The organism is Mesorhizobium sp. M6A.T.Ce.TU.016.01.1.1 (genome assembly GCF_003997065.1).
Classification (GTDB): Bacteria; Pseudomonadota; Alphaproteobacteria; order Rhizobiales; family Rhizobiaceae; genus Mesorhizobium; species Mesorhizobium mediterraneum.
Genome location: NZ_RZTJ01000004.1, coordinates 171,965 through 229,414, shown reverse-complemented (window position 1 = coordinate 229,414; position 57,450 = coordinate 171,965). Strand labels below are relative to the sequence as shown.

The 57,450-nt window shown below is 63.9% G+C and carries 50 protein-coding genes (2 of these 50 only partly in view); 30 read left to right on the top strand and 20 right to left on the bottom strand.

Going from position 1 to position 57,450, the window contains the following annotated elements; genetic code table 11:
• The 7 genes from fdhF to EOC94_RS09795 form a co-directional block, all read left to right on the top strand.
• A protein-coding gene (fdhF, locus tag EOC94_RS09825; RefSeq protein WP_127290108.1) for a formate dehydrogenase subunit alpha crosses the window boundary here: on the top strand, positions 1-1,480 show its 3' portion. 1,397 nt of this gene lie to the left of the window's left edge; only the last 1,480 of its 2,877 coding nucleotides appear in the window; its start codon lies beyond the left edge, outside the window; its stop codon occupies positions 1,478-1,480.
• 3 nt (positions 1,481-1,483) lie between these two features.
• A complete protein-coding gene (gene fdhD / locus EOC94_RS09820) occupies positions 1,484-2,314 on the top strand; it encodes a formate dehydrogenase accessory sulfurtransferase FdhD (protein ID WP_127290106.1) in 831 nt (276 codons plus the stop codon).
• A complete protein-coding gene (locus EOC94_RS09815) occupies positions 2,304-2,609 on the top strand; it encodes a formate dehydrogenase subunit delta (RefSeq protein ID WP_127205388.1) in 306 nt (101 codons plus the stop codon). Before fdhD ends, EOC94_RS09815 begins: the two co-directional genes overlap by 11 nt.
• A gap of 125 nt (positions 2,610-2,734) precedes the next feature.
• Positions 2,735-4,288, top strand: a complete 1,554-nt coding sequence (locus EOC94_RS09810; protein ID WP_127290104.1) for an alpha/beta fold hydrolase — start codon at positions 2,735-2,737, stop codon at positions 4,286-4,288.
• 108 nt (positions 4,289-4,396) lie between these two features.
• Entirely contained in the window at positions 4,397-4,870 is a 474-nt protein-coding gene (locus tag EOC94_RS09805; RefSeq protein ID WP_127290102.1) for a carboxymuconolactone decarboxylase family protein, read from the top strand.
• Positions 4,871-4,953: 83 nt separating this feature from the next.
• Complete coding sequence (locus EOC94_RS09800; protein ID WP_095483047.1) at positions 4,954-5,316, top strand: nuclear transport factor 2 family protein; 363 nt, start codon at positions 4,954-4,956, stop codon at positions 5,314-5,316.
• A gap of 10 nt (positions 5,317-5,326) precedes the next feature.
• Entirely contained in the window at positions 5,327-5,641 is a 315-nt protein-coding gene (locus tag EOC94_RS09795; RefSeq protein WP_127290100.1) for a hypothetical protein, read from the top strand.
• Between the two features lie 135 nt (positions 5,642-5,776).
• Here the strand turns inward: EOC94_RS09795 and EOC94_RS09790 are convergent, their stop codons facing one another.
• From EOC94_RS09790 to EOC94_RS09760, 6 genes are all read right to left on the bottom strand, one after another.
• Entirely contained in the window at positions 5,777-7,204 is a 1,428-nt protein-coding gene (locus EOC94_RS09790; RefSeq protein WP_127290098.1) for a gamma-aminobutyraldehyde dehydrogenase, read from the bottom strand.
• Positions 7,205-7,233: 29 nt separating this feature from the next.
• Complete coding sequence (locus tag EOC94_RS09785) at positions 7,234-8,046, bottom strand: ABC transporter permease (protein ID WP_127205392.1); 813 nt, start codon at positions 8,044-8,046, stop codon at positions 7,234-7,236.
• A complete protein-coding gene (locus EOC94_RS09780; protein WP_127290096.1) occupies positions 8,036-9,001 on the bottom strand; it encodes an ABC transporter permease in 966 nt (321 codons plus the stop codon). Before EOC94_RS09780 ends, EOC94_RS09785 begins: the two co-directional genes overlap by 11 nt.
• Before the next feature lie 250 nt (positions 9,002-9,251).
• A complete protein-coding gene (locus EOC94_RS09770) occupies positions 9,252-10,250 on the bottom strand; it encodes an ABC transporter ATP-binding protein (RefSeq protein WP_127290094.1) in 999 nt (332 codons plus the stop codon).
• Positions 10,251-10,431: 181 nt separating this feature from the next.
• Positions 10,432-11,586 (bottom strand): ABC transporter substrate-binding protein, encoded by a 1,155-nt coding sequence (locus EOC94_RS09765; RefSeq protein ID WP_095483005.1) that lies wholly within the window; start codon positions 11,584-11,586, stop codon positions 10,432-10,434.
• 124 nt (positions 11,587-11,710) lie between these two features.
• On the bottom strand, positions 11,711-12,637 hold the full coding sequence (locus EOC94_RS09760; RefSeq protein WP_095483006.1) for a LysR family transcriptional regulator: 927 nt from the start codon (positions 12,635-12,637) through the stop codon (positions 11,711-11,713).
• A gap of 85 nt (positions 12,638-12,722) precedes the next feature.
• On the opposite strand from EOC94_RS09760, the gene EOC94_RS09755 reads away from it, so the two are divergent.
• Both EOC94_RS09755 and EOC94_RS09750 read left to right on the top strand, forming a co-directional pair.
• Positions 12,723-13,172, top strand: a complete 450-nt coding sequence (locus EOC94_RS09755) for an Rrf2 family transcriptional regulator (RefSeq protein ID WP_127290092.1) — start codon at positions 12,723-12,725, stop codon at positions 13,170-13,172.
• Positions 13,162-14,079: an NAD(P)/FAD-dependent oxidoreductase gene (locus tag EOC94_RS09750; RefSeq protein WP_127205398.1), complete on the top strand. Its 918-nt coding sequence runs from the start codon at positions 13,162-13,164 to the stop codon at positions 14,077-14,079. The genes EOC94_RS09755 and EOC94_RS09750 overlap by 11 nt, the downstream gene beginning before the upstream one ends.
• On the opposite strand, the gene EOC94_RS09745 is transcribed toward EOC94_RS09750, so the two are convergent.
• A complete protein-coding gene (locus EOC94_RS09745; protein ID WP_127290090.1) occupies positions 14,076-14,852 on the bottom strand; it encodes a DeoR/GlpR family DNA-binding transcription regulator in 777 nt (258 codons plus the stop codon). The two genes, EOC94_RS09750 and EOC94_RS09745, sit on opposite strands and share 4 nt — an antisense overlap.
• Positions 14,853-15,287: 435 nt before the next feature.
• Here EOC94_RS09745 and EOC94_RS09740 point away from each other — a divergent pair, with 435 nt between their 5' ends.
• On the top strand, positions 15,288-16,172 hold the full coding sequence (locus EOC94_RS09740) for a phosphotransferase family protein (protein ID WP_095483010.1): 885 nt from the start codon (positions 15,288-15,290) through the stop codon (positions 16,170-16,172).
• Complete coding sequence (locus tag EOC94_RS09735; RefSeq protein WP_127290088.1) at positions 16,169-18,622, top strand: FAD-dependent oxidoreductase; 2,454 nt, start codon at positions 16,169-16,171, stop codon at positions 18,620-18,622. Before EOC94_RS09740 ends, EOC94_RS09735 begins: the two co-directional genes overlap by 4 nt.
• A gap of 1 nt (position 18,623) precedes the next feature.
• Here the strand turns inward: EOC94_RS09735 and EOC94_RS09730 are convergent, their stop codons facing one another.
• Positions 18,624-19,256 (bottom strand): class I SAM-dependent methyltransferase, encoded by a 633-nt coding sequence (locus EOC94_RS09730; RefSeq protein WP_127290086.1) that lies wholly within the window; start codon positions 19,254-19,256, stop codon positions 18,624-18,626.
• Between the two features lie 160 nt (positions 19,257-19,416).
• On the opposite strand from EOC94_RS09730, the gene EOC94_RS09725 reads away from it, so the two are divergent.
• The gene (locus tag EOC94_RS09725) at positions 19,417-20,319 is read left to right on the top strand and encodes a phosphotransferase family protein (protein ID WP_127290084.1); all 903 of its coding nucleotides are present in this window, start codon (positions 19,417-19,419) and stop codon (positions 20,317-20,319) included.
• Between the two features lie 11 nt (positions 20,320-20,330).
• Here EOC94_RS09725 and EOC94_RS09720 read toward each other — a convergent pair whose 3' ends face one another.
• From EOC94_RS09720 to EOC94_RS09710, 3 genes are all read right to left on the bottom strand, one after another.
• Positions 20,331-21,251 (bottom strand): DMT family transporter, encoded by a 921-nt coding sequence (locus EOC94_RS09720; RefSeq protein ID WP_127205403.1) that lies wholly within the window; start codon positions 21,249-21,251, stop codon positions 20,331-20,333.
• A 147-nt stretch (positions 21,252-21,398) separates the two neighbouring features.
• Positions 21,399-21,650: a hypothetical protein gene (locus tag EOC94_RS09715; protein WP_127205404.1), complete on the bottom strand. Its 252-nt coding sequence runs from the start codon at positions 21,648-21,650 to the stop codon at positions 21,399-21,401.
• A 120-nt stretch (positions 21,651-21,770) separates the two neighbouring features.
• Entirely contained in the window at positions 21,771-23,057 is a 1,287-nt protein-coding gene (locus EOC94_RS09710; RefSeq protein WP_127290082.1) for an amidohydrolase family protein, read from the bottom strand.
• 317 nt (positions 23,058-23,374) lie between these two features.
• Between EOC94_RS09710 and EOC94_RS09705 the strand changes: the two genes are divergently transcribed.
• Positions 23,375-25,138, top strand: coding sequence for an ABC transporter ATP-binding protein (locus tag EOC94_RS09705; protein ID WP_126107262.1), 1,764 nt, complete (start codon positions 23,375-23,377; stop codon positions 25,136-25,138).
• 167 nt (positions 25,139-25,305) lie between these two features.
• On the opposite strand, the gene ilvD is transcribed toward EOC94_RS09705, so the two are convergent.
• Positions 25,306-27,150 carry a dihydroxy-acid dehydratase gene (gene ilvD, locus EOC94_RS09700; RefSeq protein WP_095483018.1) on the bottom strand — a complete coding sequence of 615 codons (1,845 nt, stop codon included), beginning with the start codon at positions 27,148-27,150 and terminating at the stop codon, positions 25,306-25,308.
• Between the two features lie 254 nt (positions 27,151-27,404).
• Between ilvD and EOC94_RS09695 the strand changes: the two genes are divergently transcribed.
• A complete protein-coding gene (locus EOC94_RS09695; RefSeq protein ID WP_095483019.1) occupies positions 27,405-27,878 on the top strand; it encodes a VOC family protein in 474 nt (157 codons plus the stop codon).
• Between the two features lie 174 nt (positions 27,879-28,052).
• Here EOC94_RS09695 and EOC94_RS09690 read toward each other — a convergent pair whose 3' ends face one another.
• Positions 28,053-29,645, bottom strand: a complete 1,593-nt coding sequence (locus tag EOC94_RS09690) for a peptide chain release factor 3 (RefSeq protein ID WP_185928200.1) — start codon at positions 29,643-29,645, stop codon at positions 28,053-28,055.
• A 143-nt stretch (positions 29,646-29,788) separates the two neighbouring features.
• Here EOC94_RS09690 and EOC94_RS09685 point away from each other — a divergent pair, with 143 nt between their 5' ends.
• Positions 29,789-30,865, top strand: coding sequence for an FAD-binding oxidoreductase (locus EOC94_RS09685; protein WP_127290078.1), 1,077 nt, complete (start codon positions 29,789-29,791; stop codon positions 30,863-30,865).
• On the opposite strand, the gene EOC94_RS09680 is transcribed toward EOC94_RS09685, so the two are convergent.
• Complete coding sequence (locus EOC94_RS09680; RefSeq protein WP_127290076.1) at positions 30,859-32,232, bottom strand: amidase; 1,374 nt, start codon at positions 32,230-32,232, stop codon at positions 30,859-30,861. The genes EOC94_RS09685 and EOC94_RS09680 overlap by 7 nt on opposite strands.
• A gap of 221 nt (positions 32,233-32,453) precedes the next feature.
• A complete protein-coding gene (locus EOC94_RS09675; protein ID WP_095483023.1) occupies positions 32,454-32,669 on the bottom strand; it encodes a DUF6356 family protein in 216 nt (71 codons plus the stop codon).
• A 116-nt stretch (positions 32,670-32,785) separates the two neighbouring features.
• On the opposite strand from EOC94_RS09675, the gene EOC94_RS09670 reads away from it, so the two are divergent.
• The 6 genes from EOC94_RS09670 to EOC94_RS09645 all read left to right on the top strand — a co-directional run bounded on the left by EOC94_RS09670 (position 32,786) and on the right by EOC94_RS09645 (position 37,281).
• Positions 32,786-33,256, top strand: a complete 471-nt coding sequence (locus tag EOC94_RS09670) for an Lrp/AsnC family transcriptional regulator (RefSeq protein WP_127290074.1) — start codon at positions 32,786-32,788, stop codon at positions 33,254-33,256.
• An 85-nt stretch (positions 33,257-33,341) separates the two neighbouring features.
• Complete coding sequence (gene dut / locus EOC94_RS09665) at positions 33,342-33,827, top strand: dUTP diphosphatase (protein ID WP_127290072.1); 486 nt, start codon at positions 33,342-33,344, stop codon at positions 33,825-33,827.
• Complete coding sequence (locus EOC94_RS09660) at positions 33,827-34,483, top strand: HAD family phosphatase (RefSeq protein WP_164897949.1); 657 nt, start codon at positions 33,827-33,829, stop codon at positions 34,481-34,483. The genes dut and EOC94_RS09660 overlap by 1 nt, the downstream gene beginning before the upstream one ends.
• An 85-nt stretch (positions 34,484-34,568) precedes the next feature.
• The gene (locus EOC94_RS09655; RefSeq protein ID WP_095483026.1) at positions 34,569-35,417 is read left to right on the top strand and encodes a hypothetical protein; all 849 of its coding nucleotides are present in this window, start codon (positions 34,569-34,571) and stop codon (positions 35,415-35,417) included.
• Between the two features lie 68 nt (positions 35,418-35,485).
• Positions 35,486-36,289 (top strand): oxaloacetate decarboxylase, encoded by an 804-nt coding sequence (locus EOC94_RS09650; protein ID WP_127290070.1) that lies wholly within the window; start codon positions 35,486-35,488, stop codon positions 36,287-36,289.
• Positions 36,286-37,281: a proline racemase family protein gene (locus EOC94_RS09645; protein WP_095483028.1), complete on the top strand. Its 996-nt coding sequence runs from the start codon at positions 36,286-36,288 to the stop codon at positions 37,279-37,281. Before EOC94_RS09650 ends, EOC94_RS09645 begins: the two co-directional genes overlap by 4 nt.
• A gap of 146 nt (positions 37,282-37,427) precedes the next feature.
• On the opposite strand, the gene EOC94_RS09640 is transcribed toward EOC94_RS09645, so the two are convergent.
• Positions 37,428-38,123, bottom strand: coding sequence for a sulfate transporter family protein (locus EOC94_RS09640; protein ID WP_127290068.1), 696 nt, complete (start codon positions 38,121-38,123; stop codon positions 37,428-37,430).
• 223 nt (positions 38,124-38,346) lie between these two features.
• On the opposite strand from EOC94_RS09640, the gene EOC94_RS09635 reads away from it, so the two are divergent.
• Both EOC94_RS09635 and EOC94_RS09630 read left to right on the top strand, forming a co-directional pair.
• Positions 38,347-39,339 carry an adenosine kinase gene (locus EOC94_RS09635; protein ID WP_095483030.1) on the top strand — a complete coding sequence of 331 codons (993 nt, stop codon included), beginning with the start codon at positions 38,347-38,349 and terminating at the stop codon, positions 39,337-39,339.
• Between the two features lie 361 nt (positions 39,340-39,700).
• Positions 39,701-40,333 (top strand): hypothetical protein, encoded by a 633-nt coding sequence (locus EOC94_RS09630; protein ID WP_095483031.1) that lies wholly within the window; start codon positions 39,701-39,703, stop codon positions 40,331-40,333.
• Between the two features lie 89 nt (positions 40,334-40,422).
• Here the strand turns inward: EOC94_RS09630 and EOC94_RS09625 are convergent, their stop codons facing one another.
• A complete protein-coding gene (locus EOC94_RS09625; protein WP_126103860.1) occupies positions 40,423-42,702 on the bottom strand; it encodes an NADP-dependent malic enzyme in 2,280 nt (759 codons plus the stop codon).
• A 142-nt stretch (positions 42,703-42,844) separates the two neighbouring features.
• Between EOC94_RS09625 and mutS the strand changes: the two genes are divergently transcribed.
• Complete coding sequence (gene mutS, locus EOC94_RS09620; protein WP_127290066.1) at positions 42,845-45,595, top strand: DNA mismatch repair protein MutS; 2,751 nt, start codon at positions 42,845-42,847, stop codon at positions 45,593-45,595.
• Positions 45,596-45,822: 227 nt separating this feature from the next.
• Here the strand turns inward: mutS and EOC94_RS09610 are convergent, their stop codons facing one another.
• The 3 genes from EOC94_RS09610 to EOC94_RS09600 all read right to left on the bottom strand — a co-directional run bounded on the left by EOC94_RS09610 (position 45,823) and on the right by EOC94_RS09600 (position 49,691).
• Positions 45,823-46,668 carry an aldo/keto reductase gene (locus EOC94_RS09610; protein ID WP_127290064.1) on the bottom strand — a complete coding sequence of 282 codons (846 nt, stop codon included), beginning with the start codon at positions 46,666-46,668 and terminating at the stop codon, positions 45,823-45,825.
• A 91-nt stretch (positions 46,669-46,759) separates the two neighbouring features.
• Positions 46,760-47,146 carry a DUF305 domain-containing protein gene (locus EOC94_RS09605; protein WP_126103862.1) on the bottom strand — a complete coding sequence of 129 codons (387 nt, stop codon included), beginning with the start codon at positions 47,144-47,146 and terminating at the stop codon, positions 46,760-46,762.
• Positions 47,147-47,189: 43 nt separating this feature from the next.
• Positions 47,190-49,691: a heavy metal translocating P-type ATPase gene (locus tag EOC94_RS09600; protein ID WP_127290062.1), complete on the bottom strand. Its 2,502-nt coding sequence runs from the start codon at positions 49,689-49,691 to the stop codon at positions 47,190-47,192.
• A gap of 193 nt (positions 49,692-49,884) precedes the next feature.
• On the opposite strand from EOC94_RS09600, the gene EOC94_RS09595 reads away from it, so the two are divergent.
• The 6 genes from EOC94_RS09595 to EOC94_RS09570 form a co-directional block, all read left to right on the top strand.
• Positions 49,885-50,736, top strand: coding sequence for a glycosyltransferase family 25 protein (locus EOC94_RS09595; protein WP_127290429.1), 852 nt, complete (start codon positions 49,885-49,887; stop codon positions 50,734-50,736).
• A 33-nt stretch (positions 50,737-50,769) separates the two neighbouring features.
• Positions 50,770-53,571 (top strand): [protein-PII] uridylyltransferase, encoded by a 2,802-nt coding sequence (locus EOC94_RS09590; RefSeq protein ID WP_127290060.1) that lies wholly within the window; start codon positions 50,770-50,772, stop codon positions 53,569-53,571.
• A 46-nt stretch (positions 53,572-53,617) separates the two neighbouring features.
• Positions 53,618-55,222 (top strand): murein biosynthesis integral membrane protein MurJ, encoded by a 1,605-nt coding sequence (gene murJ / locus EOC94_RS09585; protein ID WP_127290058.1) that lies wholly within the window; start codon positions 53,618-53,620, stop codon positions 55,220-55,222.
• A 117-nt stretch (positions 55,223-55,339) separates the two neighbouring features.
• Positions 55,340-56,407, top strand: coding sequence for a tryptophan--tRNA ligase (trpS, locus tag EOC94_RS09580; protein WP_127290056.1), 1,068 nt, complete (start codon positions 55,340-55,342; stop codon positions 56,405-56,407).
• Positions 56,408-56,498: 91 nt separating this feature from the next.
• Positions 56,499-56,990, top strand: a complete 492-nt coding sequence (locus EOC94_RS09575; RefSeq protein WP_095483040.1) for a universal stress protein — start codon at positions 56,499-56,501, stop codon at positions 56,988-56,990.
• 271 nt (positions 56,991-57,261) lie between these two features.
• Positions 57,262-57,450, top strand: partial view of a NifU family protein gene (locus EOC94_RS09570; protein ID WP_095483050.1) — the beginning only. The gene runs 381 nt beyond the window's last position; the window shows 189 of its 570 coding nt (coding positions 1-189); its start codon is at positions 57,262-57,264; its stop codon lies beyond the right edge, outside the window.

Below are 57,450 nucleotides of genomic sequence, written 5' to 3'. Positions count from 1 at the left end.
GCCCGGCACCAATGTCGCCGTGGTCACCGCGCTTGCGCATGTCATCGTCACCGAAGGCCTGTTCGACGAAGCCTTCATCCGCGAGCGCTGCGATTGGGACGAGTTCCAGGACTGGGCGTCGTTCGCGGCGCTGCCAGAAAACAGCCCTGAGGTGGTCGGTCAGCTTGCCAGTGTCGATCCCGAAGAGATCCGCGGCGCCGCTCGGCTGTTTGCCACCGGCGGCAATGGCGCGATCTATTACGGCCTCGGCGTGACCGAGCACAGCCAGGGCTCGACAACGGTCATCGCCATTGCCAATCTTGCCATGGCGACCGGCAATATCGGCCGCCCGGGCGTCGGCGTGAACCCGCTGCGCGGCCAGAACAATGTCCAGGGCTCCTGCGACATGGGCTCGTTCCCGCATGAGCTGCCCGGCTATCGCCACGTCTCCGGCGATGCGGTCCGCGACATCTATGAGAGCCTGTGGGGCGTCAAGCTCGACGACGAGCCTGGCCTGCGCATCCCCAACATGCTGGACGCCGCCGTCGACGGCTCGTTCAAGGGCCTCTACGTGCAGGGCGAGGACATCCTGCAGTCCGATCCCGACACCAAGCATGTCGCCGCAGGGCTGGCGGCAATGGAATGCGTGGTCGTGCACGATCTTTTCCTCAACGAGACCGCCAACTACGCGCATGTCTTCCTGCCCGGCTCGACCTTCCTCGAGAAGGACGGCACCTTCACCAATGCCGAGCGTCGCATCAACCGCGTTCGCAAGGTGATGGCGCCGAAGAACGGGCTGGCCGACTGGGAAGTGACGCAGAAGCTCGCGCAGACGATGGGGCTTGCCTGGAATTACCAGCACCCGTCGGAAATCATGGACGAGATCGCCAAGACGACGCCGAGCTTCGCCAGCGTCTCCTACGATTATCTGGAAAAGATGGGCTCGGTGCAGTGGCCCTGCAACGAGAAGGCGCCGGACGGCACGCCGATCATGCATATCAGCGGCTTTGTGCGCGGCAAGGGCAAGTTCATCCGCACCGAATATGTGGCGACCGACGAGAGAACGGGACCACGCTTCCCGCTACTGCTGACCACCGGCCGCATCCTGTCGCAGTACAATGTCGGCGCGCAGACCAGACGTACCGACAATATCATGTGGCACAGCGAGGACCGGCTGGAGATCCACCCGCATGACGCCGAAAACCGCGGTCTGCGTGACGGCGACTGGGTCCGCCTGACCAGCCGCTCCGGCGAGACGACGCTGCGCGCGCTGATCACCGACAAGGTGTCGCCTGGCGTGGTCTATACGACGTTCCACCACCCCGACACGCAGGCCAACGTCATCACCACCGATTTCTCCGACTGGGCAACCAACTGTCCGGAATATAAGGTGACGGCGGTGCAGGTAGGCGCGTCCAACGGACCGTCGGAATGGCAGATCGACTATGACGAGCAGGCCCGCAACAGCCGTCGCATCGCGACGCTGGAAGCAGCGGAGTAATCTTTGAGCGCGCGCCGCAAAGCCACGACGCAGATCTCGCGGCTGGCGCACCGCGCCGGCGGCACTGCGGCCGCCAACCGCATGGTGCCGGAAGAGACGCCGGTGGCGTTCTCCTTTGCCGGCACCACTCATGCGGTGATGATGGCAAGTCCCGCCGATTTCGAGGATTTCGCGCTCGGCTTCTCACTGACCGAAGGCATCATCGCCGACCGCCAAGAAATCGAGGCGATCGAGATCGAAGATCACGGCGCCGGCATCGACATCCAGATCAGCTTGAAGGACCAGGCCAATACGCGCTTCGAAGCGCGGCGCAGACGGCTGGCCGGACCGGTCGGCTGCGGGCTGTGCGGCATCGAATCGATCGAGGAAGCGATGCGCTCGGTCGAGGCCGTCGGTTCGTCAAAACTTACGCTTGCGGCCGAAGATATCATCCGCTCGGTCAAGCTTCTGTCGAGGGTGCAGCCGCTGCACGCCGAGACCGGTGCGGTGCATGCCGCCGGCTTTTACATCCACGGCAAGGGCATCGTCATGGCGCGCGAGGATGTCGGCCGCCACAATGCGCTCGACAAGCTGGCCGGCGCACTGGCCAAAGCCGGCATCGACGGCACCTCGGGTGCCGTCGTCGTGACGTCGCGCGTTTCGGTCGAGATGGTGCAGAAGACGGCGGCGATAGGTGCTGCCTTCATCATTGCCGTCTCGGCACCGACGGCACTTGCCATCCGCACCGCAGAAGAGGCTGGCATGACGCTGGTGGCTCTCGTGCGCGGCGATGATTTCGATATCTTCACCCACCCTAGCCGTGTGGTTTCCGGAGTTGCCAAGCATGTCGCATGACGAAGGCCACATCATGAGCACCGGCGAGAAGCTGGTCCGCATGGCCAACCAGATCGCAGCCTTTTTTCACTCCAAGCCGCGCGAGGAAGGCATTGCCGGCGTCGCCGAGCACATCAACAAGTTCTGGGAACCGAGGATGCGGCGGCAATTGTTCGAAATGCTGGACAGCGGTGGCGAAGGCTTCAACGAGCTTGTCGTGGCCGCCTCGGTGAGGATCAAGCGGCCGAGTGCGCCGGAGGGCGCAGGTTTTAGCGCGGACGGGAAGGCCGAGATCGCCGCGGCGTCACAGAAATAGGCCAGCAAATGTCTCTTTAGCTGCCGCCGGCTTATTCAACCTCTCTAAAGTTGCATCTGCCGCAATCCGCGCGCCTCTGCTATGATCCCGCGACCAGAAATCGTCGGGCCGGGCGGACAAACCTCGTGAGGCCGATCGAAACTCGATACGCCCGAAGCGGCGACGTGCGGATCGCCTACCAGGTGGTCGGCCAGGGATCGTTCGATCTCGTTTTCGTGCCGGGCTTCATTTCCAATCTCGATCTGCACTGGGAAGACGAGGGTTACAGCCGTCTGCTGAAACGGCTTTCAGCGTTCTCGCGGCTGATCCTGTTCGACAAGCGCGGCACCGGCCTGTCCGATCGCGTCGATGCGCATCACCTGCCTAGTCTCGAAACCCGCATGGACGATGTGCGTGCGGTGATGGATGCCACTGGCAGCGGCCGTGCGGCATTGCTCGGTGCTTCGGAAGGCGCGCCGATGGCGATGCTGTTCGCCGCCACCTATCCGGAGCGGACCCGGGCGCTGGTGCTCTATGGCGGCTATGCACATTTCCACAAATGGGTGATGCCACCGGAACGCCTCGACGCCTTCATTGAGATGGCGGAGACCGCATGGGGCACCGGCGCCACCTTGCCTCATTTCGCGCCTGGCCGAGTTGACGATTCCCGTTTTGCAACATGGTGGGGGCGCTTCGAGCGGCTATCGGCGAGCCCGACGGCGGCGGCTGCCTTGGCGCGCATGAATGCGGGGATCGACGTGCGCGGCGTGCTGGCGGCGATCAGCGCACCAACGTTGCTGATCCATCGCCGCAACGATGCGCGGGTCGATCCCGACGCCAGTCGTTTCCTGGCCAAAAAGATCCCGAATGCCCGCCTGGTCGTGATCCCTGGCCGCAACCACCCGATTTGGACCGGCGACGTGGACCGGGTGGCCGACCTGATCGAGGAGTTTCTAACCGGCGAGCGCGCGGTCGCCGAGGCGGAGCGCGTGCTAGCCGCACTTCTAGCGACCCGCATCTACGATACCGCGCGCCTCGGCGACCGCATGTGGAGCGAGCGCAGCCAGCGTTTTCAGGAAACTTGGCGACTGCTGGTCGGGCGCCATGGTGGCCGCTCTGCTGGAACGCATGGCGAGCTGATGATGTCGCGGTTCGACGCCCCGGCGCGTGCCATACGCTGTGCGGCGGCGCTGCGCGACGCGGCGCAGAAGATCGGCGTGGCCACAGCGCAAGGTGCGCATGTCGGCGAGATCGAGTTGCGCGGACCGCCGGCGGGGCTGACAGGCCGCGTGACGATGCAGCTTGCCGCCCATGCCGGCAGCGGCGATATCCTCGCGTCCCGGCTGGTCGCCGATCTGGCAACCGGTTCGGGCCTTCATTTCACCGATGCCGGGCGGATCGCGCTTGACGAACTCGATGAGCCGCTCGCCCTGGTGCATGCGACGTCCGAACAGCATCTGGAGCCCGCCTGCCGGCCCAAAGCCCGGATGACCGAGCCGGCAGCGCTGACGGCACGCGAAAGCGAGGTGGTGAGCCTGATTGCCGACGGCAAGAGCAATGCTGTGATTGCCGCTGAACTCAGGCTGAGCGAGCACACTGTCAAGCGTCACGTCGCCAACATACTGCTCAAGCTGGATCTGCCGTCGCGCGCGGCTGCGGCGGCGTTTTCTGCCAGGCACGCTGGCCCGGACGGGCCATGAGAGCCATGGCGCTTTCGGGCGAAGCGGCCACGGAAGCGTAAGCGTATCAATTCTCTCCGCAGGCCAGGCGGATGTCGCCGAGAAAAGGCACCGCGAAGAGAGGATGAAATGTTGAAATGGAAGATCCAATCATTGGCGATGGCAGCAGGCATTGGTGCGCTCCTGACTGTTGCCCCGGCAAAGGCCGAGGATGCTTCGGCAACGGCTGCCTACAAGGATATCCAGGCGACGCTCGGCTCGGTGCCGGACATGTTCAGGACACTGCCGGACGTCGCGGTCGCCGGCGCCTGGGCTGAGATCAAAGGGGTGCAGCTCAACCCGAAGACCGCGCTCGATGGCAAGACCAAGGAGTTGATGGGCCTCGCTGTCGCTGCGCAGATCCCCTGCCAGTACTGCATCTATTTCCACACGCAGGCAGCCAAGCTCAATGGCGCAACCGACGAGGAGATCAAGGAAGCGGTGGCGATGGCCGCGATCGTGCGCCACTGGTCGACGATGCTCAACGGCAGCCAGATCGATCTCGCGGCTTTCAAGCAGCAGGCCGATGAGGTGTTCGCCGCCGTCAAGGCGAAGTCACAGTAGAAAAATCACTCCCCGGCGATGAACGCCGGACAGCGCCGATCAATCAAACGCCCGCTCGTGAAGACGGGCACATGGAGGATACAATGGTGACCAAGACACAGGCCGTGGACGGCGCGGCGATCAAGAAAGCGATCGAAGGCCGTGACGGAAAATTGCTGTCGAGCTTCTATGCCGACGACGCGCTGGTGCGGGTAATCGACCGCAACAATCCGCCGAGCAAGCCGCGCGAAATCCGCGGGCGCGCGGCGATCAGCACGTTCTGGGACGACATCTGCAGCCGGGCGATGACCCACAAGGTCGACACCACCATCGCCGACGGCGACAACCTCGCCTTCACCCAGGCCTGCGACTACCCGGACGGCACAAAAGTGTTCTGCGCGGCGATGCTGGAGCTGAAGGACGGCCAGATTGCGCGGCAGACCGTCGTGCAGGCATGGGACGAGTGAGGAGGCGGCCATGTTCAGCGCCAGATGGCAGATCGACGCCAAGTTCGGGCACAAGCAGGCAGTGCTCGACTTGTTGAAAAAATGGGAACGCGAGATCGGCTCGCAGGTCGGTCTCGCCGCGCTTGAGTTCCAGATCATGACCGGTTCGATCGGCGCACGGGAGGCGACGGTCGAGTCACACCACCAGGTCGAAAGCCTGGCACAACTGGAGGAATTCTTCGCCAAGATCGGCAAGATCGACGCGCACGCCAAATGGGGGAAGGAGATGGAGCCCTATGTGGTGTCGGGCACCAGCCTGTGGAACATCTATCGCATTGTGGAGTAGCGCTCTTCTGCCCGTTAACGGGAAGAAGATGCCGGCAGGCAGATAAGGGGCAGCGCCAAGTTGGCAGAAGCTTGTGCTGCCCCTCATCCGCCCTTCGGGCCACCTTCTCCCCGTGAGCGGGGAGAAGGGAAGGCGCTAGCCGTGTGCCACCATCACATGCCGCACGGCGGTATAATCCTCCAGGGCATAGAGTGACATGTCCTTTCCGTAGCCGGACTGTTTCAGCCCGCCATGCGGCATCTCGTTGGTCAGCATGAAATGGGTGTTGATCCAGGTGCAGCCATATTGCAACCGAGCGGCTGTCGCCATGGCGCGCGAGACATCCTTGGTCCACACCGAGGACGCGAGGCCATAGTCGCTGTCATTGGCCCAGCTCACCGCCTCGTCGACTTCGGAAAAGCGAGTGACCGAGACGACCGGCCCGAACACTTCGCGGCGCACGATCTCGTCTTCCTGCAAGGCGCCGGCGACGACCGTCGGCTGGTAGAAGAAGCCGGAGCCCTCGCCCGGCTTGCCACCGGTGGTGATCTCGATGTGCTTCGACTCGGAGGCGCGTTCGACGAAGCTCGAAACGCGGTCGCGCTGGCGGCGTGAGATGAGCGGCCCGATCTCGTTCTCGGTGTCGTCGGGGCGGTTGTACTTGATGGTCGAGACGGCCGAGGAAAGGTCGGCGACAAGCTTGTCGTAGATCTTCTTGCCGGCATAGATGCGACAGGCGGCGGTGCAGTCCTGGCCGGCATTGTAATAGCCGAAGGCGCGCAGGCCGTTGATCACCGCGCCCAGGTCGGCGTCATCGAAGACGATGACCGGCGCCTTGCCACCGAGCTCGAGATGGGTGCGCTTGACGGACTTGGCGGCGGCCTGCAGCACCTTCTTGCCGGTGGCGACATCGCCGGTGATCGAGATCATGTTGATTTTCGGGTGGTTGATCAGCGTGTTGCCGACGCTGTCTCCGCGGCCGAGCACGACATTGACGACGCCTTCCGGCAGGATCTCGGCTAGTACCTTCGCCAGCTTTAGCGCCGTCAGCGGCGTCTGCTCCGATGGTTTGAAAACCACGGTATTGCCGCCGGCGATCGCCGGCGCCAGCTTCCAGGCCATCATCATCAGCGGGTAGTTCCACGGCGCGATCGAAGCGACGACGCCGATGGCGTCGCGCCGGACCATCGAAGTGTGGCCGGGGATGTATTCGCCGGCGACCTGCCCGGGCATCGAGCGGACGGCACCGGCAAAGAAGCGGTAGCAATCGACGATCGCCGGGATCTCGTCGTTGAGCACGGCATTGATCGGCTTGCCGCAATTGAGCGCCTCGAGTGCGGCGAAATCCTTCGCGTCGGCCTCGATGCGGTCGGCGATCTTCAGGAGATAGCCCGCGCGCTGCGCCGGCGTGGTGCGCGACCAGGTGACGAAAGCCTTTTCGGCCGCCAGCACCGCTGCCTCGATCTGCGCCTGGCTGGCTTCAGGCAGGTTGAGGATGGTCGCCCCGGTCTTCGGATTGAGGATCGGCTCCTCGGTCTCGGTGCCCTTCTCGAATTTCGAGCCGATCAGCATCTTTGTGTCCATGGAAGTCTCTCCCTTATGGATTTTTGACGTCATTTGCCCGAACCGGCGATCTGGTCGCCGTCGCGGGTCAGGTAGTAGGCGGCGAGGATGGGCAGCAGCGTCACCAGCACGACAACCATGGCCACGACATTGGTGACCGGGCGCTGGCGCGGACGGATCAACTCCTCCAGCATCCAGATCGGCAACGTCTGCTGCTGGCCGGCGGTGAAGGTGGTGACGATGACCTCGTCGAACGACAGCGCGAAGGCGAGCATGCCGCCGGCGAGCAGGGCGGTGGCGATGTTGGGCAGCACGACATGGCGGAACGTCTGGAAGCCGTCGGCGCCAAGGTCCATCGATGCCTCGATCATCGAGCCGGAGGTGCGGCGGAAGCGGGCGACGGCGTTGTTGTAAACGACGACGACGCAGAAGGTGGCGTGGCCGAGCACGATCGTCCAGAACGAGAACGGGATCTCGGCCAGCGAAAAGGCCGAACGCAACGCGATGCCGGTGATGATGCCAGGCAGCGCGATGGGCAGGATGACCAGCAGCGAGATGGTTTCGCGGCCAAAGAACCGTGTTCGCGACACGGCCGCCGCGCACAGTGTGCCGAGGACCAGCGCGACGGCGGTCGAGATGGCGGCGACACGGACCGACAGCGACAGCGCTTGCCAAACGTCCGGGCGGTTCCAGGTGACGGCGAACCACTGCGTCGTCAGCCCCGGCGGCGGCCAGACGAAGCTCTTTTCCTCGGTCGTGAAGGCATAGATAAAGATCAGGAGGATCGGCAGATGCAGGAACAGCAGGCCGCAGGCGGCGGCCACCTTCAGGCCGAGAGGAGCGGGTGAGCCATCAGAGCGCATCGAAAGCTCCCATGCGCTTGGCGCCCCAGAGGTAGAAGCCCATGATGACGATGGGCACCACGGTGAAGGCGGCGGCGAGTGGAATGTTGCCGGCGGTGCCCTGCTGCGAATAGACGGCCTGCCCGATGAACAGCCGCGAGGTGCCGATGATCTGCGGGATGATGTAATCGCCGAGCGTCAGCGAGAAGGTGAATATCGAGCCGGCGACGATTCCCGGCAGCGCCAGCGGGAACAGCACGTTGCGGAAGGTCTGGCCGGGCGAGGCGCCAAGATCGGACGAGGCTTCGACCAGATTGCCCGGCACGCGCTCGAGTGCCGCCTGCACCGGCAGGATCATGAAGGGCAGCCAAACATAGACGAAGACGATGAAGGTGCCGGTGGACGACACCGATAGCGAATTGCCGCCGACGATCGGCAGCGACAGCCAGCCATCAACAAGCCATAGAAGATGCAGCTTGGCGAGCAGCCAGGTCAGTATGCCTTCCTTGGCGAGGATGAGCTTCCAGGCATAGATCTTGACCAGATAGCTCGACCACAGCGGCAGCATGACGCCGAGATAGAACAGCGCCTTCCAGCGGCCGCGCGCATAGCGCGCCGCGTAATAGGCGATGGGGAAGGCGATGATCGCCGAGGCCAACGTGACCAGGGCCGCCATTGTCACCGTGCGCAGGATGATGTCGAGATTGGCGGCCTGCAGCAGATCGCCATAGGTCTTCAGCGTGAATTCGCGGTTGATGAGGCCGGAGAATTCGTCGATCGAGAAAAAACTCTGCAAGAGCAGCGCGAACAGCGAGCCGATATAGACGATGCCGAGCCACAGCACCGGCGGCAGCAGCATCAACAGCAGCAGCAGCTTCGGCTTGCGCCAGAAGACGTCCGACAGCGCGCCGCGCAAGCCGCCGCTGCCCGGCAGGATGGCGGGGACGGGACCGGAGTTGAGCGCGGCGGTCGTCATGACGCCGCTCTGTCTTGGCGGAGGAAATATGAGAGGCCGCGATCCTTCGCGCCCCCCTCTGTCCTGCCGGACATCTCCCCCACTTGGGGGGAGATTAGCTGTCGCGACTGCTTTCGCAAATCTCCAACATTGCAGAAAAGGCGCCGCTGGCGAAGCTGCCGATCTCCCCCCAAGTGGGGGAGATGTCCGGCAGGACAGAGGGGGGCGCCGTGGAGCGCCTCACTCAGTCCACTAGCTACCTTCAGCGCCATCATGCCGGCTCGTCCATCAGATGCAGATGCTCGCGGTTGAAGGTGAGCACGACAGCCTCACCCTCCCTCGGCAATTTCGCACCGGCAGGCACGATGGCGTGCAGCCTTAGCCCGTCGGCGTCGAGCGCCAGTCTTGTCGTGGCGCCGAGATAGTTGGTCGAGACGAGGCGTGCGGCAACGCCGTCGCCCTTGGCGGCTCCGCCGATGCGAATGGATTCAGGGCGCAGGCTGCCCCAGCGATGCTGGCCGGAATAACGCTGGACGAAATCAGGCGGCAGCACATTGGACGAGCCGACGAAATCGGCGACGAAGCGCGTCTTCGGGCGCTGGTAGATGTCCTCCGGCGTGCCGATCTGCATGACCTTGCCGTCGTTGAAGACGGCGACGCGGTCGGCCATCGACAGCGCCTCGCCCTGGTCATGGGTGACGAAGACGAAGGTAATGCCGAGCGCCTTCTGCAGCGACTTCAGCTCCTCCTGCATGTTCTCACGCAGCTTGAGGTCGAGCGCGCCAAGCGGCTCGTCGAGCAGAAGCACCTTGGGCTGGTTGACCAGGGCGCGGGCAAGCGCGACGCGCTGGCGCTGGCCGCCGGAGAGCTGGCTGGGACGGCGGGCGCCGTAGCCCGGGAGCCGGACCAGCGACAGTGTCTCTTCCGCCGCCTTCTGTCGCTCCGGCTTGCCGACGCCCTTGACCATTAGCCCATAGGCGACATTGTCGAGCACGTTGAGATGCGGGAACAGCGCGTAATCCTGAAACACGGTGTTGACGTTGCGGCGGTAGGGCGGAACGCCTTCGGCACGTTCGCCGAAGATGGAGATCGAGCCCGATGTCGGCTGCTCGAAGCCGGCGATCAGGCGCAGGCAGGTCGTCTTGCCGGAACCGGAAGGCCCAAGCATGGCAAAGAACTCGCCCGGCACGATGTCGAGATCGACCATATCGACGGCGCGCACGCTGCCGAAATGACGGGAGACTTTGGCGAACGAAACGGCTGGTGTCATGGGCTGTCCCAGGCTGATCAAATTCAGGCGACGGCGCTGCCCCTCACCGCCTGCCGGCACCTTCTCCCCGTATAGTGACAGGGAGAAGGGGGCTTACCTAAACGCCGGCGTCCTCCCTCTCCCGTCGGGGAGAGGGTGAGAGTGAGGGCAGTGATACGCTCTCAGAACGAGTGAGACGAACTCACCGCCCGCCGATGACGCCAATGTAATCCGACACCCAGCGATAGTAAGGCACGCACTGGTCGTTCTGGGTGGCGCATTTCGACACTGGCGTCTTCCAGAACTTGATCTTTTCGAAATTGTCGTAGCCGTTGGTCTTGCAGCCTTCTTCGCCGAGCAGTTCGTTGCCTTTGCAGGCAGCCGGCACCACCGGCAACGAGCCGAACCAGGCGGAAATGTCGCCCTGGACTTTCGGCGACAGCGAATGCTCCAGCCACATATAGGCGCAGTTCGGGTGGGCTGCGTCGGCCTCCATCATGGTGGTGTCGGCCCAGCCGGTGACGCCTTCTTGCGGAATGGTCGAAGCGACCGGTTTCTTGGCGGCAACCAGCGTGTTGACCTGGTAGGGCCATGAACCTGAAGCAACAACGCCTTCGTTCTGGAAGTCGTCGACCTGGATGGCGGCGTCATGCCAGTAGCGTCCGACCAGCGTGCGCTGGACGCGCAGCAGATCTAGCGCGGCCTTGTACTGATCCTCGGTCAGCTCGTAGGGATCCTTGATGCCGAGCTCCGGCTTGTGAAACATCAGATAGTTGGCGGCATCGGCGACATGGATCGGCCCGTCATAGGCCTGGACGCGGCCCTTGTTCGACTTGCCGTCAGGCAAGGTCATCTCCTCGAAGACGACGTTCCAGCTCTTCGGCGCTTCCTTGAACACCTCGGTGTTGTACATCAGCACATTCGGGCCCCACTGGTAGGGGACGCCGTAGTGGACGCCGCCGACCGTGAACCACGGCGCATCCTTGAGCCGGTCGTCGACCGTCTTCCAGCTCGGGACGAGATCGGTGTTGATCGGCTGGACGCGCTTGCCGGCGACGAGGCGCAGCGACGCGTCGCCCGAGGCGGTGACGAGATCGAAGCCGCCCTCATTCATCAGCGCGACCATTTCGTCGGACGTGTTGGCCGTCTTGACGTTGACCTTGCAGCCTGTGTCCTTCTCGAAGGACGTGACCCAGTCGTAGCCCTTGTCGGTTTCGCCGCGCTCGATGTAGCCGGGCCAGGCGACAATGTTGACCTGGCCTTCGCCCTTGCCGAGTTCCTTGACCTGAGCGATCGCCTGGCCGGAGAAGGTCAGCGCGACCGTCAGTGCAGTGCATGACTTCAGGAATGAATTCATCGTCGATCTCCCATTTGAGGGGCCGCACTGTCGCGGCGGCTTGGTCCCGACCGTGAAGGTGCTGCGAAATTTCCGGTTTCGCAAATTCATTTATCAGAAAGGCGATATCGGTTTTTCCGATAGATCAGCGGCCAATCTTCTCCGGTCGCTGACGGACCATGCGCTGCGATTGGGCAAGCCCGATGAAGTCGCGTGCGGCCTGCGGCAGGCCGGAGCCGCGCCGCCAGACCATGCCGACCTGCACCACCGGCAAAGAGCCCGAAATATCGCGCGATTCGATGCGGTCGCCTTCGAGCGACCATGGCCGGTAGACGAGGTCGGGCAACAACGCCACACCGGCGCCGGTGGCGACGAGGCTGCGCACCGCCTCGACAGAGCGGGTGCGGAAGGCGACATGCGGCTTGGCGCCGATCGCCGCCAGCAGTTTTCCGGTGTTCTCCTCGATCTCGTCGACGGTCAGCATGATCAGCGGCTCCGAGGCGATGTCGCCAATGCCGATGATGTCGGCGCCGGCCAGCGGGTGGCCGAGCGGCAGCCATAGCCGGTAGGCCGAGACTTCGAGAATTTCCGATTGCAGCGCGGTGCGATCGCGCAGGTTCGAGGTGACCATGACGGCGATGTCGAGCTTGCCTCCGATCAGGAGGTGCTCAAGGTAATCGCCATTGTCCTCGATGGCCGAGACCTCAACGCCCGGGTAGGCACGTCGATAGCGGGCGAGAAGGTCGGACAGCACATAGCCGGCGACCAGCGAGGTGACACCGAGCTGGAGCCGGCCGCCTGCGGCCGCTTGCTCGCCGAAGAAGGCGCGGCGCGCATCGGAAACGTCGGCAAGAATCTTTGTCGCGTGGCGCAGGAACTGATGGCCCTTGTGAGTGATGTTCAAGCCGCGCGGGTGGCGCTCGAACAGCTCGACGCCGAGATCGTGTTCCAGTTCCTTGATCGCTTCGGTGACCGACGATTGCGAGATCGACAGGTTCTGCGCAGCACCCGACACCGTGCCTTGCTCGGCGACGGCGATGAAGAACTGCAATTGGCGGATGGTGAAGGCCATGGCCGGACTAAACACGGCGAAGGCGGCGCTGGGAAGTGGGCGACGGGCGCTTGACGACCGCGAGACTCGTAACTAAGTAAGTTACATGAAACGAAACAGCAGACTTTCCTCGACCCTGCACATTCTCGTCCACATGGCCGAGACGCAGGAGGACGCGCTGACCTCCGAGCAGCTCGCCACATTCATCCACACGAACCCGGTCGTCGTCCGCCGGACCATTGCTGGCTTGCGCGACGCTGGCATCGTCACCTCGTCGCGCGGCCATGGCGGCGGCTGGCAGCTTGGCCGTGCGCCCGAGAAAATCTCGCTGGCCGAGATCAGCGCCGCCCTTGGCGAAACGCTGCTGCCGTTCGGCACCGAGCCGGAAAGTCCCGGCTGCCTTGTCGAACAAGCGGTGATAGCGGCGCTCGATAATTTTCGCGTCGAGGCCGAGAGGCTGCTGGCGGAAAAACTCAGTCGCATCACGCTCGCCGATCTCGCCGCCGATTTCCACCGCCGTTACGAGTTGATTGGAGTGACCAGCCATGCAGTATGATCTGCCAGCTACGCAGTATGATCTGATCGTCGTCGGCGGCAGCTTTGCCGGCCTGTCCGCCGCCATCCAGGCAGGACGGGCCCGGCGCAACGTCCTGGTGATCGACGCGGGCCAGCCGCGTAACCGTTTTGCCGAACATTCGCACGGGTTCCTGGGACAGGACGGGCGCGCGCCCGGCGCAATCCTGGACGACGCAAGACGGCAGCTGCTGGCCTATCCGACAGCCAGGGTCGTCGTCGGATTGGCGAACAAGGCCGCTGCCGCCGGTTCCGGCTTCGAGATTATGACTGATCGCGGCGAGACATTCGGCGCGGCGCGGCTGGTGCTTGCCACCGGCGTGCGCGATATCCTGCCGGATGTCCCCGGGCTTGCCGAGCATTGGGGAAAGAGCGTGCTGCACTGTCCTTATTGCCATGGTTACGAGGTGGCCGGCGGGCCGCTTGGCGTGCTGGCAACCGGCCCGATGGCAGTGCATCAGGCGCAATTGATCGCCGACTGGGGTGACGTCACGCTGTTCGCAAACGGCATGTTCGAGCCGGACGCGGAACAAATGCTTGCGCTGGAAAGGCGGAACGTACGGTTCGAGCCGGCCGGCGTGGCGGGGCTGGAAAAGGATAGTTCGGGCGGGCTGATCGTCAGTCTCGAAGACGGCCGCAAAGCCGGCATCAAGGCGCTGTTCACCGCGCCGCGCAACACCATGGCGAGCCCGCTGGCCGAGCAGCTTGGCTGTACTTTCACGGAAGGCTTCCTCGGCCCAGTGATCACCGTCGACGACCGGCAGCAGACGACCGTGCCCGGCGTCTATGCCGCCGGAGATGCGGCACGTTCGATGCACAACATCGCCTTCGCCGTATCGAGCGGAGCCTTCGCGGGCGTATGCGCCCACCAATCGCTGGTTTTCGATTAGATTCCGATCTTGCCATCCGCAATGCTGAGCCGTGCGCCCGCCTGGACAAGAGCGGCGGCGATGTCGCGCGGCGGAGAACGGTCGGTCGCAAGTTCGGAAAAACCCTCGAAGCCGCAGACCTGAACCAGGCCTTGGCGGCCGAACTTGGTGTGGTCGGTGATGACGAGCGAGCGCTGGCCGCGCGACAGCACCATGCGGGCGATTTCCGCCTCTTCCAGATCATAGTCCATGACGCCCGTGACGGCATCGACCGCACCGGTGGAGATCACCGCATGATTGACGGAAAAGCGGCTGACGAACTCAATGGCCGAGACGCCGAAGGCTGCGCCCGAATCGCTGCGCAATTCGCCGCCGGCCATGTAGACCTTGTTGCCGTTGACGGTGGCCAGCGTGCGGGCGATGTCGGAGGAGTTGGTGACTACCGTCAACCGCCGGTGGCCGAGCAGCTCGCGAGCGAGGAAAGAGGTGGTGGTGCCGGTGTCGAGCATGATCGATTCGCCGTCGCGAATGGTGGCGGCAACCATGCGGGCGATGGAGCGCTTGGCATCGGCATTCTCGCGCATGCGCCGCTCGAATGGCGCCTCGCCGGCCATCGACGGCAGGCCGACGGCGCCATGCATCTTCAGGATCGAACCGTCACTGGTCAGCGGCTTGACGTCGCGGCGCACGGTCTCCAGCGAGACGCCCAGCCGGTCGGCCAGGCTGGCGATAGTGACGGTGCCCTCCTCCTGCAGGAGACGCAGGATTTCGCCATGCCGCTTCGAATGGACCATCGAGCTTCGCCAATCGGATTGTTGCGCTGCTGACCGCTTCTAAGGCAAATTCGCCACAGTACACAAGGAATCCTTGCGAATCCGGGCAAGAAGACAGAAAAAGCCACAAGTTTTCGTTGACAAGCCAGATCACATGGCGCGACACTAGCTAGGTGATAGGCTCGGAACGGCCACGGGAGAACGATGGCAGAGCCGCATCAAAATTCGCTTACCCGAACGTCTGGAAAATCGTCCGGGGCAAGGGATAGGAATTCTTTCGAATCCGCGGGGGCGGATGCCGGCGTCGAAGAACCCGGCACAGGGGCTCGTCGGTGCGGTGCGGGATACCGATCCTGGCATCCCGCACCGACGAGATCTTCGCATTGCTCCCTCCTGCCGGCCGCCATCTTTGTCTCGCCCGCGGCGTCTTGAACCCGCCCAACGAGGGATGAACCTGTGACCGCCGAGGACCGCATCCGCGCGCTGCCCTGCTGGACCGGCAGCATCGAGATCGCTCCGCTGCCGGGCGGCCTGAGCAACGCCAACTATCTGGTCAAGGATGCGGCCGGGCGGCATGTCGTGCGCTTCGGTCAGGACTTTCCGTTCCACCATGTCTTTCGCGAGCGTGAGGTGATGACCGCGCGCGCAGCTCACGCCGCCGGCTTTGGGCCGGCCGTACGCCATACCGAGTCCGGCATCATAGTGACAGAGTATCTCGGCGCCAGGACCTTTGTCGCGGAGGATGTGCGCGCCAATATCGGCCGCGTCGCCGCCCTGATGCGCGGCTTTCATCGGGAGATGCCCAATCATGTCTCCGGCGCCGGCTTCATGTTCTGGGTGTTCCATGTCATCCGCGACTATGCGCGCACGCTGGAGGAAGGCGGCAGCCGCATGCGAAGCGAATTGCCGCGGTTGCTGACGCTTGCGGACGAGCTCGAACGGGCGCAGAAACTGCTGCCGATCGTCTTTGGCCACAATGATCTTTTGCCGGCTAATATTCTCGACGACGGCGACAGGCTGTGGCTGATCGATTTCGAATATGCCGGTTTCAACACGGCGATGTTCGACCTTGCCGGCGTCGCCTCGAACGCCGGCATGAGCGACGAGGAGTCCTTCGCCTTTCTGACCGCCTATTTCATGAAGGAGCCGGACGAGGCGATCCGCCGCTCGCATGCGGCCATGCAATGCGCATCGCTGCTGCGCGAGGCGATGTGGAGCATGGTTTCTGAACTTTATCTCGACGCGCCCGGCATCGACTATGTCGCCTATACCGACGAAAACCTGACGCGGCTCGATGCCGCGCTGGAAAACTACAGAACAAAATACGGACAAAAATCATGACATTGCCCGCCCATGCCGAGATCGTCGTCATCGGCGGCGGCATCATCGGCTGTTCGACGGCCTATCATCTGGCGCGTGACCACAAGGCCGATGTCGTGCTTTTGGAGCAGGGCAAGCTGACTTCGGGCTCCACGTGGCATGCGGCGGGGCTGGTCGGACAGTTGCGCTCGTCGGCCTCCATCACCCGGGTGCTCAAATATTCGGTCGATCTCTACAAGGGGCTGGAGGCCGAAACCGGGTTGGCCACCGGCTGGAAGATGACCGGGTGCCTCAGGCTCGCCACCAATGCCGACCGCTGGATCGAGTATAAGAGGCTGGCGACGACGGCGAAAAGCTTTGGCATGGACATGCAGTTGCTGTCACCGGCCGAGGTCAAGACAATGTGGCCGCTGCTGGAAACAGGCGATCTCGTCGGTGCCAGCTGGCTGCCGACCGACGGCCAGGCAAGCCCTTCCGACATCACGCAGTCGCTGGCCAAAGGCGCGCGCATGCATGGCGCCAGACTGTTCGAGGATGTGCGCGTCACCGGCTTCGACTCGAGGGATGGCCGCATCACCGCGGTTAAGACCAACAGGGGCGATATCGACTGCGACAAGGTGGTGAATTGTGCCGGACAATGGGCGCGGCAGGTGGGTGCGCTAGCCGGCATCAACGTGCCGCTGCAGCCGGTGAAGCACCAGTACATCATCACCGAAAAGATCGACGGGTTGGCGACCGATGCGCCGACGATCCGCGACCCCGACCGCCGCACCTATTTCAAGGAGGAGGTCGGCGGGCTGGTGATGGGCGGCTATGAGCCGAACCCGCAAGCCTGGACGACCGATCTTCCCGGCGGCGACGTCCCTGACGACTGGGAGTTCCGGCTGTTCGACGACGATTACGATCATTTCGAGCAGCATATGAACCAGGCGATCGCGCGGATTCCGGCGCTCGAAACCGTCGGCGTCAAGCAGATGATCAACGGACCGGAGAGTTTCACGCCCGACGGCAATTTCATCCTCGGCGTGGCGCCCGAATGCGCCAACATGTTCGTCGGCGCCGGCTTCAACGCCTTCGGCATCGCGGCGGGCGGCGGCGCCGGCTGGGTGCTGGCGCAATGGGTGGTCGGCGGCGAGGCGCCATTCGACCTGTGGGTGGTCGATATCAGGCGCTTCTCCGACCTGCACCGCGACCGGCAATGGGTCCGCGACCGCACGCTGGAAGCCTATGGCAAGCACTACACGATCGGCTTCCCGCATGAGGAGTATGTCACGGGCCGGCCGCGGATCGTGTCGCCGCTCTATGAACGGCTGCAAAAGCACCGCGCTGTGTTCGGCTCGAAGCTCGGCTGGGAGCGGCCGAACTGGTTCGCGCCCGAAAGTGTCGAGCCAAAGGACATCTATTCGATGGGCCGGCAGAACTGGTTTTCAGCCGTTGGCGACGAGCACCGGCACGTGCGCGAGAGCGTCGGCATCTTCGACCAGTCGTCCTTCGCCAAATACGAGATGACCGGCGCGGACGCGCTGAAGGCGCTCGACTGGATCTGCGCCAACGACATCAGCAAGCCGGTCGGCCGGTTGACCTACACGCAGCTTCTCAACACGCGCGGCGGCATCGAGGCCGACTTGACCGTGGCGCGGCTCGGCGAAGAACGGTTCTACGTCGTCACCGGCACCGGTTTCAGGACGCATGATTTCTCGTGGATCGGCGACCATGTCGGCAAGGAACTCGATGTGACGCTCACCGATGTCACCGAGGATTTCGGCACGCTGTCGCTGATGGGACCGCGTGCGCGCGACGTGCTGGCTGCGGTGACCGATGCGGATGTGTCGAACACCGCTTTCCCGTTCGGCCATGTGCGGGAAATCTCCATTGCCACCCACACCATCCGGGCGCTGCACATCACCTATGTCGGCGAGCTTGGCTGGGAACTGCATGTGCCGATCGCGGCAACGGGCGAGATTTTCGACACGCTGATGGCCGCAGGCAGGACATACAACATCCGCCCGGTCGGTTACCGGGCGCTGGAATCGCTACGGCTGGAAAAAGGCTACCGCGCCTGGGGCTCCGACATCACACCCAACGACACGCCGCAGGAGGCCGGTCTCGGCTGGGCGGTGAAACTCAGAAAGAACACGGATTTCCTCGGCAGGCGGGCTCTGGAAAGCATCAGCGGCGCCGCACCGAAAAAACGCTTTGCCGGCTTTACGGTCGACGATTGCGAGATCGTGCTGCTCGGGCGCGAGACGATATTGCGCAACAACGAGCCGGTCGGCTACCTGACCAGCGGCGGCTATGGCTACACCATTGGCAAAAATATCGGCTATGGCTACGTGCGCAACGCCGATGGCGTCAGCGACGATTTTCTCGCCTCTGGCGATTACGAGCTGGTGGTCGCGATGGAGCGGACGCCGGCAAAGATCCACCTCGAGCCGCTTTACGATCCGGCGGGAGAAAAGATCAGAGCCTAGATCAGCTCACGCGCAGAACGAGGCCGCGGCTGGGCACAGTGTCCGCCTCGCCCGGCATGGACACATAGGGCGACGTCTCCTCGGCGCGCGTGACGATGCCCTTCGCCTCGAGGTCGGCAATCCGTGCGGAAAAGCCGGCGTCCCACAGCGTGTTCTTGACCGTCAGCACGATCACCCCGCCCGGCCGGCAGATGCGGATCAGTTCGTCCAGCCCCTCTGCGCCGACATGGCCCGAGGTGAAGACGCCGGCCGATATGATCCCGGCATAGGCATTATCCGCGAAAGGCAGCGGCCCGCCGAGCGCCAGGCAGTGAAGCGCCGAATAGACGCCCTTGCGCTCGGCCTTGGCCAGCATGCCCGCAGATATGTCGAGCGCCTCAACGTGCGGATAGCCTGTGATGGCAAGCCATTCGCCAATCAGCCCGGTTCCGGCCCCAGCATCGAGGAGCGGTGCCGCGCCGCGCGGCAAATGGCGGGCAAGCAAGGCAAGGCAGATGGTTGGATGGCGGTAACCGGCCGCCAACATGTCGGCGTCGTAGGTGTCGGACCAGCGGTCGTAGAGCGCCGCCACCTCCTCTGGCCGCTGCGCTGCATAGGCTGCGGCGAGCGCACCCTCATTTTTCCTGTCCGCCATCGCAGTCCTATCCGCAAAATCAAGTGCTGCAGCGACCTTTGCGCGTCCAACAGGGACGCACGGCGCTGGAGTGAATCGCATGCCGGCGATGATAGCCAAACGGTGAAATTTGTGGAACCGTCGTCGCCACAAATAAAGACGCGAAAGGGGGCGGAAAGCGATGGTGGACGAGGAAGCACGCGCGGCGCTTGCAGCCATTCCAATGCTGGCCGCCTACCAGGGACCGCTGGAGCGGCTTGGCGGCCTCACCAACCTCGTCTTCAGGGCTGGAGATCTCTGCCTCCGGATTCCCGGCAAGGGCACAGAGGAGTATATCAACCGCGCCAACGAGGCGGTGGCGGCACGGGAAGCCGCCAAGGCCGGCGTCAGCCCCGAGGTGCTGCATGTCGACGGCGAGACAGGCGTGATGATGACGCGTTTCGTCGTCGGAGCCGAGACGATGTCGCCGGAAAAATTCAGGACCCGGCCGGGCAGTCCGGCGCGTGCCGGCGAAGCTTTCCGCAGATTGCATACATCCGGCGCCGTGTTTCCCTTCCGCTTCGAGCTTTTTGCGATGATCGACGACTATCTGAAGGTATTGTCGACCAAGGACGTCGCGCTGCCCACCGGCTATCACGACGTGGTACGTGAGGCGGAAACCGTGCGCTCGGCCCTTGCCGCGCATCCCCTGCCCCTCGCCGCCTGCCACTGCGATCCGCTGTGCGAAAACTTCCTCGATACGGGCGACAGGATGTGGATCGTCGACTGGGAGTATTCCGGCATGAACGATCCGCTCTGGGATCTCGGCGACCTCAGCGTCGAAGGACAGTTTGATACGGCGCAGGAGGAAGAGATGATGCTCGCCTATTTCGGTGGCGAGCCAACGCCGGCGGAGCGCGGCCGCGTTGTCATCTACAAGGCAATGTGCGACCTGCTGTGGACGCTGTGGGGACTGATCCAGCTTGCCAATAGCAATCCGGTCGACGATTTCCGCGCCTATGCCGACGGGCGTTTTTCGCGCTGCAAGGCGCTGATGGAGACGGCCGACTTCTCAAGACATCTGGCGGCGGTGCGCGCAGGTTAGGTACTCTGGACCTAATTTACGCCTTTCGGCACGTTTTCGGGCGGCACGGTGTCGACCACCTTCTGGCGATGGAAGATGAACAGGCCGGCCAGCACGATGATCCCAGAGCCGATCAGGATGCGCGGGCCGGGCATGTCGCCGAAGAAGGCCAGCCCGAAGATGACGGCCCACAGCAGCAGGCTGTAATGCAGCGGCGCCAGCGTCGAAGCGGGCGCTAGCTTCAGCGCCCTGGTGATCATCAGATGCGCACCGCAAGAGACGATGCCGAGAAGCAGCATGGCGCCGAAGTCGAGCGAGGACGGCGTCTGCCAGTTGCCGATGGTCAGCACCGCGCCGACCAGCAATGTGCCGATGGTCTGCCAGGTCACGAGCGAGGTGTCGCTGGTGCCGCGCAGCCGCCGGTTGAGGATGATGGCGAAGGCGAATGAAATGCTTCCGGCCAGCGCGAAGGTCGACGACAGCGAAAACGCGGCCGAGGACGGTTTGAGCATGATCAGCACGCCGCAGAAGCCGACCAGGATCGCCATCCAGCGGCGCCAGCCGACCTTTTCACCGAGCAGCAGGTGGGACAATGCCGCAACGTAGATCGGCCCCGCCATATAGAAGCTCATAACGTCGGCGAGCGGCAGATAGACGACGGCGGCGTAAAACAGCGCCGTGTCGAGCGTCGTCATGACGACGCGCAAGACCTGCAGCTCAGGTCGTTCCATGCGGAACAGCTTGGCCGTACCTTGACGCGCGATCATCGGGCCGAGCACGAAAAAGGCGCCGATCGAGCGGATCAGCACGACTTGGCCGACGGAAAAGCTGGCGACCAGCCATTTGCCCATCGCATCGTTCAACGCAAACAGGAAATCGCCGGCCAGCATCAGCAGAATGCCAGCCAAAAGCACGTTCCTGATCGTCGAATTCTGGGCTGTTGGCTGTGCCATGCCCGATGTCGCTTCCTCCCGCATGAAAGCTCGGTGAGCAGCGTCGTAGACGCAAGCAGCCGCTTTGACGAGCGTAAATCAGGAACCCGGCCAGACCAGAGCCGGAAATCGGCTGGGCCTATACTGAAAGTCGCCGATTTGAACGGCCTACTTTGGCCGTGGCCGAAGGATGACCGGCCGATAGATCACGGGCCGGTCCCAGGGATCGAAAGCCGACGCACTTCTCAGTTCCGCGCGCCGCGCGAGATCGATGCGCTGCAGGCATTCCGCGAAGGCATCATTCTTCCTGGCGAAGCCGTAGGACCGGCATTTCGCCTCGTCCGCGGCACGACGGTCTTCTGCCGTCATGCAGCCTGAGATCGCCGCCAACGCGACCACCATCGCCGTCTTGTGCCACATGGTGTCCTCCTCGACATAAAACTGGAGCCTGATTGTAGACTTAAGGTTGGGACCTATCAATCTGATCGAGGCGTGCGGCTTGATGCAGGTTCAATGTCCTATTGGGCCTGCCATTATTGGTCATGAAATGGGCGGGCGATGCCTGCGGTTCACAGTTCCTGGCCGTCCTGCGATCGAGAGCCGCGTTTCCTGCCTGGCCCGCTCGGCCACCACCTTGCCCCTGGCGATGACGCAGAGGCGCTCGGGACGCAGACGCAAGGCCTCGACCGGATCGCCGGCATCGAGGACGACGAGGCTGGCGCGCTTACCGACCGCCAGGCCGAGATGGTCGAGGCCCATGATGGCGGCGTTGACATTGGTGACCATGTCGAAGCAGCGCGCCATGTCGGCCGGGCTCGACATCTGGGCGACGTGAAGCCCCATGAAGGCGACGTCGAGCATGTCGGCGGTGCCCAGCGAATACCAGGGGTCGAGCACGCAATCCTGGCCCCAGCCGACGGGGATGCCGAGGGCAAGCATTTCCTTAACCCGCGTCAGGCCGCGGCGCTTGGGAAATGTGTCGTGGCGGCCCTGCAGCATGATGTTGATAAGCGGATTGGGGATCGCCGAGACGCCGGCCTCGGCGATCAACGGCAACAGCTTCGAGACATAGTAATTGTCCATTGAGTGCATCGAAGTGAGATGCGAGCCGGCGACCCTGCCGTGCAGGCCGAGGCGTTGCGTCTCATAGGCTAGTTGCTCGATATGGCGCGACAGCGGATCATCGGTCTCGTCGCAATGCAGGTCGACCATAAGGCCGCGCTTTGCCGCGATCTCGCACAGTTCCGTCACAGACCGCGTGCCGTCGGCCATGGTGCGCTCGAAATGCGGAATGCCCCCAACGATGTCGACACCCATGTCGAGCGCCCTGATGGTGTTACCGCGCGCCGTCGGCGAGCGGTAAAACCCGTCCTGCGGGAAGGCGACCAGTTGCAGGTCGATATAGGGCGCGACCGTCTTCTTCACGTCGAGCAGGGCTTCAACCGCCAGCAAGCGGTCGTCGCAGACATCGACATGGGTGCGGATGGCGAGCAGACCCATCGACACCGCCCAGTCGCAATAGGCGAGGGCGCGGTCGCGCACCGCCTCATGCGTCAGCAGCGGCTTCAATTCGCCCCAAAGCGAAATGCCTTCCAGCAACGTGCCAGACGCGTTGATGCGCGGGATTCCCAGGGACAGCGTGGCGTCCATGTGGAAATGTGGATCAACGAAGGGCGGCGAGACCAGATTGCCATGGGCGTCGATCGCCGTGCCCGCGGTGACGTTCAACTCTGGCTCGATGGCCGCGATCGTCTCGCCGATGATGCCGATGTCGGCGATTGTGCCGTCGGGCAGCATGCCGCCGCGGACGATAAGGTCGAAATTCATCTGTCGTCGTCCTCTTTCAGAATCACGTTACAGCGCCGCGCGTCCTCTTGGACGCGCAAAGGACGCTGCAGCACTTTGATTTTGCGCATGATCCCCAGCGAAAATCGAATCCGATTTCCGGGGCCGTGTGCATCGTGGAGCAAAAGACAGGTTGCCGCAGCCGTTTCTTTCCGCGGCAGCGAACAGTTCCATCCGACCACAACTCGCTCTATAAGCCGCCTTTCGTCCATTGAGGCGAATCCGCATCGTGTGTCGCGGCGCAGCGATCGGCTTCGGGCTCAACGCCACATTCGCAACCACGGAAATCCAGTGTGAACTTGAAGTTCCTCAAAGGTGACGAACGCTCGGAAGAGAACCGGCGCCTTATCGTAAGGCTGATCAGGGAATCCTTTCACCAGCACAAGTTTGGATACGGCGCCGCCATACTGTCGATGCTGGTGGTGGCCGCCATGACGGGCGCCAGCGCCTGGATTCTGCGCGAAATCACCAATGAGTTCGTGATCTACAAAAGAGTCGAGCGCATCAACTGGATTGCCGCGGCGGTCGCCGCGATCTTCATCGCCAAGGGCATCGCCAATTTCGTCCAAGCCTATTTCATGAGCCGCGTCGGCAACAGCATCATCGCCGAACGGCAGCGCAAGATCTACGACCGCATCCTGGCGCAAGGCATCGAGTTCTACCATTCGACCTCGTCATCCGACCTGATCACCCGCATGACCAACAATGCACAGGCCGCTCGCAGCGTGCTCGACCTCGTCGTCACGTCCTATGTGCGCGACCTGGTGACGTTGGTTGTCCTGGTGGCGGTCATGGTCTGGCAGCAGCCTGCGCTGTCCCTGATCTGCTTCGTCATCGGGCCCATAGCCATCTACGGCGTCAACCGCATCCTGAAGCGCGTCCGCAAGATCGCCGCGCAGGAATTCCGCTCGCTAGGCCAGATCGTGCAGGTGATGCAGGAAACGGCAATCGGCGTGCGTGTCGTCAAATCGTTCGGTCTCGAAGGCGCGATGCGCAAGCGCATGCACAAGGCGGTGTCGGATGTCGAGAACCGCGCCAACAACATTGCTACACTGGAGGCTGCCACCAGCCCGGTGATGGAAACGCTTGCCGGACTGGCGATATCCGGCGCCATCCTGGTCAGCGGCCTTCTGGTCCTGCAGGGGGGCCAGATGCCAGGCAACATCATGGCCTTCATCGCGGCGCTGCTGCTTGCCTATGAACCGGCAAAGCGCCTCGCCCGCGTGCGTATCTCGCTGGAAACCGGCATCGTCGGCGTGCGCATGATGTTCCAGCTCGCCGACCGGCCGCTGACGCTGGCCGAAAAGCCGGACGCCAAGCCGCTGCGGCCGGGGCCGGGCGAAATCCGTTTCGACAATGTTAGCTTTGCCTATCCGGAAAGCCCGCCGGTGTTCGAAGGGTTCGACCTGACCCTGGCGGCAGGCAAGATGACGGCGCTGGTCGGGCCATCGGGCGGCGGCAAGTCGACCATCCTCAACCTGATCATGCGTATGTACGACCCGCAGAGCGGCAAGGTGCTGTTCGATGGCCAGGACATTGCGCACGCCACACTCGCCTCACTGCGGCAGAAGATCGCCTATGTGAGCCAGGACACGTTCCTGTTTGCCGGCACGGTGATGCACAACATCCGTCTCGGGCGGCAGGACGCGCCCGACGAGGACGTGATCGCCGCCGCCAAGGCAGCCAACGCCCACAATTTCATCACCGCCATGGCGAAAGGCTACGACACGGAGGTCGGCGAGAACGGCGCGCTGCTTTCCGGCGGCCAGCGCCAGCGTATCTCAATCGCGCGCGCCATGCTGCGCAACGCGGAGATCCTGCTGCTGGACGAGGCGACCAGCGCGCTCGATGCCGAATCCGAGGCGCTGTTTCGCGACGCGCTACAGCAGCTGACGGTCGGGCGCACCACCATCGTCATCGCCCACCGGCTGTCGACCGTGCACCAGGCCGACACGATCGTGGTTCTGGAAGCCGGCAAAGTGGTGGAAAGCGGCCCGCACCGGACGCTGCTCAGGCAAGGCGGCCTCTACCAGAAGCTTTATGAATACCAGTTGATGCCGTAGCGCTCTGTTCCCTTCTCCCCTTGTGGGAGAAGGTGGATCGGCGCGCAGCGCCGAGACGGTTGAGGGGTGCTGGACGGAATGAGGCGCTGGCGTTCCCTGGAACACCCCTCATCCGACCTCGCTTCGCAAGGCCACCTTCTCCCACAAGGGGGAAGGGAAGAACCGCGCTACTCCGGCACGTACCTTACCGCACCCTTTGCAGCACTGGTTGCCATCGCGGCATAGGCGCGCAAGGCCATCGTCACCTTGCGCTTGCGCTGTTCCACGGGCTTCCAGGCGGCAGCTCCCTTTGCCTCCATCGCCGCGCGGCGGGCGACCAGTTCCGCGTCGTCGACAGCAAGCCGGATGGTACGGTTCGGGATATCGATCTCGATCGTATCGCCCTCCTGCACCAGCCCGATCAGCCCGCCTTCCGCCGCCTCCGGGGACGCATGGCCGATCGACAGGCCGGAGGTGCCGCCGGAGAAGCGGCCATCGGTGACCAGCGCGCAGGCTTTGCCGAGGCCCTTCGACTTGAGATAGCTGGTCGGGTAGAGCATTTCCTGCATGCCAGGGCCGCCACGCGGCCCCTCGTAGCGGATGACGACGACATCGCCGGCCTTGATCTCGTTGGACAGGATCGCTTTGACGCTGGCGTCCTGGCTTTCGAACACTCTGGCCGGGCCGGTGAATTTCAGGATCGATTCATCGACGCCGGCGGTCTTCACGATGCAGCCGTCCAGCGCAAGGTTGCCCTTGAGCACGGCAAGGCCACCGTCCTTGGAAAACGGGTGCTCGGCCGAGCGGATGACACCCTTCTCCCGGTCGAGATCGAGCTCGTCCCAGCGGCGGTCCTGACTGAAGGCGACTTGCGTCGGCACGCCGCCCGGAGCCGCCAGAAAGAAGTCGCGGACGCTTTGGCTGGTGGTGCGGGAGATGTCCCAATGGTCGAGCGCTTCACCCAGCGTTCGCGTATGTACAGTCGGCAGGTCGCGATTGATCAGCCCGGCGTTGTCGAGCTGGCCGAGGATCGCCATGATGCCGCCGGCGCGGTGGACGTCTTCCATGTGCACATCGGCCTTGGCGGGGGCAACCTTGCACAGCACCGGCACCTTGCGCGACAGCGCGTCGATGTCGTCCTGGTCGAAGTTGATCTCGCCCTCATGCGCTGCAGCGAGAATGTGCAGCACGGTGTTGGTCGAGCCGCCCATGGCGATGTCGAGCGTCATCGCGTTCTCGAATGCGCCCTTCGAGGCGATGTTGCGCGGCAGCGCGGTGTCGTCGTCCTGCTCGTAGTAGCGCTGGGCGAGATCGACGATCAGATGGCCGGCCTCGACGAACAGCCGCTTGCGGTCGGCATGGGTCGCCAGCGTCGAGCCGTTGCCAGGTAGGGAAAGGCCCAGCGCCTCGGTCAGGCAATTCATCGAATTGGCGGTGAACATGCCAGAGCAGGAGCCGCAGGTCGGGCAGGCCGAGCGCTCGATGGTCTTGACGTCCTCGTCGGAGATCTTGTCATCAGCGGCCGCGACCATGGCGTCGACCAGATCCAGCGCCTGCGTCTTGCCGGCGAGCACCACCTTGCCGGCCTCCATCGGCCCGCCGGAGACAAAGACGGTCGGGATGTTGAGACGCAGCGAGGCCATCAGCATGCCGGGTGTGATCTTGTCGCAATTGGAGATGCAGACCATGGCGTCGGCGCAGTGCGCGTTGACCATATACTCGACCGAGTCGGCGATCAGCTCGCGCGACGGCAGCGAATAGAGCATGCCGTCGTGGCCCATGGCGATGCCGTCGTCGACGGCGATGGTGTTGAACTCTTTGGCAACGCCGCCGGCCTTTTCGATCTCGCGGGCGACCAGTTGGCCGAGATCCTTGAGATGGACGTGACCCGGCACGAACTGGGTAAAGGAGTTGACCACGGCGATGATCGGCTTGCCGAAATCGGAATCCTTCATGCCGGTGGCGCGCCAAAGGCCACGGGCGCCGGCCATGTTGCGGCCATGGGTTGTGGTGCGGGAGCGATAGGCGGGCATGAATTTTCCTTGGCTGGCTGGCTGCGCTCGATGGGAGCGCGGCGGCGCTGAATTCGGACCGCAGGCGTTATAGACGCCGACGCCTGGTCTGGCCACAATTTTGCAATGCGCCAGATTTTCCCAAGAAAATTTGATGACACTGTCGGATTGCGCGCCGCCCGGGCGTCCTTGGCAAACGGCAGGGCAAAGAACACCACCGCCAAGCCGGGCCGTTTCACCGTGATAGCCAACTGCAACAGCCGAGGAGCAAGCAAATGCAAAAGATCACCCCCTGCCTGTGGTTCGACGACCAGGCCGAGGAGGCCATGAACTTCTACATGTCCATCTTCAAGAATTCGAAGGTGCTGAACGTAATGCGCTGGCCCGAGGGCAGCGGCGATAGTGAGGGCAAGGTTCTGGTGACCTATTTCGAGCTCGACGGCGTTCAGTTCCAGGCGCTCAACGGCGGGCCGCAATTCAAGTTCACCGAGGCAGTCTCGCTCTCCATCGACTGCAAGACGCAGGAGGAGGTCGACTATTTCTGGGACAGACTCATCGAAGGCGGTGGCGAGCCCAGCCAGTGCAGCTGGCTGAAGGACAAATTCGGCGTGTCCTGGCAGGTCGTGCCGGAGCAGTTGCCCAGGCTGCTGCTTGATCCCGACCAGGCCAAGGCCAACCGGGTGATGCAGGCGATGATGCAGATGACCAAGATCGACATCGCCAAGATCGAAGACGCAGCCAGGGGGTGAGCGAACGCGCGACCTTGCCTTCTCCCCCTGTGGGAGAAGGTGGATCGGCGCGCAGCGCCAAGACGGTTGAGGGGCGCTGGACGGAATGAGGCGTCAGCGTTCCCTGGAACACCCCTCATCCGTCGCCTTCGGCGACACCTTCTCCCACAAGGGGAGAAGGAAAAGCGGCGCAGCTCAGGCTGCCTTGTCGCGGACCTGGTAATCCTTGACCGCGGCGAAGCGGATCGCCTTCCAGCGTTCGGCCTCGTAGTTGAGCGAAAAGGCGTGCTGGGCCAGGAACACCGGGTCGTTGTCGAGGTCGCGGGCGATGTCGCCGCGATGCGCCTCGATGAAGCGATGCACCTCGGCCTTGTCGTCAGCCGATACCCAACGGCAGACGGAAAAGCGCGACATCTCGAAATCGACGGGCAGCGTGTATTCGAAGTTCAGCCGCTCTTTCAGCACGTCGAGCTGCAGCGCACCGACGACGCCGACGATTGCCGGTGAACCGTCCTCCGGCGAGAACAGTTGCACGACGCCTTCCTCGGCCATCTGGTGTAGCGCTTCCTTGAGCTTCTTGGCCTTCATCGCGTCGCCGAGGCGGACGCGGCGCAGGATTTCCGGCGCGAAATTCGGCACACCGCGGAACAGTATCTCCTCGCCCTCGGTCAGCGTATCGCCGATGCGCAGCGTGCCGTGATTGGGGATGCCGACGACGTCGCCGGCAAAAGCCTCGTCGGCGGTGACGCGGGTGCGGGCGAAGAAGAATTGCGGCGCCGACAGGCTCATCGGTTTTCCCGTACGCACCAGCTTGGCCTTCATGCCGCGCTCGAGCTTGCCCGAGCAGACACGGACGAAGGCGATGCGGTCGCGATGGTTAGGGTCCATGTTGGCTTGGATCTTGAAGACGAACGAGGTCATCTTGTCCTCGGTCGCCTCGACCTTACGCGTGTCGGCCTCCTGCGCGCGCGGCGGCGGCCCGTAGGCGCCAAGCGCTTCGATCAGGTCGCGCACGCCGTAATTGCGCAACGCCGAACCGAAATAGACCGGCGTCAGATGACCCTCGCGGAAGGAGTCGATGTCGAGCGGACGGCAGGCTTCGCGCGCCAGCTCCAGCTCCTCGATGAAAGCTTCGCGCTCGTTCTCCGGCAACAGGCCGGCGACGCGGTTGGAATCGGGACCGTTGACCGGCGTGCGCTCCTTCTCGGCATCGCCCTTGCGCACGGCGTTCAGCGCCAGATGATAGGTGCCGGAAAAGGTCTTGCCGCGGCCGATCGGCCAGGTGATCGGTGCGGTGTCCAGCGCCAGCTTCTGCTCGATCTCGTCGAGGATTTCGAACGGGTCGCGGCTTTCGCGGTCCATCTTGTTGACGAAGGTGATGATCGGGATGTCGCGCAGCCGGCACACCTCGAACAGTTTTAGCGTGCGCGGCTCGATGCCCTTGGCGGCGTCGATGACCATGACCGCCGCGTCGACCGCCGACAGCGTGCGATAGGTGTCGTCGGCGAAATCCTCGTGGCCGGGCGTGTCGAGCAGGTTGAAGACGTTGTCCTCATACTCGAAGGTCATTACGGAGGTGACGACGGAGATGCCGCGCTCGCGCTCGATCTTCATCCAGTCCGACCGGGTCTGGATGCGATCCTTCTTGGCCTTGACCTCGCCGGCAAGCTGGATGGCGCCGCCGAATAAAAGCAGCTTTTCGGTCAGCGTCGTCTTGCCGGCGTCCGGATGCGCGATGATCGCGAAAGTACGGCGGCGCGCCACCGCGTTCGTGATGTCTTCAGCCAATTTGTGGAATCCCATGTGGTGCGCGGGCTTTTAGCAGCGCTTTTGTAGCCTGTCGAATATTTTTGGGCGGATGGCTCTCACCCGGTCTTGAGATAGGGTTGCCGCAACGACATCAGAAGACCCGATTCGACAAAGGACTGTCCATGAGCGCAGCCAAGCAAGTCATCGTTGTCGGCGCCGGCATTATCGGCGCGTCCATCGCCTGGCATCTGGCGAAGGCCGGCGCGAAGGTGACGGTCGTTGCCGACAGCGGCGTCGGCGGCGTCGCCACGCCGAATTCCTTTGCCTGGATCAATGCCAGTTGGGGCAATCCAGAGCCGTATTTCCGGCTGCGCACCCGTTCGATGGCCGAATGGACACGGCTGGCGCAGGACCTGCCCGGCATTCCGCTCGCCTGGTGCGGCGGCCTGTGCTGGGACCTGCCGGCGGCCGAGTTGGAAGCCTATGCCACCGAGCACTCCGGCTGGGGTTACGGCATCGAGCGCGTCGACCGTGCGAGAGCCGCGAGCATCGAGCCCAATCTTGCCGAGCTTCCCGATTTCGCGCTGCATGTGCCTGGGGAAGGTGTCGCCGAACCGGTCGCCGCCACGCTGGCGCTGCTGGCCGACGCCGAGCAGCGCGGCGCGCGGATGATGACCGGCACGGCCGTGACAGCGTTGGTGCAGGCCAACGGCAGGGTTACCGGCGTCGATACATCCACCGGACCGATTGCCGCCGACGAGGTGGTGATCGCGCCGGGCGCCGGCTCTCCGGCAATCGCCGCGACGGCCGGGTTAAAACTGCCGATCGAGACGCCGCCTGGCCTGATCGTCCATTCACGCCCCTACGAAAAGCTGCTCAACGGGCTGGTGATCGGCGACCGGCTGCACATGCGCCAGACTACCGAAGGCCGCGTCATCGCCGGCTCGGATTTCGGCGGCGCCGATCCGGGCGTGGATGCCGAAGCCACCGCCCGCGAGTTGTTTGCGGCGATGAAGAGCATGCTGCGCGGCGCTGACGGGCTGGAACTGGATTTCCACACGGTCGGTTACCGGCCGACGCCGATCGACGGCTTTCCGATCATCGGGCGCGCTCAAGGCGTCAGCGGGCTCTACGTCGCGGTCATGCATTCCGGTATCACGCTGGCGCCTGCCGTCGGCCTGTTCGCCGCCCGGGAAATCCTCGACGGCGTGCGCGATCCGCTGCTTGAGCCTTATGGGCTGACGCGGTTTGCTCAATAGCCGGGCGGACGGCGAAAACCGCCGCTCAGCGGCGCTATTGCCCTGGCGATGCCGAGCAGCCACGATTCGGACCAGCGTCTGCCGACCAGCTGCAGACCAATGGGCAGGCCGTCACGATCCTGCGGGCACGGCAGCGAAAGTGCAGGATGGCCGCTGTAGTTGAACACCGCGCCATAGGCCGGCAGCATCCAGTAGCTCTGCTCGCTGTCATCGACCTTGATCGGTGTTCCCGGCTCGCAATGCGGAAAGGCCATGGTCATAGCAACGGGGCACAGCAACGCATCCCATTCTTGGAAAAACCGTTCCCAGGCAAGGATTGACCGATCGCGGCGGCCGAGCGCCTCGAACCAGCGCGAGACCGGTGTCGGTTCTTCTGGCGGTTCAGGCTGCGTTGCCTCCAGCATCATGCCGATCAGCGCGCCGCCTTGCGTCAGATCGTCATGCAGGTCGAGCGTCGGCAGTCTTGCTTCCTCGACGACCGCGCCCGCCGACTGAAGCTCCCTTGCCAGGTTCTCAACAGCGGCCCTGATTTCGCTGGCCACCGGAAAACCCGGAAAGGCCGGCGCGAAAACGATGCGCAGGGTCTTGAGGTCAAGCTCCGGCATGCTCTCGACAGGCACCGGCGCAAGGTCGGCGTCGCGGCCGTCCGGCCCTGCAATGATCGCCAGGATCAGCGCCAGATCTTCGACATTGCGGGCTAGCGGACCGATGCAGGACATCAGCCGCACGCCGCGCGGTACGCCACCGGGATCGGGAAAGGCGCCGGCTAAGGAGACGCGATGCTCTGTCGGCTTGAGGCCGTAGACGCCGCAGAAGGCGGCAGGCAGCCGGATCGAATCCTGCATGTCGGTGCCGACCTCGAACGACGTCATCCCGGCGCAGAGCGCTGCGGCAGCGCCACCGCTGGAACCGCCCGCGGTGCGCGAGAGGTCCCAGGGATTATTGGTGCGACCAAAAAGCGGATTGTCCGACTGCCAGTCGCCCAGCATCGTTGCGACATTTGTCTTGCCGACCAGAACGCCGCCGGCCGCCTTCAGCCTGAGAACGACTGGGCTGTCTTCTCTCGCCACATAGTCGGCAAAGGGCGGAAAGCCTACCGTGGTCTTCATGCCCGATGTTTGGTGCATATCTTTCAGTGTGAACGGCACGCCGTGCAACGGCCCGAGAGCGTCGCCGCGCGCCTGCGCTTCGTCGGCCTTCTCGGCGCGTTGCCGCGCCCCTTCCCTGTCGAGCGTGGCGACTGCGTTGATCGCCCTGTTATGCCTGTCGATCTGCGCCAGATGCGCGTCCAGCGCTTCCACAGCGGAAATCCTGCGGTCGCGAATGGCGGCAGCCAATTCGGTGGTGGAGGAAAAGACGAGGTCCATGACCAATGCTCCCGGCTAGCTGGCAGCACTCGTCTCACCAAATGGCAGACTGCAGCGCGGCTTCAAGCCAAGTTCAGCATTCGAGGGCCGGCATCGCTTGATCGGGATTGCGCAGAGCTTAGCCGACCAGCGCCAGCTTCACCGCGACCCGAGAGAGGGGCGAATGCTCATGCCGAGGCAGACCACTTCGCCTAGACAGGCCGCCGGCCCGCACTTCGCCTCTAACGTCCCCTGTTGTGCGTCCGCTCGTAAAGCTCGCGGATGATCCGGCTTGCCGTAGAATCGAACAAGAACGGCAGGAAGGCGTGAATGAGCGCGGCGAATGCCGCCATGAACAACCGCGACGAGAACCACGCGGCGAAAGCCATGTGGCCGAAATAGGTTTCGCCCACCGATGCCGGATGAGAGGTGAAAAGTCTTGCGAGCCGTGCGGTCATGCTGGTCCCCTTTTCAGCGCGTGAAGTCCCGATCTTTCGCATCTTGACATGCCTCGCCGGTTCATAGGTCCCAAATCATCCTTGTGTTTGGCCAATTATTGGGACAAACATCCCACATGCCGCTGGAAATCGATGAAATCGACCGAAGATTGCTGAGCGAACTGCAACGCGACGGCACGCTGTCGGTCGACCAGTTGTCGGAAAGGGTGTCGCTGTCGCGCAACGCCTGCTGGCGCCGGGTCAAGCGGCTGGAAGAAGACGGCGTCATCACCGGCCGGGTGGCGCTGGTCGATGCGGACAAGCTTGGGCTTGGCCTCTCGGTGTTCATCCTGGTCCGGACCTCCAATCATGATCCGGACTGGCTGCAAAAATTCCGGTCGGCAGTGACCGGTTTTCCCGAGATCACCGGCGTCTACCGCATGTCCGGCGATCTCGATTATGTGTTGCGTGCCCGCGTCGCCGACGTGAAGGCTTATGACCGGCTGTATCAACGGCTGATCGCCAAGGTGGCGCTGTCGGACGTTTCGGCCTCCTTCGTCATGGAGGAGATCAAGGAGACGACCATCGTTCCCGTAGAACTGCGCTGAAGCGGAACTGCGCTGAAAGAAAGCCGTTGATAGCATTGCCGCCGGAGTTGACCGAATCGGCGTTGATAGCGATAGGATCCGCCTCATGCGCGCAGCCATCTACACTTCCTCCGTCATCGGTCCGGCCGTCGGCTTCGTCAGGCTGCCGCATGGCGAAGGCCTGCCGCTTCCCGCCTATGAAAGCGCGGGCGCCGCCGGCATGGATCTGCGCGCCGCGGTGCCGGACGACCGGCCGCTGCTGATCCTGCCGGGAAAACGCGCGCTGGTGCCGACCGGGCTGATCCTGGAGATCCCGGAGGGCGTGGAAGGCCAAGTCCGGCCGCGCTCGGGCCTTGCCTTCAAGCATGGGCTCACTTGCCTCAACACGCCAGGCACCATCGACAGCGACTATCGCGGCGAGGTCAAGGTGCTGCTGATCAACCTCGGCGACGAGGATTTTGCAGTGACGCGCAGCATGCGGATCGCCCAGATCGTCTTCGCCCTGGTGACGCAGGCGACCGTCGAGGAGCGGACATTGGCCGGCGGCACGACGCGCGGCTCCGGCGGGTTCGGATCGACCGGCACGGCCTGATGAGAATACCCAAACTCGTCATCTTCGATTGCGACGGGGTTCTGGTCGACACCGAGAACCTGGCCAATCGGCGCCTCGCCGAATGGCTAACCGCAGCCGGCTACCCGGCAAGCTTCGAACATTGCCGCAAGAATTTCTCCGGCCGCTCCATGGTCTCGGTGCAGAAGGAGGTCGAGGCGACCGGCGTCAGCCTCGGCGCCGATTTCGTCGAACGCTGGAACGCCGGCCTGCCGGACCTGTTCGCGCATGGCGTCGAAGCCGTCCCCTATGTCAGGGAGTTCATCGAAGCCGTGCACGCGGCCGGAATCGCAACGTGCGTCGCTTCATCGGCGCGGGTGTCGAAAATGCACATCACGCTCGGCCAGACAGGTCTGCTGCCGCTGTTCGAGCATGCGCTGTTCAGCTCGACCATGGTCTCGCGCGGCAAGCCGTTTCCCGACCTGTTCCTGCATGCCGCAAGCACGATGGGCTTCGCCCCTGCCGACTGCATCGTCATCGAGGACAGCGTCGCCGGGACATTAGCCGGCATTGCCGCCGGCATGCGCGTTTATTCCTACCACGGCGACCCGCATACCGATCGCGACGGCCTGACTGAGGCCGGCGGCATCCTGTTCGACGACATGCGCGAACTGGCCGGGCTGGTGCCGATTCACTGATCTAGTGTTCAGACTTCTTATCCGGCTGTACGCCTCAGTCGTTCGTGCTAGCTTGCGAACGCTCGACAGTGGGAGGCGCCAGCGTATGAATTCCATCCTGCTTCGCATCGTCGTCGCCTGTTTGCTGCTGCCGTGCCTGTGGATGACGGCCGGCGCGCAAGCCGTCAGCTTCCCGGACCTTGGCAGCGCCGTTCCTGGCCACGAGGGCACGACCTATCTCGATCTCGCCAGGATGGTCATTCCCGACCTGGCGGGGGACAAGGAAGGCTTCTATCGGGGTTCCATGCCGGTCGAGATGCGCCATATCGAGGGCCCGGATAGCGGTGGCTCGCCGCCCGAAACGTCGGGCCTTTCCAATGCCGGCGTGCTCGCCGTCAAGGCCGGCGGCAAGGATCGGCTGGCCATGCTGTTCGACCTCGGCAGCTCGTCGGACAGCGCCGAGGGGTTCGCGGTGCTGGCGCTTTACGATCTTGCCGGCAAGCCGAGACTGCTCGACGCTGTCAATGTCGCCGTCGACCGGAGCACCTCTTTCCGCGATCCGGGCAAGCTGCCGGTTGGACCCGGCGACGACGCCATCATCACCCTGAGCACGCATTTCAATTCGAGCCAGGGCTATGTCAGCACGCCCCTGCTTCTGGTCCGCGACGACAGGTTCGAGCTGATCGATACGATCCAAACATTCGACGAGTCGCTGTGCGCCTATAAGCGCACGCAGGAGCTGGCCTTTCGGACCTTTGCGGACGGCCAGCCCTATGCGGCCATCAAGGCGACGGTGACCGATGCCACAGTGCCGAATGGCGAAAGCTGCGATGATCCGGCGCCCGAAGCTTCCTCGCAAAACATCTCCGTCACCTACCATTGGGACGGGGCTGGATACGTCAAGAATTCCGACGCACTGGACAAATTGGCAGGAGAGAACGCCAGTCGCTTCTGAACCAACCGCATTCGTTTGCCCGGCAGGCAGTGGCGGGATAAAATGCGCTTCGCACTCTGGGAGCATCCATGGACAAGGGAAAAATCTTTCGCGACCTGCATAGCTCGATTTTCGTCATGCCCAACCCCTGGGACATCGGCACGACGAAATTGCTGGCCTCCTTCGGTTTCAAGGCGCTGGCGACGACCAGCGCCGGCTTTGCCTTTTCGCGCGGCCTGCCCGACGGCGCGGTGACCTTCGAGGCGATGATCCATCACTGCCGCGAGGTGACGGCGGCGACCGGCCTGCCGGTCTCGGCCGATCTCGAGAAGGGCAAGGGCGACAGCGCGACAAGTGCCGCGGAGACTGTCTTCGCGGCCGAGGCGGCGGGCCTCGCCGGCTGCTCGGTCGAGGACCACACCGGCGAGCCCGACAAGCCGATCTACGATTTTTCGCATGCCGTCGAGCGCGTCGCCGCTGCAGCGGAGGCGGCACGGGCGCTGAAACACGATTTCGTCTTCACCGCGCGGGCCGAGAATTTTCTGTGGGGCAGGCCCGACATCGACGACACGATCAGGCGGCTGCAGGCCTTCGAGAAGGCCGGCGCCGACGTGCTCTATGCGCCGGGCATCGGCGACATCGAGACGGTGCAGACCGTCTGCTCGGCGCTGACCAAGCCGGTCAACGTCATGGTGAGGCCCGGCTTCACCATTGCCGATCTTGCCCTGGCAGGGGTCAAGCGCATTTCGCTCGGGCCGTGGCTGACCAATTTCGCCTTCGGCATGCTGGAAACGGCGGCGCGCGAGATCCAGCAGGACGGCACTTTCGGCTTCACCCGCGCCGCCATGCCATTCGGCAAGCTGCAGGCGTTGTTTGCCGAACCCAATACATGACGCTCACCGTCGTCGACATGCACACCGGCGGCGAGCCGCTGCGGATCGTCACCGGCGGTTATCCCAAGATCCCCGCGGGCACTATCCTGGAAAAGCGCGCCTATGTGCGCGATCACCTCGATCATCTCAGGAAGATCCTGATGTTCGAGCCGCGCGGCCATTACGACATGTACGGGGCGCTGCTGGTGGAACCCGACCTGCCCGGCGCCGACCTCGCCGTGCTGTTCATGCACAATGAAGGCTATTCGACCATGTGCGGCCACGCCATTGTCGCGCTCGGCCGTTATGCCGTCGACGAGGGGTTGGTGGCGCGGCAGGAGCCGGTGACGACGGTCAACATCGAAGCGCCGTGCGGGCTGGTCATCGCCTCGGTCGAGGTGCAAGACGGCAAGGCCGGTGCGGTGTCGTTCGAAAGCGTGGCGGCGTTTCTGTTCGCCCGCGACCAGGAGATCGAATTGCCGGGCTTCGGTGCGATCGGCTTCGACATCGCCTATGGCGGCGCCTTCTATGCGCTCGCCGATTGCCGCCAGTTCGGGCTGGAGTTCGGCAAGAACCGCGTGCGCGATTTCGTCGATGCGGCGACGGCGTTGACGGAGAAACTGAAGGCCGAGTTCCCGCTGTCGCATCCCGACCATGCCGACCTTGCCTTTCTCTACGGCACCATCCTGACCGACGGACAGGACGTATTTTCCGATGCCCCGACCAAGAACATCTGCGTCTTTGCCGAGGCCGAGGTCGACCGTTCGCCAACCGGCTCGGGCGTCACCGCGCGGCTGGCGGCAATGCATGCCAAGGGCGAAATCGCCGGCCAGACGCGGCTGTTCGAGAGTATTGCAGGCTCGCGCTTTTCCGGCAGCGTGGCGAGGACCGCGAAAGCCGGGCCGCATGACGCCATCATCGCCCGCGTCGGCGGCCGCGCCTACTACTCCGGCCGGGCCGAATTCATCGTCGAGTCCGACGACGAGTTGGGGCGCGGCTTTCTTTTACGCTAGCGCCGGGGTGTGCTGAGATTCAGGTCAGGCCGCGCTGAGAATGGTGGGCTCCGAGAACCGGAACGCAGCGTACTTTTGGGTACGTGAGTACGGAAGCGCAGGAAACCGCCATTCGCAAGCCGGCATCACCTGAATATCAGCGCACCCTAAGCCGCTTCCCGCGCTGAGACCGCCTTGTGCAGATGCACCATCATGGCGGCGGCAAACAGCGGTGTCAGAAGGTTGAGCAGCGGCACGGCGAGGAAGGCAGCGACAACCAGCCCGGCGAGAAACACCGTGACAGCATGTTTTTTGCGCAACGCGCGGGCCTCGGCCTCCGGGCGAAAGCGCATGGCGGCGAATTCGAAAAACTCACGCCCCAGCAGATAGCCGTTGACGACGAAGAAGGCGGCGATGTTGATGCCCGGCACCAGCAGAAGCAGCAAGGCCACGATGTTGCCGAGTATGACGACGCCGAAGAAGCGGAAAGCCAGCACCATCGAGCGCAGCGCCGGCGTGGCGCGACCAGGCGGTTCATCGGGATAATCGCTGCGCTCGACCACTTCGGCGACGTCGTCCAGGAACAGGCCGGCGATGATTGCCGTCACCGGCGCGATGAGCAGCGCCAGACCCAGCGCAAGACCGATCCCGGCGACGATGACGCCTAGCGATCCGGCCCATGACGGCAGGCCGGGCAACCATGCGTCGATCCACGGCCAGGCCAGCCATTCGAACAGGCCCTCAATCGCGAACCACAGCGCCGCGAGCGCCAGCAAGGTCAGGCCGAGCGTCTTCACGAACACCGAGCGGAATTCGGGCGAGAACAGCTGGCTGGCGGCGGCGCGGGCGGCGCTAGGGATCACGGCGTTTCCAATTCCATGTTGAACAGGGCTCAAACGGGCCCATGGCAAGACATCTGCGAGATAGGCGGAGACACGACAAGTCACAAGCGCCACCACATCCGGCGTCACGCGATTTCGACCCGATTTATAAATTCACGACCTAGGCAAAGCCGCATCAAATCGCTAGACCCGCCCGCGGCCGGCGTGGCAGAAAGCCGGTGGTTCTTTCGCGGAGACATCATTGATGCCGAACTATGACGTGCTTTGTATCGGTAATGCCATCGTCGACATCATCGCCCAGTGCGACGAGGCGTTCCTGGAGACGAACGGCATCATCAAGGGCGCGATGAACCTGATCGACACAAGGCGCGCCGAACTGCTCTACAGCCGCATGGGCCCGGCCATCGAAGCCTCCGGTGGCAGCGCCGGCAACACGGCGGCGGGCGTCGCCTCCTTCGGCGGTCGCGCCGCCTTCTTCGGCAAGGTCTCGAACGACCCGCTCGGCGAAATCTATGCCCATGACATCCATGCGCAGGGCGTTGCCTTCGATACCAAGCCACTCAACGGCGAGCCGCCGACGGCGCGCTCGATGATCTTCGTCACGCCCGACGGCGAGCGCTCGATGAACACCTATCTCGGCGCCTGCATCGAGCTCGGGCCTGAGGACGTCGAGGCCGACAAGGCTTCGGGTGCGGCAGTCACCTATTTCGAGGGTTATCTGTGGGACCCGCCGCGCGCCAAGGAAGCGATCCGGCAGACGGCGAAGCTCGCGCATGCCGCCGGCCGCGAGGTGTCGATGACGCTATCGGATTCGTTCTGCGTCGACCGCTACCGCGACGAGTTTCTGGATCTGATGCGCTCGGGCACCGTCGACATCGTCTTTGCCAACAGCCACGAGATCAAGGCGCTCTACCAGACCGCCTCGTTCGACGAGGCGCTGGCTCAAATCCGCAAGGACTGCAAGATAGCCGCGGTCACCCGCTCAGAAATGGGCTCGGTCATCGTGCGCGGCGACGAGACCGTCACCGTCGACGCGACAAAAATCCGGGAACTGGTCGACACCACCGGCGCCGGCGACCTCTATGCCGCCGGCTTCCTCTACGGCTACACGCAGGGGCGCAGCCTGAAGGAGTGCGGCGATCTCGGCTCGCTGGCGGCCGGACTGGTCATCCAGCAGCTCGGGCCAAGGCCGAGGCAGAATCTGCGCCACGAGGCTGAGCAAGCAGGGTTGATTTAGGGACGCTTTCTTCCTTCTCCCCTTGTGGGAGAAGGTGGATTGGCGCGCAGCGCCAAGACGGATGAGGGGTGTTGGACGGAGCGCCGTCGGCGCCAAGCTGGAACACCCCTCATCCGACCGAGCTGTGCTCGGCCACCTTCTCCACAAGGGGAGAAGGGGAATGCGCGCGACGGCTAGACGCCGAATTCGCCGACAACGTCGCCATTGGTCGCGCTGCGCGGTCGAACCGCAACAATTGAAACACTTCAGTCGAGTTTCGGCATTCATCCGAAACAACCGGGAGCGAAAAACCGCGCCATGGAGCGAACCCGTCGGGACGGCTCCGCGGTCGAGGCCGCTAACCAACTGAAGGATCAGGAAGATGTTTACTCCCGTAACAGTCGACGCTTTCAGCGGCGTCGATCCCGGCGCGTTGACACCGACGCAGCACGAAAAGCTCCACACCGGCGCGATGGCTCGCGCGTGTCAGGAAAGATCGGCCGTGCCCGCCAAAGGCATGGCGCGCCTGACATCGATGTTTAGGATCGAAGGTCGTCTCGCCGGCATCGTCCTGCTGCTGGCGACGATCATCGGAGCCATGGCCGTCACCAACGGCGCCCGCGCCGAAGATGGCAAGTTCAAGATAAAGCAAGGTATTTCACAGGCCGTGAAGCAGAACTCGGCGTCGCCGCATATGCGCCTCGCCCGCGAGCAGTCGCGCCCCAGGATAAATGCGAAAATCAACTGCGCCGTGATTGGCTGCAAAGCCAAGCCGCCGATCCTGAAGCATAGGCCCAAGCTGCATTGCAAGGTGTTCGGATGCAAACCCGGCAAGGACCATGACGGCCACCACGGCAATCACCATGGCCACCACAAGCATGGCTCCTGGGCGTGGGGCGGCGTGACGATCGTCGCTTCCGACCATGGTGGCTGCGGCTATGAATTCTGGAAATGGAAGACGACCGGCTGGCGCTACTGGCGGCATGCCTATCAGAGCTGCCGCGGCTGGAGATGAGCCGTCCCATCGCTAGGTGAGGTGTCTGGCCTTCCCCGCATGGGGGAGGCTTTTTTCGCCTGCTGTAGGCGGAGCGGGACTCCGATCCCTCACGCCCCCGCCGTATAGGCCGCAATCGCCGCCATGTTGACGATGTCACTATCCTTGGCGTTGAGCGAGACGATCTGAACCGGCTTGTTGAGGCCGACCAGCAGCGGGCCGATGACGGTCGAGCCGCCGAGCTCCTGCAGCATCTTGGTCGAGATCGAGGCCGAGTGGAAAGCCGGCATGATCAGCACATTGGCTGGGCCGGTGAGCCGGATGAACGGGTATTGCGCCATGGCGCGCGCGTTGAGCGCCACGTCGGCGGCCATCTCGCCGTCATACTCGAAATCGACGCGCCGCTTGTCGAGGATGCGCACCGCTTCCTGGACGCGCTCGGAGCGCTCGCCCTGCGGGTGGCCGAAGGTGGAATAGGCGAGCATGGCGAGCCTTGGTTCATAACCCATGCGGCGGGCAAAGCCGGCGGCTTCCTCGGCGATGTCGGCGATCTGCTCGGCATTCGGCATGTCGTGCACGGCGGTGTCGGCAACGATCACGGTTCGGCCCCGCGCCAGCACGATCGAGGCGCCGATGACGCGGTGGCCGGGCTTGGCGTCGATGACGCGGCGGATGTCGTCGAGCGCGGTCGAATAGTTGCGGGTGACGCCGGTGACGATGCCGTCGGCGTCGCCCAGCGCCACCATGCAGGCAGCGAAATGGTTGCGGTCGTTGTTGATCAGGCGCTGGCAATCGCGAAACAGGAAGCCCTTGCGCTGCATGCGCTCGTACAGATAGTCGGTGTAGACGCCGTTGCGGCGCGACAGCCGGGCATTGATGATCTCGATGCCTTGCCTGTCGAGCTCGATGCCGGCGTTCCTGGCGTTCTCCTTGATGATGTCGTCGCGGCCGAGCAGGATGGCGGTGCCGAGCCGCTGATTCACATAGGAGACGGCGGCGCGCATGACCTGCTCCTCCTCGCCCTCGGCGAAGACGATGCGCTTGGGCTGGCGGCGCACGCGGTCGTAGATGCGCTGCAGGGTCGAAGCGATCGGGTCGCGGCGGGCGGAAAGCTCCTGGGCGTAGCGGTCGAGATCGAGGATCGGCTTGCGGGCGACACCGCTATCCATCGCGGCCTTGGCGACCGCGATCGGAATGGCCGAGATCAGCCGCGGGTCGAACGGCACCGGAATGATGTAGTTGGGGCCGAATTTCGGCCGGTTGCCCTGATAGGCGGCGGCAACGTCGTCGGGCACGTCCTGGCGCGCGAGTTCGGCCAGCGCACGCGCTGCGGCGATCTTCATGTCGTCGTTGATGGTGGTGGCCCGCACATCCAGCGCGCCGCGGAAGATGTAGGGGAAGCCAAGCACGTTGTTGACCTGGTTCGGATAGTCGGAACGCCCCGTCGCCATGATGGCATCGGTGCGGATCTCGGCCACTTCCTCGGGCGTGATCTCCGGATCGGGATTGGCCATGGCGAAGATGATCGGGTTCTTGGCCATCGACTGCACCATCGTGGTGGTCAGCGCGCCCTTGGCGGAGAGGCCGAGGAACACGTCGGCGCCGTCCAGCGCCTCGGCAAGTGAGCGCGCGTCGGTCTTGACGGCATGCGCCGACTTCCACTGGTTCATGCCTTCGGTGCGGCCCTGGAAGACGACGCCCTTGGTGTCGCACAGGATGATGTTTTCAGGCGTAAAGCCCATCGCCTTCATCAGCTCGATGCAGGCGATGCCGGCCGCACCCGCCCCGTTGCAGACCATTTTCGTGGTCTGCATGTCGCGGCCGGTGACTTTGAGCGCATTGATCAGGCCGGCGGCCGAGATGATGGCGGTGCCATGCTGGTCGTCATGGAAGACCGGTATGTCCATCAATTCGCGCAGCCGTTGCTCGATGATGAAGCATTCCGGCGCCTTGATGTCCTCAAGGTTGATGCCGCCGAAGGAGGGCCCAAGGAAACGCACGCAATTGATGAACTCGTCGGCATCCTCGGTGTCGACTTCGAGATCGATGGAATCGACATCGGCGAAGCGCTTGAACAGAACCGCCTTGCCTTCCATCACCGGCTTCGAGGCCAGCGCGCCGAGGTTGCCGAGGCCGAGAATGGCGGTGCCGTTGGAGATGACAGCGACCATGTTGCCGCGCGCCGTATAGTCGAAGGCGCGGCTGGGGTCCTCGGCGATGGCGAGGACGGGAACCGCGACGCCCGGCGAATAGGCGAGGCTGAGGTCGCGCTGGGTGGCCATCGGCTTGGTGGCGACGATCTCCAGCTTGCCGGGGCGGCCCATGGCGTGGAATTCCAGCGCCTCCTGCGCGCTGACGGAAGGGCCGTTGCTTTCGGTTTTCCTGGCCATGATGCTTTCGATTTCCTCGCCCGTGCGGCACCTCGTTGAGACGGGTGCAATGCTTTCTTTTGTGGAACGTTCGGGATTAAGGCTACACTTCGCCGCTGTAAACCGCCAAGCAGATGGCTTGGGAAATTTTGGAAGCAGCTTCTTGAACGACGAAACGCCCATTCGCAGCGACAGCGCTACGCCGGCCTTTGCGCCGGCGACGCCGATGATGGAGCAGTATATCGAGATCAAGGCGGCGAATCCGGACTCGCTGCTGTTCTACCGCATGGGCGATTTCTACGAGCTGTTCTTCGACGACGCCGAGAAGGCGAGCCGGGCGCTCGGCATCGTCTTGACCAAGCGCGGCAAGCACCAGGGGCTCGACATCCCGATGTGCGGCGTGCCGGTGCATGCCGCCGACGATTACCTGCAGAAGCTGATCGGACAAGGGTTCCGCGTCGCCGTCTGCGAGCAGATCGAGGATCCGGCCGAGGCGAAGAAGCGCGGCGGTAAGTCGGTGGTGCGCCGCGACGTGGTGCGGCTGGTGACGCCCGGCACCATCACCGAGGACAAATTGCTGGCGCCGTCGGAATCGAGTTTCCTGATGGCGCTTGGCCGGGTCAAGGGCGGAGCGGAGCCAAGAGGCGGGGAGCGCGGCAGCGCGACAGGGAACCAAGGAAGTTTTGCGCTGGCCTGGATCGAGATCTCGACTGGTGCCTTCCGCGTTGCCGAGACCACCGCCGACCGGCTGCTCGCCGATGTCTTTCGCGTCGACCCACGCGAGCTGATCGTCGCCGAGCCGGTGTTTTACGATCCCGAGCTGAAACCGGTGTTCGATGTGCTCGGCCGCGTCGCTAATCCGCAGCCGCCGAGCCTGTTCGACTCGGCGTCGGCCGCCGGCCGCATCGCCCGTTTCTTCGAAGTGGCGACGCCGGACAGTTTCGGCACGTTTTCGCGCGCCGAACTGTCGGCGATCTCGGGTGTGATCGCCTATGTCGAGAAGACGCAGAAGGCCGAGCGGCCGCCACTGTCGCGGCCCGAGCGCGAGGAGCAGGGCTCGACGCTGTTCATCGACCCGGCGACACGCGCCAATCTGGAACTGCTGCGCACCTTGTCCGGCAGCCGCGAAGGCTCGCTGTTCAAGGCGATCGACCGCACGGTGACCGGTGGCGGCGCAAGGCTGCTCGCCGACCGGCTGATGGCGCCGCTGACCGACCCGGCGGCGATCGGCGCGAGGCTGGACTCGGTGTCGTTCTTCCGCTCCGAGACGCGGCTGTGCCAAGCGGTGCGGACGAGCCTGAAGAGCGTCGCCGACATGCCGCGCGCGCTTTCCCGGCTGGCGCTCAACCGCGGCGGCCCGCGCGATCTCGGCGCGCTGCGTGCGGGGTTCGAGGCAGCCGGTGCTATCGCCGAACTGTTTGGGGCGACTACCCTTCCACAAGAACTGGCGGCGGCGCTGGCGGCGATCGAGGCGCTGCCACGCCCGCTGGTCGAGCATCTGACGCAGGCGCTCGGCGACGAGTTGCCGCTGCTCAAGCGCGACGGCGGCTTCGTCCGCGGCGGCTATCACGCCGAACTCGACGAGATGCGGGCACTGCGCGACGAATCGCGCAAGGTGATCGCCGGGCTGGAGCGCTCGCTGATCGACGAGACCGGCATCCGCTCGCTAAAGATCCGGCACAACAATGTGCTCGGCTACTATATCGAGGTCACCGCCAACCACCATGCGATCATGACCGGCAGCGACGGGGCGAAGGCGCGCTTCATCCATCGCCAGACCATGGCCAATGCCATGCGCTTCACCACGACGGAACTGGCCGAGCTGGAATCGAAGATCGCCAATGCCGCCGACCGGGCACTGGCGATCGAGCTTGCCGCCTTCGAAACGCTGACGGCGGAAGCGGTCGGCCAGGCGGACGCGATCCGCGCCGGCGCCGAAGCGCTCGCCGTGCTCGACGTGTCGGCAGCCCTCGCCCTGCTGTCCGAAAGCGAGGCCTGGTGCCGGCCGCTGGTGGATGCGAGCCTCGCCTTCGCGATTTCGGGCGGGCGACATCCGGTGGTGGAACAGTCGCTGCGGCGTTCGGGCGAAGGACCGTTTGTCGCCAACGATTGCGATCTGTCGCCGGAAGGTGACGCCAAAAACGGCGCGATATGGCTGCTGACCGGCCCCAATATGGGCGGCAAATCGACCTTCCTCCGGCAGAACGCGCTGATCGCCATCCTCGCCCAGACCGGCTCCTTCGTGCCGGCGGCATCAGCTCACATCGGCGTCGTCGACCGGCTGTTTTCGCGTGTCGGCGCCTCGGACGATCTGGCGCGCGGCCGCTCGACCTTCATGGTCGAGATGGTCGAGACGGCGGCGATCCTCAACCAGGCCGGCGAACGCGCGCTGGTGATCCTGGATGAAATCGGCCGCGGCACCGCGACCTTCGACGGCCTGTCGATCGCCTGGGCGGCGGTCGAATATCTGCACGAGAAGAATCGCTGCCGGGCGATCTTCGCCACCCATTTCCACGAGATGACGGCGCTGGCCGGCAAACTCGCTCGACTGCACAACGTCACCATGCGGGTCAAGGAATGGGAGGGCGACGTGGTCTTCCTGCACGAGGTCGGCAAAGGTGCCGCCGACCGCTCCTATGGCGTGCAGGTGGCGCGGCTTGCCGGCCTGCCGGAAGCGGTGGTCGGGCGGGCCAGGGAAGTGCTGCACCAGCTGGAAGCGGGCGAGGTTTCGGGCAAGGCAAACCGGCTGGTCGACGACCTGCCGCTGTTTTCGGTGGCGGTGAGGCGGGAAGCGCAAAAGCCGGTGAAAAACGATGCGCTCGGCGACGCGCTCGGTGCGATCAACCCCGACGAGATGACGCCGAGGGAGGCGTTGGAGGCGCTTTACCGGTTGAAGGGAATGGCGGGGAAGTAGAGTTGGCCTCGTCCGATAGTGCTCTACGGCGCCCCCCTCTGTCCTGCCGGACATCTCCCCCACTTGGGGGGAGATTGGCAGCTTCGCAGACAGCATCTTTTCTCTAGCGTTGGAGATTGGCGAAAGCGATGGTGATAGCCAATCTCCCCACCTGTGGGGGAGATGTCCGGCAGGACAGAGGGGGCGCGAAGGAACGCGGCCTTAGTTTTATTTCCCCGCTACTATCCTCAAATCATCTCCAGCCCGCGCTTGCGGGTCGGCGGCGGGAAGACGCGGTCGATTTCTGCGAAATCTTCCGGCGTGAGCTCGATGTCGAGCGCAGCGACATTCTGGCGGACATGCTCTTGTTTGCCGGCCTTCGGAATGGCGACGACGCCGTCCTGTGCCATCACCCAGGCCAGCGCCAGCTGAGCCGGCGTTTCGTCGTGGCGAGCGGCGATGGTTTCGAGCCTGGCATTGCGGGCCAATACGCCCTGATCGACCGGCGAATAGGCCATCAGCGGAATGCCGCGTTGCCGGCTCCAGGGGGCGAGATCGAACTCGACGCCGCGCTGCGACAAATTGTAGAGCACCTGGTTGGTCTGGACGCTGCCGCCGCCCGGCAGGCTGACCAGTTCCTCCATCTCATGGGTGTCGAAATTGCTGACGCCCCAGTGGCGGATCTTGCCGGCCTTTTTCAACGCCTCGAAGGCCTCGACCGTTTCCGTCAGCGGCACGCTGCCGGGCCAATGCAGCAGATAAAGATCGATGCGGTCGGTGCGCAGATGCCTGAGGCTTCTCTCGCACGCCGCCGGCACGCCGGTGCGCGAGGCGTTGGACGGCAGCACCTTGGAGACCAGGAACACCTCGTCGCGGCGCCCGGCAATGGCATCTGCCACCACCTCCTCGGCACCGCCGCTGGCATACATTTCGGCGGTGTCGATCAGCGTCATGCCGAGATCGAGCCCGAGCTTCAGGGCATCGACCTCATCGGCATGGCGGCTGAAATCCTCGCCCATCTTCCACGTGCCTTGACCCAGCACCGGAACGGCTTCGCCCGAGGGCAATGTGGTGGTTTTTATCGTTGACGGCATGGCGCGCTCCAGTCGAGGCCCGATGGCACCACAGCCTTCGGGAGAAATCCAGATGAAAGTCCTTCCCTGGATTCCTCCGGACTGCTTGACGCTACTTCACAGGGTGGGCGTCGAGCCAATCCTGCATCTGCTTGATCTCGGCTTCCTGCGCCGCGATCACCGCTTCGGCCAGCTTGCGCATTTCCGGATCCTTGCCATTGGCGAGCTCGATCTTGGCCATGTCGATGGCCGCCTGGTGATGCGGGATCATGCCGCGGGCGAAATCGACATCGGCATTGCCGGAATATTCGAGCGCCATCATGGCGGTGTGCATCTTGTCCATCGCCGCCTTGTAGCCGTCGGTTGAGGGGCTTTGCGCGCTCATCGCCCCCATGTCGTGTTTCATCTCCTGGGCTTGCGACGGAATGCTTTCGAGGAAAACGGCAAGCAGCATTCCCGCCGCCATCAGCAGCAGCACGATCTTCTTGGCCAAGGTCATTCATGATCTCCTTTTTGAACGAATTCCTATCTGGGGATTTCGCTCAGAGTTTCAACGTCCTGAGCCGCAACGCGTTGGTGATGACCGAAACCGAGGACAGGCTCATCGCCGCCGCCGCAAGCATCGGCGACAACAGCGTACCGGTGAGCGGATAGAGCACGCCGGCGGCGACCGGCACGCCAAGCACGTTGTAAAGGAAGGCGAAGAACAGGTTCTGGCGGATGTTGCGGATCGTCGCCTGGGCGAGCGTGCGGGCCCGGACGATGCCGTTGAGATCGCCCTTGACCAGCGTGATCCCGGCGCTTTCGACCGCAACATCGGCGCCGGTTCCCATGGCGATGCCGACATCGGCGGCGGCCAGCGCCGGCGCGTCGTTGACGCCGTCGCCGGCCATGGCGACGGCGGCGCCCCTGGCGCGCAGCTCATCGACCAGCGCGCTCTTCTGTTCCGGCAGCAGGCCGGCACGCACCTCATCGATGCCGAGCTTGCTGGCGATGGCTTTCGCCGTGCGTTCGTTATCGCCTGTCGCCATGATGATCTTCAGGCCGCGATCGTGCAGCGCCTTGATCGCCTCTGATGTCGTCGCCTTGATCGGGTCGGCGACGGCGACGATGCCGGCCAGTTTGTTGCCGACGGCGACGAACATCGCGGTCTTGCCCTCGGTCTGCAGCGCCTCGGCGCTGGTCGAGACGGATGCGATATCGATGCCGAGATCGGCCATCATCGCGGCGTTGCCGAGCGCGACCTTCTTTCCCGACACCGTGCCGGAAACGCCCTTGCCGGTGATCGCCTCGAAACCACCGGCGTCGGGGATCTCCACCCCGCGTTCACGGGCACCTTCGACGATTGCCTCGGCCAGCGGGTGCTCCGAGCCTTTTTCCAGGCCGGCGGCGAGTGCGAGGAGATCATCTTCCGTCACGCCTTCGGCAGCGACGACGTCGGTCAATCTCGGCCGACCTTCGGTCAATGTGCCGGTCTTGTCGACGATCAGCGTGTCGACCGAAGCAAAGCGTTCGAGCGCCTCCGCGTCCTTGATCAGCACGCCGGCATGCGCGCCGCGCCCTGTGGCGGTCATGATCGACATCGGCGTGGCAAGACCGAGCGCGCAGGGACAGGCGATGATCAGCACTGAGACCGCCGAGACGATGGCAAAGATCAGGCTGGGTTGCGGCCCGAAGATCGCCCAGGCGATGAACGCAACGATCGCAACCACTACGACGGCCGGGACGAAATAGAAGGAGACGCGGTCGGCCAGACCCTGGATCGGCGCACGCGAACGCTGCGCCTTGGCGACGAGCTCGACGATCCGCGCCAGCGTGGTCTCGGCACCGATCCTCTCGGCGCGCATGATCAGCGAACCGTTTTTGTTGAGCGTGCCGCCGGTGAGCGCGTCGCCTTCAGTCTTTTCGACCGGCAGCGGCTCGCCTGACAGCATCGATTCGTCGATGGAAGAGCGGCCCTCCAGCACGGTGCCGTCGACCGGCACGGCGTCGCCGGGGCGGATGCGCAGGCGAACGCCGACCTTGACCGTGTCGAGCGGCACGTCGTTTTCGGAACCGTCCTCGCCAATCAGCCGCGCGGTCTTCGGCGCGAGGTCGAGCAGCGCGCGGATCGCCGAGCCGGTTTTTTCTCGGGCGCGCAATTCCAGCACCTGGCCGAGAAAAACCAGCGCCACGATGACGGCGGCTGCCTCGAAATAGACCGGCACCGTGCCCTCATGACCGCGGAACTGGTGCGGAAATATATCCGGGAACAGCGCGGCGACGACGCTGTAGAGATAGGCGGCACCAACACCGAGCGAGATCAGCGTCCACATGTTGGGACTGCGGTTGAGAACCGAATCCCAACCGCGATGGAAGAAGGGAAAGGCGGCCCACAAGACAACCGGGCTCGCAAGCGCTAGTTCCACCCAGACCTTCGCCGAATCCTCGATGAAGGCGCTAAACGTCAGGCCGAGCATCGGCGCCATGGCGAAGATCAGCAATGGCACGGACAAGACGGCGCTCACCCAGAAGCGCCTGGTGAAATCGACCAGTTCCGGGTTCGGCCCCTCGTCGCCGGTCGGCACGCCCATCGGTTCCAGCGCCATGCCGCAGATCGGGCAGGCGCCAGGTTTGTCGCGGACGATTTCGGGATGCATCGGGCAGGTGTATTGCGTGCCTTTCGGCATCGCCTGAGGCTCTGGCTTGTCGCCAAGATACTTTGCCGGCTCCGCCTCAAATTTCACCTTGCAACCGGCCGAGCAAAAATAGAAGCCCTGACCTTCATGCCGGGAAAAGTGCTTCGCGGTGGCACGGTCGACACGCATGCCGCAGACGGGGTCGGTGGCCGTAAGGTACTTTTCCGGCTCGGCGGCGAATTTCGAACGGCAGCGCTCGCTGCAGAAATGATAGAGATGGCTGCCATGCTCAGCTGTCGGCTTACCGGCGGCCGGATCGACGGTCATGCCGCAGACCGGATCGCGAATGACGGCGTCGGCGACGGACGCAGCTTTCGCCGAGCAGCAGCCGCTATGCGCGTGATGGTCGTGGTCGGAATGGGTCATGCGGGAAAGGCCTCTCTGTCTCGATCTTGAGACTGAGGTAGTGCTTCCAGTGACTGGAAGGTCAAGGGCCAATTTCAGCCTTTCGTGCCGTAGTGTATGCCGGGTGGGCCTGGGTCGGTAAAATCCCGCACCCAACCGCATCCATATGCTATGGACGCCACCACTCTTGGCTAACCGCATCGATCCCGTTCAAATGAAATGCCTGGTCATCAATCTCGATCGGTCCCGCGACAGGCTCGCCCATATGACGGCCGAGTTTGCCAGCCTCGGCGTTCAGTTCGAACGGGTTGCAGCGATCGACGCGCAAGATCGGCCGGACCTCGCCCGCATGCCGCTGCGTGTTAAGCGCAAGTCGTCGCTGCGCCTGGCCGACGCCGAGATCGCTTGTCTCCTCAGCCATAAAGCCTGCTGGGCAATCATCGCGGCCGGCGACGATGCCTACGGTGCCGTCTTCGAGGACGACATCGTCTTTTCCGCAAAAGCCGGCGCATTGCTTGCCGACGCCGGCTGGATTCCGGCCGATGCCGATATCGTCAAGCTGGAGACGTTCTTCAAGAAAACCACGATCGCACGCACACACGTTTCTGCAGGACGCGGCTTTTCCGTGTCCAGGCTTCACAGGATCCACATCGGGACAGCCGGCTACATAGTTTCAAGGCAGGCCGCGCGCGACCTCATCAATGCCACCGAGGATATCGGTATTCCGGTCGATCACGTCGTCTTCAATCCGCGCTTGGCAACATCGTCCAGCAAGACCATCTATCAGCTTGTTCCAGCGCTGTGCGTCCAGGACCAGTTCCTGGGCGACAAGGCGATCGGGCTGCCAAGCCTGCTCAAATCGGAGCGGAGCGACCAGTGGGCTGCAATCGGCATGGTCAAAAGACACAAGAAGACGGGAGCCAACAAGATCAAGTCCGAGGTCAAGCGGATCGTGCAGCAGATTTTCGACCTCTGCCGGCTGCGGCAGGAGACGATCATCCCGTTCGACTACCGTGGAGAGCGTGTCCGTCCGCCCCATACCCAGCGCCGCGAAAACGCGCTATAGACGCCGCCGAAACGGCGAGGCCGATCTGCGCACATGGCAAGAATCTCTCTAAAGCTCGATGAACTGATCGACGGCGAAGCCTTGCGCCGCGAGATGACCGCGCTGACTGCGGCCACGGCAGGCGACGGCTCCGGCAAAACTGCGCGCGCCGGTGTTCTCCAGCTTCTCAAGGGCAGGCTGGCAGCCGGCCGCGCCGTCGCCGAACGCATGCTGATGGACGATGGCAGCGGCACCGCCTGCGCCGCCCGGCTGTCGCATCTCATGGACGAAATCATCCGCGCGCTCTACGATTTCGCCGCCACCCATGTCTATCGCGTCAAAAACCCGTCATCGGCCGAACGCATGGCCGTCGTCGCGGTCGGCGGCTATGGCCGCGGCACGCTGGCGCCGGGATCCGACATCGATCTCCTCTTCCTGCTGCCCTACAAGCAGACGCCATGGGGCGAGCAGATCGTCGAATACATGCTCTACATGCTATGGGATCTGGGGCTGAAGGTCGGCCACGCCACCCGCAACATCGACGAATGCCTGCGGCAGTCGCGCACCGACATCACCATCCGCACCTCGATCCTGGAAGCGCGTTTCCTGTGGGGCGAGCGGAAGCTCTATGACGAGCTCTTGCAGCGCTTCGACCGCGAGGTGGTGCGCACGACCGGACCCGAATATGTGCAGGCCAAGCTTGCCGAACGCGACGAACGCCACGCCAAGGCCGGCGAAAGCCGCTATTTGGTCGAACCCAACGTCAAGGACGGCAAGGGCGGCCTGCGCGACCTGCAGACGTTGTTCTGGATCGGCAAATACTTCTACCGGGTGCGCACCGGCGAGGAGTTGGTCGAAAAGGGCGTCTTCACCGACGGCGAATACAGGGAATTCCAGAAGGCCGAGGATTTCCTGTGGGCGGTGCGCTGCCACATGCATTTCCTCACCGGCAAGGCCGAGGAACGGCTGCATTTCGACATCCAGCGCGAGATCGCCGAACGGCTGGGCTACACCACACATCCGGGCCTCTCGGCGGTCGAGCGCTTCATGAAGCACTACTTCCTCGTCGCCAAGGATGTCGGAGATCTCACCCGCATCTTCTGCGCTGCGCTCGAGGAGGAGCAGGCCAAGCATGTGCCGGGCTTCAACCGCATCTTCCTCACCTTCTCGCGCCGCAAGCGCAAGCTTGCCGGCACGTCTGATTTCATTATCGACAACCATCGCATCAACATCGCCGACGACCAGGTGTTCGAGCGCGACCCGGTCAATCTCTTGAGGCTGTTCTGGTTCGCCGACAAGCATGGGCTTGAATTCCACCCCGATGCGCTGAAGCTTTTGACCCGTTCGCTCGGCCTCGTCGGCAAGGCACTCAGGCGCGACGAGGAAGCCAACCGGCTGTTCCTCGACATATTGACGTCGGACCGCAATGCCGAACTCAATCTCAGGCGCATGAACGAGGCGGGACTGCTGGGAAAGCTGATCCCGGATTTCGGCAAGATCGTCGCCATGATGCAGTTCTCGATGTACCACCATTACACTGTGGACGAGCATTTGATCCGCTGCATCGGCGTGCTGGCCGAGATCGAGCGCGGCGACGGCGAAAAAACCCATCCGCTTTCCCACAAGCTGATGCCGGGGCTGAAGAAAAGCCGCGAGGCGCTCTATGTCGCGGTGCTTTTGCACGACATTGCCAAGGGGCGGCCGGAGGACCATTCCGAGGCGGGCGCCCGGATCGCGCGGCGCATCTGCCCGCATATGGGGCTATCGGCGGCCGACACCGAAACGGTCGCGTGGCTGGTCGAGAACCATCTCGTCATGTCGATGACGGCGCAGACCCGCGATCTCAACGACCGCAAGACGATCGAGGATTTCGCCGCGATCGTGCAGTCGGTCGAACGGCTGAAGCTGCTGCTCGTCCTCACCATCTGCGACATCAGGGGCGTCGGGCCGGGCGTTTGGAACGGCTGGAAGGGGCAGTTGCTGCGCACGCTCTACTACGAGACCGAATTGCTGTTGACCGGCGGGTTTTCAGAAGTGTCGCGTGCGATGCGCACCGCGGCTGCCCGCGAAAAGCTGGCCGAGGCGCTCGCCGATTGGCCGGAAAAGGCCCGCAAGCGCTATGTCGGCAAGCACTACGAGAATTATCTGCTGACGGTCGATCTCGCCGACCAGCTTCGCCACGCCGAATTCATCCGCGAGGCGGATGCGGCGGGCAAGAAGCTCGCCACCATGATCAAGACCCACCAGTTCGAGGCGGTGACCGAAATCACCGTGCTGGCGCAGGACCATCCCCGCCTGCTTTCGGTCATTGCCGGCGCCTGTGTGGCGGCCGGCGGCAACATCGTCGATGCGCAGATCTTCACCACCTCCGATGGCCGTGCGCTGGACACGATCCTGATATCGAGGGAGTTCGACCGCGACGAAGACGAGCGCCGCCGCGCCGAACGCGTCGGCCGCCTGATCGAGGACGTGCTGTCGGGAAAGAGCTGGCTGCCGGAGATGATCGAAAAGCGGACCAAGCCGCGGCGCGGCGCCAAGGTGTTCCGCATCCAGCCGCGCGCCGAAATCCGCAACACGCTATCGAACCGGTTCTCGGTAATCGAGGTCGAGGGGCTGGATCGGCCGGGCCTGCTGTCCGAGATTACCGGGGCGTTGTCCGACCTGTCGCTTGACATCGCGTCGGCGCACATCACCACCTTCGGCGAAAAGGTCATCGACACCTTCTATGTCACAGACCTCACCGGCCAGAAGATCGACAGCCCGACCCGCACGACCGCCATTCACAACAGGCTGATCGCGGCCCTCGAAGGCACCGTGCCCGAGCGCGGCGGCAAGGCCAAGGCCGCCGCCGAGTGAACGCCGGCCTCGATTTTTCCCCATCACGCAGGCAATCTCCGCACAAATGAGCCTTGTCAAGAAATTCGCGACGGTCGCTTCCGGCACGCTGATGAGCCGCGCTCTCGGCTTCGCCCGCGAGATGCTGATGGCGGCCGCGCTCGGCACCGGACCGATCGCCGACGCCTTCAACGCCGCGTTCCAGTTCCCCAACACCTTTCGCCGGCTGTTTGCCGAAGGCGCCTTCAACGCTGCCTTCGTGCCGCTCTTCGCCAAGGAGATCGAGACCCACGGCACCGATGGCGCCAAGCGCTTCTCCGAAGAGGTGTTCGGCGTGCTGTTCACGGCGCTGCTGGCGCTGACCATCGCCATGGAACTGGCGATGCCGCTGATCGTGCGCTACCTGGTGGCGCCGGGCTTTGCCGACACGCCGGGAAAGTTCGAGATGACGGTCGGGCTTGCGACCATCATGTTTCCCTACCTGATCTGCATGTCGCTCGGCGCCATGATGGCCGGCATGCTGAATTCGCTGCGCCGCTATTTCGCCGCCGCGGTGGCGCCGGTGTTCCTCAATATCATCCTGATCGGCGTGCTTGCCTATGCCTGGCACAAGGGATCGGACGCGCGCACCGTCGGCTTCGCGCTGGCCTGGGGCGTGCTGGCGGCGGGACTGGTGCAGCTGGCGATCGTCTGGGTGGCGGTGCGCCATGCCGGCATCTCGATCGGTTTCCGCCGGCCAAGGATGACGCCCAATGTCAAGCGGCTGCTGATCCTGGCGCTGCCGGCGGCGATCACCGGCGGCATCACCCAGATCAACCAGCTGATCGGCACGGCGATCGCGTCGGCGCAGGACAGCGCGGTGTCGTCGCTCGCTTATGCCGATCGCATCTACCAACTGCCGCTCGGCGTCGTCGGCATCGCCGTCGCCATCGTGCTCCTGCCCGAACTGTCGCGGGCGCTGAAGTCAGGCAATCTGATCGAGGCGGCCAATCTGCAGAACCGGTCGGTGGAGTTCACCTTGTTTCTGACCTTGCCGGCGGCGGCGGCCCTGCTGGTCATGTCGGAGCCGATCGTTGGGCTGGTCTACGAACGCGGCGCCTTTGCCGCCAACAACTCGACGCCGATCGTGGCGTCGATCCTGGCGATCTTCGGCCTGGGCTTGCCAGCCTTCGTGCTGATCAAGGCGTTCACCCCAGGCTATTTCGCCCGCGAGGACACGCGCACGCCGATGATCTTCGCCGCCATCTCGGTGGCGGTGAACGTCACCACCGCACTGACGCTGTTTCCGTCGATGGGCGCGCCGGGCATTGCGGTCGCCTCGGCCGTCGCCGGCTGGGTCAATGCGCTGATGCTGCTCGGCGTGCTGATCCGGCGCGGCCATTGGGGCCGCGACGTGCCGCTCATGAGACGTATCCCACGGCTGGTGCTGTCGGCGGCGGTGATGGGGGCGGCGCTCTATTTTGCCGAGCACTGGTTTGCCGCCTGGCTTGCCTCGGGCTCGCCGCTGGTCATCAAGGCTACGACGCTTCTTGCGCTGGTAGCCGGCGGGGCGTTGCTTTATTTCGTCACCGCCTTCGCCACCGGCGGCGCCGACTTCGGCATGATCCGGCGCAATATCAGGCGAGGAGCGGCGAAGGCAACGCCTGTCCCAAAATCCGAACTGGACGAATAATCCGCAGACTCTGAGCGCGGCGCCGGTCTTGATCGGATCGCCGCCTTCGTCCATAAGCGCGCCGTCGAAAGACTTTCGCCGCGCGCGAAACGGCCCTCCACAAGCCATGAGGACATCATGACCGCCTTCAAACCGCTCGTCTTTTCCGGCGTCCAGCCGACCGGCAATCTGCACCTCGGCAACTATCTCGGCGCCATCAAGAAATTCGTCGCCCTGCAGGACACCTCCGATTGCATCTATTGCGTCGTCGACCTGCATTCGCTGACCGCGCAGCTCGTGCATGAGGACCTGGCGGATCAAACGCGTGCGATCACCGCGGCGTTTCTCGCCTCCGGCATCGACCCGAAAAAGCACATCGTCTTCAACCAGTCGCGGGTCATGCAGCACGCCGAGCTCGCCTGGATCTTCAACTGCGTGGCCCGCATCGGCTGGATGAACCGCATGACGCAGTTCAAGGACAAGGCCGGCAAGGACCGCGAGAACGCCTCGCTCGGGCTGCTTGCCTATCCGAGCCTGATGGCTGCCGACATCCTTGTCTACCGTGCCACCCATGTGCCGGTCGGCGATGACCAGAAGCAGCATCTGGAGCTGACACGCGACATCGCGCAAAAATTCAACAACGACTTTTCGGACCGCATCGCCGGCCTTGGCCTCGGCATAGAGATGAAGGTCGGCGAAGAGACGGTGAACGGCTATTTCCCGCTGACCGAGCCGATCATCGGCGGACCGGCGGCGCGCATCATGTCGCTGCGCGACGGCTCGAAGAAGATGTCGAAGTCGGACCCGTCGGACCTGTCGCGCATCAATCTGACCGACGATGCCGACACCATCTCGAAGAAAATCCGCAAGGCCAAGACCGACCCCGAGGCGTTGCCCGGGGAATTGGACGGCCTTGCCAGCCGGCCCGAAGCCGAAAACCTCGTCGGCATCTATGCGGGTCTCGCCGAGATATCGAAGGAGGCGGTGCTGAAAGAGTTCGGCGGCCAGCAGTTTTCGGTGTTCAAGCCGGCGTTGGCCGACCTTGCCGTGGAAAAGCTGGCGCCGGTCGCCGGTGAAATGCGCCGCATTTCCGATGACCGTGCCTATGTCGACGCAGTGCTCAGGGATGGCGGCGAGCGCGCGGGACTATTGGCCGAGGCGACGATGAAGACCGTGCGCGACATCATCGGCCTGCTGCAAAGCTGATCTGCGCCCAACATCGCTACATCCGCCGGTCGCTTGCGGCCGGGCTGTGGCGGTGGCAGATTGCGAACCGAAACCGTCGAACAGGGTGAATATGGTCTCCAAACGCCTCAGCCGCGAAGCCGGCCATCGCCGCAAGTTCCTGGCGATCATCGACGACACGCCTGAATGCGAGCGGGCCGTCGTCTACGCCTCGAAGCGCGCGCAGAGCACCAACGGCGTGCTGGTGCTGCTCTATGTGATCGAGCCGGACGATTTCCAGCATTGGCTGGGTGTCGAGAAGATCATGCGCGAGGAGGCTACAGCGACGGCTCGCGCGGCCCTCGACAGCTATGCCAACAAGGTGCGCCAGAAGCTCGGCATCGAGCCGGAACTGGTGGTGCGCGAAGGCAAGCCGACGGAAGAGATCCACAAATTGATCGAAGAAGACCAGGATATCGCCATCCTCGTGCTGGCGGCCGGCGCCGGCAAGGAGGGGCCGGGGCCGCTGGTCGGCGCGGTCGCCGGCAAGGGCGCCGCCTTCCCCATCCCGGTGACGGTGGTGCCGCAGAACCTGTCTGACGAAGAAATCGACAGCCTGGCCTGAGGTGTGCTGATATTCACGTGAGGTCGGCCTGCAAACGGCGGCTTCCTGCGCTTCCGGTGCTCACGTACCAAAAGTACGCTCCGCTCCGGTTCTCGGAAACCATCATTTTCGGCTCGCCCTGGCTCAACACACCTCAAACCATGTTGCAGAAGACCGCAAAAACATTCTCCCAGCCAGCCGTTCTAGCGATGGCTTTCGCTTGAATGTCCCGCCGAGAAGGCCTATTTAGAATTATTCCAAACTGTCTGCCCGAATGGGCACGGAGACGTCCATGTTCATCCAGACCGAATCGACGCCAAATCCGGCGACATTGAAATTCCTGCCCGGCAAGGAAGTGCTCGTCGAAGGCACCGCCGATTTCCGTGATGCCGACAGCGCCGCCTCAGCTTCGCCGCTGGCCGGCCGGCTGTTCGAGATCCCGGGCGTCACCGGCGTCTTTTTCGGCTATGACTTCGTCACC

What these genes read in the sequence shown, in the direction of transcription:
- EOC94_RS09610 (WP_127290064.1), bottom strand. Translation starts at nt 46,668, where the DNA reads ATGCCGTCAACGATAAAAACCACCACATTGCCCTCGGGCGAAGCCGTT.
- EOC94_RS09735 (WP_127290088.1), top strand. Translation starts at nt 16,169, where the DNA reads ATGACATTGCCCGCCCATGCCGAGATCGTCGTCATCGGCGGCGGCATC.
- EOC94_RS09715 (WP_127205404.1), bottom strand. Translation starts at nt 21,650, where the DNA reads ATGTGGCACAAGACGGCGATGGTGGTCGCGTTGGCGGCGATCTCAGGC.
- EOC94_RS09695 (WP_095483019.1), top strand. Translation starts at nt 27,405, where the DNA reads ATGCAAAAGATCACCCCCTGCCTGTGGTTCGACGACCAGGCCGAGGAG.
- EOC94_RS09650 (WP_127290070.1), top strand. Translation starts at nt 35,486, where the DNA reads ATGGACAAGGGAAAAATCTTTCGCGACCTGCATAGCTCGATTTTCGTC.
- EOC94_RS09600 (WP_127290062.1), bottom strand. Translation starts at nt 49,691, where the DNA reads ATGACCCATTCCGACCACGACCATCACGCGCATAGCGGCTGCTGCTCG.
- EOC94_RS09790 (WP_127290098.1), bottom strand. Translation starts at nt 7,204, where the DNA reads ATGGACACAAAGATGCTGATCGGCTCGAAATTCGAGAAGGGCACCGAG.
- trpS (WP_127290056.1), top strand. Translation starts at nt 55,340, where the DNA reads ATGACCGCCTTCAAACCGCTCGTCTTTTCCGGCGTCCAGCCGACCGGC.
- EOC94_RS09760 (WP_095483006.1), bottom strand. Translation starts at nt 12,637, where the DNA reads ATGGCCTTCACCATCCGCCAATTGCAGTTCTTCATCGCCGTCGCCGAG.
- EOC94_RS09660 (WP_164897949.1), top strand. Translation starts at nt 33,827, where the DNA reads ATGAGAATACCCAAACTCGTCATCTTCGATTGCGACGGGGTTCTGGTC.
- EOC94_RS09785 (WP_127205392.1), bottom strand. Translation starts at nt 8,046, where the DNA reads ATGCGCTCTGATGGCTCACCCGCTCCTCTCGGCCTGAAGGTGGCCGCC.
- EOC94_RS09630 (WP_095483031.1), top strand. Translation starts at nt 39,701, where the DNA reads ATGTTTACTCCCGTAACAGTCGACGCTTTCAGCGGCGTCGATCCCGGC.
- EOC94_RS09725 (WP_127290084.1), top strand. Translation starts at nt 19,417, where the DNA reads ATGGTGGACGAGGAAGCACGCGCGGCGCTTGCAGCCATTCCAATGCTG.
- dut (WP_127290072.1), top strand. Translation starts at nt 33,342, where the DNA reads ATGCGCGCAGCCATCTACACTTCCTCCGTCATCGGTCCGGCCGTCGGC.
- EOC94_RS09575 (WP_095483040.1), top strand. Translation starts at nt 56,499, where the DNA reads ATGGTCTCCAAACGCCTCAGCCGCGAAGCCGGCCATCGCCGCAAGTTC.
- EOC94_RS09655 (WP_095483026.1), top strand. Translation starts at nt 34,569, where the DNA reads ATGAATTCCATCCTGCTTCGCATCGTCGTCGCCTGTTTGCTGCTGCCG.
- ilvD (WP_095483018.1), bottom strand. Translation starts at nt 27,150, where the DNA reads ATGCCCGCCTATCGCTCCCGCACCACAACCCATGGCCGCAACATGGCC.
- EOC94_RS09595 (WP_127290429.1), top strand. Translation starts at nt 49,885, where the DNA reads ATGAAATGCCTGGTCATCAATCTCGATCGGTCCCGCGACAGGCTCGCC.
- EOC94_RS09670 (WP_127290074.1), top strand. Translation starts at nt 32,786, where the DNA reads ATGCCGCTGGAAATCGATGAAATCGACCGAAGATTGCTGAGCGAACTG.
- EOC94_RS09720 (WP_127205403.1), bottom strand. Translation starts at nt 21,251, where the DNA reads ATGGCACAGCCAACAGCCCAGAATTCGACGATCAGGAACGTGCTTTTG.
- EOC94_RS09675 (WP_095483023.1), bottom strand. Translation starts at nt 32,669, where the DNA reads ATGACCGCACGGCTCGCAAGACTTTTCACCTCTCATCCGGCATCGGTG.
- EOC94_RS09635 (WP_095483030.1), top strand. Translation starts at nt 38,347, where the DNA reads ATGCCGAACTATGACGTGCTTTGTATCGGTAATGCCATCGTCGACATC.
- EOC94_RS09590 (WP_127290060.1), top strand. Translation starts at nt 50,770, where the DNA reads ATGGCAAGAATCTCTCTAAAGCTCGATGAACTGATCGACGGCGAAGCC.
- EOC94_RS09815 (WP_127205388.1), top strand. Translation starts at nt 2,304, where the DNA reads ATGTCGCATGACGAAGGCCACATCATGAGCACCGGCGAGAAGCTGGTC.
- EOC94_RS09745 (WP_127290090.1), bottom strand. Translation starts at nt 14,852, where the DNA reads ATGGTCCATTCGAAGCGGCATGGCGAAATCCTGCGTCTCCTGCAGGAG.
- EOC94_RS09605 (WP_126103862.1), bottom strand. Translation starts at nt 47,146, where the DNA reads ATGACCTTGGCCAAGAAGATCGTGCTGCTGCTGATGGCGGCGGGAATG.
- EOC94_RS09795 (WP_127290100.1), top strand. Translation starts at nt 5,327, where the DNA reads ATGTTCAGCGCCAGATGGCAGATCGACGCCAAGTTCGGGCACAAGCAG.
- murJ (WP_127290058.1), top strand. Translation starts at nt 53,618, where the DNA reads ATGAGCCTTGTCAAGAAATTCGCGACGGTCGCTTCCGGCACGCTGATG.
- EOC94_RS09730 (WP_127290086.1), bottom strand. Translation starts at nt 19,256, where the DNA reads ATGGCGGACAGGAAAAATGAGGGTGCGCTCGCCGCAGCCTATGCAGCG.
- EOC94_RS09805 (WP_127290102.1), top strand. Translation starts at nt 4,397, where the DNA reads ATGTTGAAATGGAAGATCCAATCATTGGCGATGGCAGCAGGCATTGGT.
- EOC94_RS09770 (WP_127290094.1), bottom strand. Translation starts at nt 10,250, where the DNA reads ATGACACCAGCCGTTTCGTTCGCCAAAGTCTCCCGTCATTTCGGCAGC.
- EOC94_RS09680 (WP_127290076.1), bottom strand. Translation starts at nt 32,232, where the DNA reads ATGGACCTCGTCTTTTCCTCCACCACCGAATTGGCTGCCGCCATTCGC.
- EOC94_RS09780 (WP_127290096.1), bottom strand. Translation starts at nt 9,001, where the DNA reads ATGACGACCGCCGCGCTCAACTCCGGTCCCGTCCCCGCCATCCTGCCG.
- EOC94_RS09685 (WP_127290078.1), top strand. Translation starts at nt 29,789, where the DNA reads ATGAGCGCAGCCAAGCAAGTCATCGTTGTCGGCGCCGGCATTATCGGC.
- EOC94_RS09750 (WP_127205398.1), top strand. Translation starts at nt 13,162, where the DNA reads ATGCAGTATGATCTGCCAGCTACGCAGTATGATCTGATCGTCGTCGGC.
- EOC94_RS09755 (WP_127290092.1), top strand. Translation starts at nt 12,723, where the DNA reads ATGAAACGAAACAGCAGACTTTCCTCGACCCTGCACATTCTCGTCCAC.
- EOC94_RS09710 (WP_127290082.1), bottom strand. Translation starts at nt 23,057, where the DNA reads ATGAATTTCGACCTTATCGTCCGCGGCGGCATGCTGCCCGACGGCACA.
- EOC94_RS09645 (WP_095483028.1), top strand. Translation starts at nt 36,286, where the DNA reads ATGACGCTCACCGTCGTCGACATGCACACCGGCGGCGAGCCGCTGCGG.
- EOC94_RS09765 (WP_095483005.1), bottom strand. Translation starts at nt 11,586, where the DNA reads ATGAATTCATTCCTGAAGTCATGCACTGCACTGACGGTCGCGCTGACC.
- EOC94_RS09625 (WP_126103860.1), bottom strand. Translation starts at nt 42,702, where the DNA reads ATGGCCAGGAAAACCGAAAGCAACGGCCCTTCCGTCAGCGCGCAGGAG.
- EOC94_RS09800 (WP_095483047.1), top strand. Translation starts at nt 4,954, where the DNA reads ATGGTGACCAAGACACAGGCCGTGGACGGCGCGGCGATCAAGAAAGCG.